The organism is Candidatus Thiodiazotropha sp. AKAK3, from assembly GCF_058244645.1.
In genome coordinates, this window is the sequence record NZ_JBSYOQ010000046.1 from 1 (window position 1) to 57,671 (window position 57,671).

Below are 57,671 nucleotides of genomic sequence, written 5' to 3' on the forward strand. Positions count from 1 at the left end.
TTCATGCGATCGACGATCCACTGGCGTCGATGTTCATAGCTTTCACCGGTATGGGAATCCACACCGCAAAGAAAAGCGCGGCGAACACATCGGGAAACGCAGTGGTAGTAAGGGGTCTCTTCCAGAAGCACCAGAGCTTTCCTTGGCTTGGGCATCGTATCACTCCTTGATAGCTGATGAAGATAGAAAGATTGCCAGACTGGATAATTTTTGGCAAGTTATTGATGGGTGTCCAGATTGTTCTGGCGCATTTCCAAACTATTAGAAAAAAATCAGATTTTTTCTAAAGTACAAGTTAACATTGCCGAAAAGGTGTAAACAGCCTTTATTTATATTTCAGATCTGTATGTTTTTAAAATGGAATTTAATCATCAATTATTAATTCCATATTTTTTATAACAACACTTATATTCTTACATTCATCATGTGTTGTTTGCACTGGAAGGAGTAATTGATGATTCACACTTGTAGCATCGCTCGATTCTTAATACGTGTTACCTCCCTGTGTATACTCTCTGCTACCGCAATCTCAGCGCCTTACTCCATCACGTACACTAGCACGATAAGTAATAGCGGCTATCCGGAAATTATTAATGGAGAGTCTTATACACTGACTTTCGTACTGGACAATGGCGGTACGACTGCGAACAGCCAAACCTGGAATATAACGGATCTACAATGCGCTCACTGGTCTATGAATGATGCCGGGAACGTACGTTTTGAGCACGACTTGTCGGGAGCGGGAGAGATCGCCGAGTTTTTAGGAGCTGTCGAGACAGACGCAGGTGGTGCCTTAATCGACAATTTCAGCCGTGTGATTGCCGATCCTGCAACGCCAGCAGCCTACACAGCGATTGGTTTCACACCACCCGATCCTATTGGCTGGTATGCAAATAGCAGCAACGGAATATTCTATTCTCCGACTTATGTAAATCACTTTGATGATCTTGCAGGTGGTGTTCTTATGGCGATTGGCAACTGGAGTAATCCTATACCTTATGCTGGAGTCGGCTGTGCTCTACCAGTGGTAGAACCAATGAGCGTACCCACGCTAACGGAGTGGGGCATGATCTTAATGACTGGCTTGTTGGGCATTTACGCCTTATTCGCTATTCGGAGGTGTTCCGATTAAAAAAGCATCCGATCGGATAGTTAAAATCTGACCAATAACACCCGTCTTCTATGGCATTGTAGATAACAGATAATGGTGTCACCCATCAGGATCAAGCTGTCTGTTGACAACCCTTGCTTCCGCTCCAGAATAATATCGGTACCATGCGCAGTCCAATGAAATAACAGATCTTGAGTCTCTATGTACCAACCTTCAGTGGCTCAACGCTGGGGTACATATTTTTAAACCCAGTTATGAATGAAAGAGCCGGACCAATCAAGTCGATTGGTTTCACCATCCTCTAAGCATGGCTCACCAGCACTTTCATGATCAACCAAAAACTAACGTTACGTCCAAACTAAACAAACACCCATACATATTCCTCCATTCATTCGAGCAAGCAAAACGGGATAGCCACCCCCTCTCGTCATAAATAATGGCGCTACCAGGGACTTGTTGAGTGAATAATGTACCTATCTTCAATTGTAAATAGGTACATTATTGGTATTTCTCAACATTAGATACACCGTCAGCCCAGCCCGCACTGACCTTTTCTATTTGGCATTTGAAAGAATGCGCAAGGTGATAACTCTATAACTGCATCCAGAATAGGCGTTCATCAAAACTCCAGTTTGCGAAAAACCGCTTTAAGCGCATGACTTGCTCCTACCAGACCTTTGAATCGACTTTCGAAATGCTGCAACATTTAGATCCTATACTTTGAATCGATTTGCAATCTCTCAAGAATCGGCAATTGAGTGCTAGGACGCAGGAAGCAGTGATTCACAAAAATCAGTGATCCGGTTCGTACCTCACTACATCCTACGTAATCAGCTTAGCGCATGTTACGAGTTGAATGGCATCAAGCCAAGCTACAGGATTGATATTGAAATGCTCTGGGATGGATGAAAAATTTAAAGGTATGACACCTGACTTATCCTCTCTGATGGCTCGCCCATTCCAATTAGTAAGTTCAAAATAATCGACTAGACTAAATTAGACGATTTTTTCTTTCTCTGGATGCACACCACCGGTAAAAGGGAATAGGTTTTCAGGTGCTGCGGTTTGTACTTCTGTAGGGTTACTCGTTTGACCGAGCTTATGATCGTACCTCATAGGTTCTTGAGTTGAAGTAAAGTCGGAGCTTTCTGGCGTGTCTGCACTCCCTGCCCGTATGGGATTGAGATCAACATAGGTCATACAGGTCAAAAGCGCTGCCTCATCAAGTAGCTCCTTACTTTTAAACCGCCCTTTCAAATAAACGGCCTGAGCAGCCATCCTAATTTCTCGTGGTCGCATAATGAGGTGTCTACCGAATACCTCAGCAGGGTCAGCATTGAGTGGCCATCTGACATTTGATTTTGATTTTGATTAGGACGTAGGATGCGGTGAGGCACGAACCGCATCAATAACAGAATACAATGATTCATAAACATCAATGATGCGGTTCGCGCCTCATCTCAACCTACGTAATGAGCTTAGCGCACTTTACGAGTCACAACTTTTCATACCAAATAGCACAGGAACTCGAACTATGAACAATTACATCGTAACAACCCCCAACGAACGACCTTCACCACTCAATGTATTTGGAACTGATGTCACCGTACTGGCAGCAGCATCACAGATAGGTGGTTATGGGATAACACACCAACAGGGTGCAGAAGGAAGTGGCCCACCACCCCACAGTCATGGTTGGGACGAGGCATTTTTTGTATTGTCAGGCAAAATTACATTTCGATGTGGTGAGGAGACCTACTTATGCACACCTGGAACGTTAATCCATGTCCCTCGTAATACGACCCATGCATTCACCTATGGTACTGGCGGTGGGTCGATGCTGGAGATAACAAGTCGGGAAAGTCGATCGGCGGAAATGTTTACCGAAGTTGATGATGAGATTGATCCAACCAACCCTGACTTCGGAAAAGCACTGGAAATACTCGATCGAAATGGTGTTACGGTTGCGTAGTAGTAGGTATGCTAGTCTTGATTTCGAATTGACATAAGCCTATCAATAGAGTCGATCAGGACTACTCAAGGTTGCAGAGCTCGTTCCTTGTATACGGCTTTAGACATCTGAATCTTGTATAGGATAGTTCTCACTATGGAAGCGATGTGAATCTGAAGAAAAAAGCTTGGAAATATGCAACTGCTGCTGTTTTCGTTCTGATTATATTTAATCCGGAGATGATCGAACTTGCGCTGTTTATTGATGCGATTGGACTTGAAGTGTTCCTGATGCTGCTCGAAGTTCAGGTGTTAGCGATACTGGGTGCATTACTCAATAGCAAAGTCAGACCAGTCACTTCAACTTTAAAGCATTTCCTGGAAAAATCCTTTCGAGTCGATTCTTTAAAAAGGATAAAAGAAGGCGCAGAGAGTCTATTTTTTTCTTTGCCGAGTGAAGCTGCACTCATGCACCTATTGGTGATTTCTGCAGTAATCCAATGTGTATTCGGTATGCGATCGTGAAAGATCTACACAAGTAGCTCTAATCATTGGCATTATGTGTAAATATCCAACAAAACACTTCCTCTACTTTACCCTAGAACTCAACCTCTATAGACCACTTCAACGTTGTGTCAGGCGTATTACCATTTAAACCGACCAACAATCCCACGCCGACTGAGACGGATGACTCTTCTTCAGAAGAATCAGCTCCCAGGCCTCCGCTGTAATAGAAAACAGGACCGATGCGATGTTGATCGTGATCACCAAATAATTGTGCCTCTTCGCCCATACTACCTGTATTACCAATCCGATCCACCGTGCCATAGGCCTCCAGGGCGATCTGCCAATCCCGATTCAGGCTATAGCCAACTTGGGTTGCATAGGCAAAATCGACCTTCTCATCTTGTGGTTCATCTCCACCCAGGTGTTTCACCAGATAGAGATTGATTATGCTAGACCACTCTCCCCTATCAACCTGAAAGATCGAACCGACGAGTAGCAAGCTTGCCTCCTCATCCTCCAGAGGCTGTTCATATTCTGCCACCAGACCAAACCCAAAATCGTTCTCTTTGATGGGATCAACTACCCATATGACCTCCGCACCGATTTCAGACAACTCCAGGCCGCTAAATTCGTCAGCCTGCTCAGGGGTATCCGGTTCATCCAAACGTTCTTTTTCATATTCGATACCAATACGCGACTTCAATCGGTTGGTAATACCGAATTCGAGTTCGAGCGCATGTCGCTGCTTCGTTACACTGTTGTCGTCATACTGGATCTCCCCACTGTCATTTCTCAAATCACGTTCAGGGTTGCCAAACATATGTGCATTCTGGGATTGGAATTCGATCTCTCCTGGTGTGGCGCTGAGATGCTTGACTTCGAACTGGCCAATTGCTGGTCCGCAGAGAGCGACTGAGCCACTAGTCAACACACCGATCACAACAGAGATTACCCTAACAAGGATCTGCCTAAGATATTTCTGCAGGGTGGAATATGCGTAATTTGAGCTTTTATGCATCTATTTACTCTACAATGGTGGCACAGCTACACACTGTGTATATCAAGAATACGGAAAAACCAGAGCAGAGAAAAATATTTCTATCCTGGTGATCATTCCTCTCTGACCCACTTCAATCTACAGCTTCTTTAAATTATGGATATCTCTTTGGTTAACTACCATAACGGTCTGATGGTAGTCAGGTAAGAGCTGCTGTGTTGCCGGTGGTTGGGCGCTTTGTCAGGATTACCAGATGGATATTGTGTGATTGGTATCAAACCGAGATTACACGCTAAGCCGAACTCTTAAGCTCCATGAGCCAATATACGATTTAATCGCAACACACCTGAGGCTCAAATAAAAAGGGGGGATGGATCACTCCATCCCCCCTTCTCAATAAAGCTGCGCTCAGCACCGTGTGTTTAGACCACGGGGGCGCTGATCTTTAAGCGGCGATCTCTTCCTTAGACTCTTCTTTAGATTCCTTAGTCTCTTCTTGCGCAGCCTCCAGCTCCTTGAGGCTCTGTTCGAGTTTCTGCTTTTCCTTGCGCAAGGTGGAGAGGGCCTGTTCAGCTTTTTTACGGGCCTCAGACTCATCCATCTTCTGCTTTTTCAATCCCTTTAGCTTCTTTACAACGTTTTCAGGCGTGTCAGACAGGGTTGTACTGATCGTTTTGATCGCACGCTCCTTCTCCGCCAGTTGCTCTTTGATCTTTTTCAACTGCTGCCCGTGATTGGCGCGCTCTGAAACAAGCTGCTGCTGAAGTTGCTGCACATTCGCTTCTGCCTCGGCAAGAGCGGCTTCAACGCTTTTCAGGGATTTTTGGCTCTCTGCCAAATCCTGTTCCACTGCGGCGACAGCAAGCTTGGCCTGCTCCTGGGCGCGACTCTTTTCAAGCTCAGCATCAATGGCGCGCTTGATAGTCGATTCGAGTGCGAGCTTGAGCTCTTCCGGGGCGCAGTTTTTTTCCAGTTTCAAGGCATCAGTCGCTGCCATCATTAACATCTGCTTGCTAATCGCGAGATCTTTCCAGACTTTGAGTTGTAGCTCTGCTTCGTTATCAGTCACATGTTCTCCTGGGATATTTGAAGGCAATATAAATTCTATAGTGTAGGTTAACCCCGCATCTTAACATACCTTACAATAAATATCATTTTTATTAAGCAGATTAAGACATCCTGCCTCTATGCAAGTAGAGCAATATAGCTGGATGGGATCAAAACACTGATAAATAGAACAAAAGATCCACTATTTGATCTCTCCAGGCACCCCAAAACGAAGATAATTCAGCCCTCTCGAGGAACAGAAATCGAGTAGTTGAAGCCAAACTGCTTCAGCCGGTAGATAAAGTTGAGCTGAAATAGCTGTATATTAAAGACCAATTCCACTCATCAATAGATCAACGAAAGAGCTATTCAACAGACTGATAGATTATCGACAGATATGCTTCAACGGTTTACAAAGCAGGTTGTAAATATCTGAGTAAGGTTTCAACAGATCGCGTGCCATCGAAAATAGTAGCAATCACTTTCACATGTACTATTTGTGCTGCCAAACGCCGCTAACTCCCTCTGACTCGGTAGATTATATGTTTAGCAGAATTGATAGATAAATTAGCATAACGCAGCAGAGGATGCGGGCCAGAAAAATCACAAACAAGAAAGTCTCTTATAGGAGGGTAGAGCAACCCCTCTCTCCCCCAACATCTCTCCCATCTGTATAGACCGGAGTCAAGGGAGAGAGGCTTGTAAACGACGTCCAAATTGCACACATGCGCGCTTGCCTCAGGGTTATTCGGAGTTAACGGAAAGCAGTGAAAAACAGTAGGAATTACTGGGTTTTTATCAATTACTGTCTAAATCGTTTCGTGTCGATTAACTCACCATCCCGACGTGTAGATTCTACCAGTAATTCAGTCTGTTTCTTGCGGATTAAGTATTAGATCATTCATTGACCCCGAGCATCTTCAGAGCCACTTTGACCAAAAATAGAGACTACACTGATAGGTAAGGCGTGCCTCGTGTGGGTCACAGATTAATCTCACGGGGAGGATATGGATGCCTGCGGAAACGGGAATGGGTTCCTGCACTTTTTAGAAGGAGTTGCTATCCCAAATCAAACCTGAAGGTTCTTAGATGAAGAAACCGCCGCATAACTCTCCTATATTCACACGATATGATCTTAATGTTGAGGATAGGCACCATCAGGGTGCACGAAAAGTCTCATCAGATCTCTTATTGCAGCGTGTGGCGGACAGCCTGGTAACCGGTGACGAGGATGAGACCTGCATGGCTGTATCTCAGGCACTGAACGCACACAAACCACTGGAGATCATTAACGAAAGTCTGATTCCTGGCATGCAGGAGGTTGGCAGACTCTGGGATCTTGGTAACTACTTCCTGCCCCAGGTGATCCTCTCATCTGATGCCATGATCGCTGGCATCACGCTCTGCGAAGAAGAGATGGGACACAGCATGGAGAGAAAGGCCAAGGTGGTTACCCACACTGCTGAGGGCGACATCCACGACATAGGCATGCAGATCGTCAACGCCCTGCTACGGGCTGGTGGATTCGATGTCATCAGCCTGGGGGCCGACGTACCGATTGAGGAGGTTGTCGACGCCTGCCGTATTCACAGACCGGTCATGCTGACCGGGACAGCACTGATGACCACCACCATGACTGCATTCCCTAGAATTGCCATGCGCTTGAAGGAGTCGGGACTGGATATTCCATTCGTCTGCGGTGGTGGCGCATTGAGTGAGGAGTTCGTAACCAGTTTCGAACTGGGCATCTGGGGCAGTGATGCTGCTCAGGCAGCAAGTATGGCCGAGGACGCCTTGAGTGGGCTCGACTGGCGGCAACTACGAGCCAAGTGGAACGGCTGATAAGGCAAGTTTAGAGGTAAGACAATGAAACTGACCGACTCAATGGCCTACAGCAATCCGCAGGAGATGATGTTCGGATTCGCGCAAAAGCCGGTGACAACAAGGCGCGGGCTTGTCATTGGCGGCGGTTCCGTCATCGCAGAGATCGTACCCCACCCCCGCCCCGGCAGTGAAAAGACGCTGCATACCCTGTTGCGGGAGTTCGAGCGCGCCAATGGTGATGCACTCGAGCGCTGCGTCGATATCGGCACTCCTAACCTGGTACTGGAAAATGAGCATGTTTTCCAGATGACCGATGATGCCCACTGGGGCAGGGAGATCGCTGCACTCTCTATTCGACAACTCGATGAGTTTGCGGAGCAGTATGGACTCAAGGCAGCCTACCGCGCCACCATCGCTGACTTGCGCAAACCTGACATGGTGAACATCCGGGACTCCGAACGTACCAGCAAGGTATTGGAGGCCTTCGATGCCTGCGCTGAATATGCAGATATCCTCTCCATTGAATCGATTGGCGGCAAGGAGATCTTCGACCACTGCATCATCCGCAACGATATTACCGGAATGCTCTTCGCCCAGGGGGTGCTCGGCAGCCGTGACATGGCCTGGCTGTGGCCCCAAATTGTCGAGATTGCCGATAAACATGGGTCGATAGCGGGCGGCGATACCGATTGCTCCCAGGCCAATACGGCAATGTTTATGGCTGGTGGTTTCACCGGCAAGGCTCTTTCCCACAGTCTGGCGGCACTCTCCCGTGCTATGGCCGTTGGCAACTCGCTGGTCGCCTACGAGTGTGGCGCCAGTGGGCCAGGCAAGGATTGCGCCTACGAGAACCCAATCATCAAGGCCATCACTGGCTTGCCGATGTCGATGGAAGGCAAGAGTTGCGCCTGCGCCCACTCCTCCCTCTGTGGCAATGTGATGGCAGCAGTATGTGACCTCTGGTCAAACGAGGCGGTGGAGTATCACCGCATGTTCGGCGGCAGCACATCTGCGGTGTTCAGTGAAATACTGAGCTACGATGTCGCTTCGATGAATACTGCCATTCAGCTGGGCTATCAGCGAGAGTATCAGGCCTGCATGGTCGCGTCGGATAGATATCGCAGTCTACAAGGTTTCATCCTCAGCCCTGACAACGCCTGGGCGATTGGTAAAGCGGTGGTCGACAACAACCAGAGCTACTACGCACGGACACTGGCGGCCGCCCTCACTTGTGGCGAGCTGATGCTCGCTGATCCGCAACTCTATTTCACCAGTTACGAAAAGGAGTCACTTGCTGGCTACATGACAGAACTGGAAAAGCTGCCTCAAGAGGAGGAGGATTTCATCGACCTGTGCCTGCACAAGTACGCTCAGGTAAAAGGCTTTCTACCACAAGCCTACGGTTTGTGAAGGCTTTTGTCTGTGAAGAGACGACTCGCCATCGCATTGGACTTGGGAACCAGCGGTTTCCGTGCTCAGGCACTCGATCTTGCGAGCAGTGAGGTGATCTCCACCGTTATCACCACCCGTCATCCGTTGCCTGGTGCCAACGTTATCGATCATCTCCACTTCGCTCTGGAGCTGGGTGTGGAGAGCACCCGTGACCTGATGCTGCAGGCAATCAACCAACTGCTGCAGAGACTGCAGGTCAGCCTGGGTGATGTGGTACGTCTGGCCGTCTGCGGTAATCCTACCCAACTCTCCCTGCTACAGGGCATGGAGATACGTGACCTCGCCTATGCCGGCTCACGCAAGTTACACACCCTTGGGGTTACAGCGCCGGAGAGAACGGCTTCAGTCTACTCCGCAGCAGCGCTACCTGGCCTTGCACTCAGCAGCAATTGCGACATTCTCATCCCGCCGGCGATACATGATCAAGTCGGTGCCGATGCCCTGGCCCTGATTATCCAGAGCGGTATCCGGGATTGCAGCGAAACTTCGATCGCTATCGACTATGGCACCAATGCTGAGATGGCGCTTTTCCACCAGGGACATTTCTACACCGGCTCTGCTTCCGCTGGCCCCGCTCTGGAGGGCCAGCATATCAGTTGCGGCTCCCTGGCAATGCCGGGGACCATCACAGACCTTAAAATGGAGGGCCCCTACCACCGTTTGCAGGTATTGGACGAGGAGATGCTGCCGGCTACGGGAGCGTTGATCGATCTACGTCTGGCGGGGGAGCTTGTTGAGAGTAGCGACCGGGAAGCGATATCCATCACCGGAACAGGCGTCATCGCCGCGTTGGATCAAGCGTTGTCAGATGGCATCATCACCCCGCCAAACATCCACACCATAGATGGGCAACTGCACTTCGGCCACAAGATCTACCTCAATGAAACAGATCTGGGTGAAGCGGGAAAAGCGATCGGAGCAATACGTGCCGGTTATGTCACCCTAGCGCTCGAAGCGGGCATAGTGCCCTCAGAGATCCAAACGGCCTACCTCGCCGGCGCCTCCGGCACCTACGTCGACGCTCGCAAGTCAGGACGGCTGGGCCTGATTCCCCCCGCCGTGCATCGGGTAATGCAGGTGGGTAATACCTCTCTTGCTATGGCCCGAGAGCTGGCGCTGGCTCCTTCCAGGCTGGATGAGATGTCCGATCTGGCCAGTGCTCTACGCCATAACCATACCCTGTTCGCCAAATCAAAGAGCTTTGCGAAACTTTTCCTGCTGGAGCTTTCACGCTGGACCGAAGGGATGCCGACGACGACCTATCGTGAGATGTTGCAGCGGTTTAACCTGCCCGATCTACCGCCTATGGACTCGATAGCAGAGATTGTGCAGACCGTGCAACGGGACATCGATGTGACGGGTAAACATGGCCTGAAAACTTTGCATTCCATTGGCAAAACAGTCGAACTGCAACTGCAGGGTTGTCATAGCTGCCTCAAATGCATACAGACCTGCCCGACTCAAGCGATTACTATCGATACCACTTCTCAGCCCGCCACCATCTCCATGGCGCATGCACTCTGCAATGGTGTTGCCTGTAGACGCTGCGAACCGGTATGCGAACCAAAGGTGTTCCATTTAAACGCCTTCTTCAACCCAGCGCGGGTCGCTGTCAGCGAGGAGGCTTGAGCAATGGCAGTACTCGGCATTATCACCTGCGAAATCCTTGAACTGGAGTTTGCCCAGCTATTGACTGATGACAGCGATGTCGGGTGCATCAATGTGCTGCAAGACAGCCACTCGGCACGCCTGATTGAACTGCTCAAGGCGCGTGGCCTGTCAAACCTCCGCTGTCTGCCGCATCCCCATGCATTCACCTCCGAACCGGGCGAGTCGCTGGAATTACTGATACGTGTGCTGGCACTGGGGTTACACCGTAATCGAAGGGTACTGCGCCACGCCCTTAACAGATCGGCACAAGCTCTGGCTCCACACATCGACGCCCTGTTGCTCGGCTACGGCCAGTGTGGCGGGGCAGTCGATGATGCCAGAAGCCTTTTAGATCTGGATATCCCCCTCTTCCAACCCATGGACGGTGATCGCCCGATGGACGACTGTGTTGCACTCTGCCTGGGAGGGCGCGAGCGATATTACGATGAGCAGCGCAAAATCGCTGGCACCTACTTCCTCACCCCGGGCTGGTCGAATCACTGGCGACAAATGATGGATAGCCATAGTGGCGAGGTATCACAGCCGGGGTTAAAACGACTACTTGCTGACTACGAACGGGGACTGCTGCTGCAATCTCCCGCCCTACCCAACGACGAACTGCAACAGCACGGTAACGAGTTCAGCCGCATGACTGGACTTCGACTGGAGACCGAGTGCGGAACCATGAAACCGCTGACAATGGCCTGGGATGCCGCCAAAACTGCCGTTAGATCGATGTCCGCTGAGCCCGCTTCTGGAGGCATGGGATGAAGATGACAGAGCTGACACAACGGGAGTTGGATACGCTCCCTACTCTGCATGAGGGCCAGAACTTTCGTCTGCGTATAAAAGCTGAGAGTGGTAAAGGACGAACCTTAATCATCAAGTCCTTGAAATCCGACGCAGGAGCGAGGTCTGAGGAGAGACTCGTCAATGAGTATCTGCAGACCACCGACCTCCATCTACCCGGTATCCGCCATCCCCAGGGACAGCTGTTGGTAGCTGGGCGCCCTGCCCTCGCGCTGGATTATATCGAGGGTAAAGTGCTGAGTGATAGCCATGTCAGGCACCGACACCCCTTGTTGGAAAACCTGGAAGTAGCGATTGCCCTGACAACAGTGCTTGAGAGATTGCACCAACAGCAGCTGATACACCGTAACCTGGCCAGCGACCATATCATCGTATCGCTGTCGCCACTAAAAGTTACCTTGATCGGTTTCGGCGATGCAATAATCGAGAATGAGCATGAAATCCTGACAGAGGCCGACCTCTCATCAAGTATGCTGGCCTACATCTCTCCGGAACAGACCGGCCGGATCAACAGGCAGGTGGATCATCGTACCGACCTCTACTCTCTCGGCGCTGTGCTCTATGAAGTGTTTACCGGAAAAGCGCCGTTCGAGGCTGAAGATGCAGCCGATCAGATCTATTCGCACTTGGCCCGGAACCCTCTGGCTCCAGAGGTATTGAACAGTGGCGTGCCAGAAGCCATCTCCAACCTCATTCTACGCCTTTTAGCGAAGAATCCTGATCAACGCTATCAGTCGGCCTACGGAGTAGAGGTCGACTTGAAAGAGATACGACAGCAACTGCAGCAGGCAGGACGGATCGGGGATATTACCCTCGGTATCGAAGATTACAGCAGCAGCTTCCAGTTGCCAGAGCAGATCTATGGCCGCGAGGAGGAGCTGAAAACACTTCAAACGGCCGTCAGCAGAACCAGCGATGGCAGCGGTAGCCTGGTACTGATCTCCGGCCGAGCAGGAATTGGCAAGACCGCGTTAGTGGAAGCCCTGCGGCCATTCAGCGTGGATCAAGAAGCCTATTTCATTGTCGGCTCCTGTGAAAGCTCACAGCGTCATCTGCCTTACGTGGGTTTACGCCAGGCGTTTGATGAATGGATCGACCTGATCCTTACCGGCAGCACGATGCAACTGGCACAGTGGAAAGATAAGCTCTTGAAAGTGAGCGGTGGCAATATTGACAGACTGCTCGACCTACTGCCCCGGCTCAAGCTGATCATAAGCACCCAACCCTCTGCACCGGAGGTCGACCCCTCTCTCGTGCAGCCCCGCTTCCATCACCTGCTTCGCAGCTTTGTTCTCGCCTCTGCCCAGCAGGAACATCCATTGATTCTATTCCTCGACAATCTGCAGTGGGCCGATCACGCGACGCTGGAGCTGCTGGGTCAACTGCTTCCAGGGATCGACAGCCTGCCCATTGTCTTCATTGCAGCCTATCGGGACGATGAAGTGGGAAAGGGACACCCGCTCGCCGCACTGTTCGACAACCTTACAGCGAAAGTAAAAAAGGCCAACCCCATAAGCCTGAAACCCCTCACCCTCGATAGCATCAATCATCTCATCGCCGATGCCCTTAAAGCCGACGCTGCAGATACCATTTCTTTAGCACAACTGGTGTTAGAGAAGAGCAGTGGCAACCCGCTGTTCATTAGACAATTCCTACAGTCGTTACATGAAAATGGTCAACTTGTCTTCGAGGCAGATCGACACCACTGGAGCTGGGACAACGAATCAGTGCGACAGCAGGTTATCATCAGCAGTGCTGCTGAGATTATGGCCGAGAGTATCGGAAAACTGCCCGAGGATACCCGATCAACTCTTGCCTTGGCGGCCTGTTTCGATAGCCACTTTCTCGCCCGATCACTTGCTTCGCTGGCTGAGATATCTGAAGCGGAGTTGGCCGAACGACTGCAACCGGCAGTTGAGGCAGGACTACTTCAAATCACTGAATCGGTGTCTGTGCCTAATGGCGATTCTGCTAGCGAATCTGAAGCTCTCTTTGGTTTTACCCATGACCGGGTACATCAGGCGGCCTATGCACAGCTACCTTTAAAACAAAGACGCCTCAACCATTTACGCATTGGGCGGCTGCTGCTGAATGAAACACCGAACAACAGGCTTGAGGATTTTGTATTCGAGATCACTGATCAGTTTAACGAAGGCTTCCAACACCTGAAGGACGAGCATGAGCGACGTCGCTTGGTTGACTTGAACCTGATGGCAGGTCGCAAGGCCAGACGGGAGGCCGCCTATCAGGCATCCATCCGCTACTTGAGTATGGGCATCGGCTTGCTGTCGTCGAATCGCTGGGAAGACCCGGAAGAGCCAGCGCTTGAACTGTTCATCGATGCTATCGAGGCAGAATACCTGAGTGCCAATTTCGAACGCGCCGCACTATTGTCGAAAGAGGTACTTAAACATACCAGCGATCTGTTTACACGCCAACGGGTCTATGAGCTGAGCATCCTCTTCCTCACTGCACAAAACCAGAATCACTCTGCCATCGATACCGGATTAACCGCACTCGGGGAACTTGGTATCTCCCTGACGCAGTCACCCTCCGACAAAGAGTGCCAACAGCTGGCAGCACTAACCAGCCGGGTCGAATCGCTTGCCCATCTGCCGGTAATGAATAACTCGCGCCACCTTGCCTCATTACGCATCATGATGCATCTCGCTGTACCGGCACTACGAATCAATCCCAACCTGTTGCAGACCCTGATCGGCAAAATGGTTTTACTCTCAGCGGAACATGGCAATTCACCCATAGCGGCATTCGCCTATGGTTGGTACGGCGCATTGCTCTGCGGCAACTCTAGCGACATCGAAACCGGCTACCGTTTCGGTCGACTCTCTCTGGAGATTCTGCAGCTGTTTCCGGCAGCGGAGCTGAGAACACGGGTCAGCCTGCTTTTCAATGCCTACGTGCGCCATTGGAAAGAGCCAATTCAGAAGAGCATTTCCCAGCTACAGATAACATTTCAACAGGGCATGGAGGCTGGTGACCTGGAATATACCAGCCTGGGTGCGGTTCACCACTGCGGTTATCTTCTCTACACCGGTGAATCACTGGGAGTCGTCCACAACAGACTGCTTGAATTTCAGCAGACTGTAGAGCAGTGGCGCCTGCCGTTTCAGGGACTGATGTTGCGCATCTGGTTACAGACCACGGCCAATCTCAGTGGCAGCGGTAAAAACCCCACCAATCTGAGCGGTGATTTTTTTGATGAAACGAACCTGCTTCCAGCACCGACCGGAGAGAATAACAATCTGCTTGTTTTTGCAATGCTCTGCAGCCGTACCCTGCTTCAATACCTCTTCGGTGACTTCTCCGCTGCAGTAGCAACAGGCCAGGAGGCAGAGAAGTACTCCAAATCTGCGCTAGGCCTCTACTATCGGGTGAGTCACTGCTACCACTACGCCCTGGCTCTACTGGCGCTACATGAAACGGTGGACGACAACAGACGCGCAGAGTGTCTGGAGATTGCCACCCCGCTTATCGACCAACTGCGTCGCTGGGCTGCACTGTCAGAAAGCAACTTCTCACACTACCTGGCCCTGGTCGAGGCCGAACAGGCACGCGCCATGGGCAACAACGGCCGAGCGATGGAACTCTACAGCCTGGCCGGACGTTTGGCGCAAGAGAATGGCCGATCGTTGGATATCGCACTAGTAAGCGAGCGGGAGGCAGCCTTCTACAGAGCCCTAGGCCGCGAGGACTTTGCGGGACTTGCACTACGTAAGGCAGTAGAAAGTTATCGTTCCTGGGGCGCACTGCGCAAGGTAGAGGCACTTGAACACCGCATCAAGCCCCAGATCAGTCACGAATCATCAATGTTGGATATGAGTGCAGTTCTAAAGGCATCTCACATGCTCTCCCAGGAGGTACATCTGCAGAAGTTACTGGAAAGGCTGATGCGTATCGTGATCGAGAATGCAGGCGCCGAACAGGGCCTGCTGATTCAGAGTAGTGCCTCAGGACTGATCATCCAGGCCCGAGGCGATACCCACAATGTGGAGACCATGCAAGCGGTAGCCGTGGAGAAGAGCAGCGAAGTGCCGCTCTCAGTGATCAACTTCGTTGCAAGAACTCAAAACGAGGTGGTGCTCGGTAATGCACATCGGGATCTCATGTTTGGTAGCGACAGTTATATTGCCGAGCATCAGACACGTTCACTGTTATGTCTGCCGATCGTCTACCAGGGAAAACTCTCCGGCCTGCTCTATCTCGAAAACAACCTCTCCAGCGATGTATTCACTTTAAATCACCTGGAACTGCTCAAGGCCCTGGCATCCCAGGCGGCAATCTCAATTGAGAACGCCACCCTCTACGCAGAGTTAGAAAACAAGATTGCAGAGCTGAGAGAGAGTGAACAGAAATTCCGCGTGATCTTCGATGAGACATTTCAGTTCATTGGCGTGATTGACGTCAATGGCAAACTGCTGCAAGCCAATCGCACTTCCTTGCAATTTGCTGGCATCAAGAGTGAGCAGGTGGTCGGCAAGGACTTCTGGGATACCCCCTGGTGGACACATTCCACTCAGTTACAGAAGAAATTGAAGCGTGCTGTGCAGCAGGCGGCGAAAGGTAATCTGGTACGCTTCGAGGCCACGCACACCTCACCAGACGGTCAGCCCACCTATGTGGACTTTTCTGTCAAGCCCGTGATCGACGACGAAGGCAAGGTCGTGTTGTTGATACCTGAGGGGCGCGACATCACCGAGCGCAAAAAGGCAGAAGACGAGTTGATGCGTTACAAGGAACACTTGGAGGTCACGGTAGAGCAACGTACAGAAGAGCTACGTCTGGCCCGAGATGAGGCTGAATCTGCCAATACCGCTAAGAGTACCTTCCTCGCAAATATGAGCCATGAACTGCGAACCCCGCTGAATGCTATCCTGGGTTTTTCTCACATGATGCAGCGGGATAAAAACCTGAGCAAAGATCAACACGAAACCCTCAATATCATTAACAATAGCGGTGAACACCTACTTAAACTGATCAACGATGTACTTGAGATCGCCAAAATCGAGGCTGGCAAGTTACAACTGGATATAGCCACCTTCGATCTGCACATCCTGGTGCGAGAGGTCAGTGACATGATGGGTCTCAGAGCGCAACAGAAGGGGCTCCAACTAGCACTCGACCAGTCATCGGATTTCCCACGCTACATCAAGGGTGACGAAGCCAGACTGCGGCAGATCCTGGTCAATCTGGTAAGCAATGCGGTCAAATTCACCGATGACGGAGGGGTGACAATTCGTCTGGGCATCAAAGACAACAACCATCGTCATCTGATCATTGAGGTTAAAGATACCGGCCCAGGTATCAGTAAAGCAGACCAGGAGAAGCTGTTCGAACCCTTCGAACAGTTGCACGAAGGAAAAATGCAAATAGGAACCGGGCTGGGCCTCTCAATAGTGCAACACACTATAAAACTGATGCAGGGTGAGATCACCATCGAGAGCGACCTTGGCAAAGGTAGCTTATTCCACGTAGAGCTACCTTTAACTGCAGCTGAAGAGACTGAAATCGTGCAACTGGACGACAAGAGCCAGGGTGAAGTCATCGGCTTGGCGGCGGGAGAACCCAGCTACCGCATCCTGATCGCCGAGGATCAGCGTGATAACCAATTGCTGCTGGTCAAGATGATGCGCAACATCAACATGAAGGTGAAGGTAGCCAACAATGGCGAAGAGTGTGTCGAGATCTTCAAGCAGTGGAAGCCCGACCTGATCTGGATGGACCGTCGTATGCCGGTGATGGATGGTGTCGAAGCTACCCGGCGTATACGACACATGCGTGATGGCAAGCAGGTAAGAATCGTCGCTGTAACCGCTTCAGCCTTTAAGGAACAAGAACCCGAATTAATCGATGCCGGCATCGATGACTATATTCGCAAGCCTTTCCTCATCAAAGATATTTACGAAAGTCTGGCGCAGCAATTGGGTCTCAAATTCATATATCGTAAGGAGAACAAAAAAGATACGGAGTCGCAGAAAATATTGACACCGCAACTCTTGCACGCAATTAGTGAAGATCAACGCGAAGCCCTCCGTCTCGCAGTGGTATCACTGGACAGCGATAGCATTAATGCCATCATCAGCCGAATAGCTGCTACAGAATCCGAATTGGGACAGGTTCTTTCGCGCTTAGCCAATGAGTTCGACTACCCAACGATATTAAGCTCGATTGAAGCGCTATCGGAGAAGGAGTGAACAATGAGCAAGACTAACTCAGACTACATCCTCGCTGTCGATGATACACCTGCCTCCCTGCGCTTACTTACCGAAATATTAGCTGCTGAAGGTTATATGGTTCGCTCGGCAATCAATGGAGAGCTTGCACTACACGCAGCCATCGCCCAACCACCAAAACTCATACTATTAGACGTCAACATGCCAGGAATGGATGGCTTTGAAGTCTGTCAGCACCTTAAGCAGGAGCCCAGCCTGCGAGAGGTTCCGGTAATATTTGTCAGTGCTCTCTCAGAGATGCCAGATAAACTGAAAGGCTTTGAAATCGGTGGCGTTGACTATGTCACCAAACCCTTTCAACGGGAGGAGTTATTGGCCAGGGTACAAACGCATCTACAGCTTTATAAACTAACTCATCATTTAGAGGAGATGGTAGTTGAGCGGACCCGCTCACTCATGGAGAGTAAAGAGCAGCTGAAAGAGACCCTACTTAAATCTGTCTCCGCCGTCGCCGCCATGGTCGAGTTGCGTGACCCCTACACCGCAGGCCACCAACAACGGGTAGCAAAAATAGCAACCGCTATTGCCACCGATCTTGGTCTTGCAGAAACACAGATCGAAGGGATCAACCTGGCATCGGTCGTACACGATGTCGGCAAGATCAGTATACCCAGTGAAATTCTCAGTAAACCCGGGCAACTCAGCGATCTGGAATTTTCCCTGATCAAGCAGCATCCTGAGATGGGTTATGAGATTCTTAAGGAGATCGAGTTTCCATGGCCCATCGCTGAGACTGTACGACAACACCACGAGCGCCTGGACGGTTCCGGTTATCCGCATGCCCTGAAGGAGGGGAATATACTACTGGAGGCACGCATCCTGATGGTTGCCGATATCATTGAAGCCATGGCTTCTCACAGACCCTATCGCGCTGGTCTCGGTATGGATAAGGCACTGTCAGAGATTGAGCGAAACCATCACAACAGCTTAGACACCGAAGTGGTCGAGGCAGCATTAAGGCTTTTTCGGGAAAAGGGCTTCACCTTAGAGAAGTAAAATCACCGTTGTTTTCAACGAGGATTGCAAACTCCTCTCCTCCCCATCGCGCTACTGTGTCGATATTTCTGATCTGGGTTTGCACTAGATCTGCAATCTGTTTCAGAATCTCGTCGCCGTACAGATGTCCATAACGGTCATTCATCACTTTAAAATCATCGATATCCACCAGCGCAAGGCAGAAGGATTGATGGGGCAGTAAGATTTAGGCATCGATTCCTCAGAAATCCTCTCTGCTTTTCTTGATCCCACTATCGCCAGAAAAGGGAAGCGGCCTACTGATCAGGTTATTTTCGTTTCAGTCTCGCATGATGCAGTAGTGCTCTGCTATCAATTGGGCGAAACAGAAACCGCTCCTACTCCTTGAGCTTTATCTTCAACTCGCCCTCTTCAACCCGAATATCCTCCACCCCTTCAGCAAAGCCTGCCCAGAAGCCCTGCTGATCGCCAAATTCACTGACCAGGTCGATATTTTTAAGACCTCCCAGCCAGGCGTTGGGGATAGGTATGCCCATAATGCTGACCCCTTTTAAAATCACTATCGGTTTGGCATCTCGAAATGCCATCTCCACCCCGGCGGAGATACGCAGGGTCTTTCCACCAAGGATTGGAAAGTCCTGATCAACAGGCACCAGCACTCTGGCACTAACGAGGTCATCACCCAGGTCGATGGCAAGCTTTTTAGCCATATCCTGATTGTTTGCCACCATCGCGTTGAGTTCTCTCTCACTGAAAAAAACCTCTCTCTTGGCACCTTTTTCGCTATACCGCTCCGCTCTCAGCCACTCTTCGTCGCTCTCCTTTGGTTGGGATTGCTGACTCGATTCTGTGGCAGGAGTTGGTTGGTAGCCAAGCTGTTTTAGTTTGCCATTCAACACCTGCTGTTCGGTATGACTGAGCTGAACCGGAGTAAAGTCCTTGGCGTAGATGTAGGTGCGCACCACCCAATAGGTAACAGCTGCGGTGAGCAACACGGTTGCGAGAACGATCCACAGGATATGGATACCGCGAAGGCCCCGCTTGGGTGCCGATTGTTCTAATTGCTCTGTATCTGCTGTCATCATGGCTACTCGAGGCGTTTGAATAAATTGAGGCTAGGATTATATGCCTTATCGAGAACGAGAAATGTTTAATTTTGTGGCGGGCAAAGCCCTAAGGCGTGTGGAGTGCCGGCTTCATGGTAAGCTCACTATTAACCTGGCAAGCATCTTGAACGATATTATCATCCTTGAAAGGGCACTCTCCATGCAAATTGAATTTTACGGCGCAACCAGTGGAATAACCGGTTCTTGTCATATTCTCAGAGCCAATAACGAGACTGTGTTACTCGATTGCGGTTTGATCCAGGGACGCAGGCAGGAGATGGAGAAAAACCGCCGTCCTTTTCCCTTCTCACCCGACGAGATCAGCGCAGTGGTCCTCAGCCACGGTCATATCGACCACTCAGGACGAATCCCGCTGCTGGTGAAACAGGGCTATCAAGGCCCGATCTATGCACAGAACGCGACTATGGAACTGTGCGATATCATGCTGCAAGACTCCGCCTTTCTACAGGAGAAGGATGCGCTGTATGAGAATAAGTGGAGAAAGCGTAAGAGAAAACCTCTCATCGAGCCACTCTACACTGTTGCCGACGCCCGGGAAGCCCTGAATAACATTGTCGGCCTGAAGTATCGGGAGAAACAGGAGATCCTGCCCGGTATATCGATACGCTTTCAGGATGCAGGACATATTCTGGGCTCTTCCAGCGTCGAAGTCTGGCTGAATGAAAACGGTAAACAGCAGAAGATTGTATTCAGTGGTGATTTAGGTCAGTACGACACCCCCATTCTGAATGATCCTGCGGTGATCAATGAAGCGAACCATGTAATTGTTGAGAGCACCTACGGTAACCGTCGCCATCGGGATCGCCAGGCCACCATAGAGGAGATCGGAGAGATCATCCGAGAAGCGGCCCATGAGAAAGGCAACTTGTTGATACCTGCATTCTCCATCGGTCGCAGCCAGGAGATTCTCTACTACCTGGGAAAATACTACGATGAGTGGGAACTGGGACGTTGGCAGGTATTTCTCGACAGCCCGATGGCAATCAGGGCGAGCAAAGTCTATTGGGACTACCCTCACTTGTATGACGAGGAGGCGACGAAGCTGCGTAAAAAAATCCATGAGATGCCCCACCTGCAGAATCTCAAACTGACCGCGTCACCCGAGGAGTCTATGGCTATCAACCGCATCAAGAGTGGAGCGATTATCATCTCTGCCAGCGGTATGCTCACCGGTGGCAGGATCGTGCATCACCTTAAGCATAATATCTCTCGTTCCGGCTCACATATTCTGATCGTGGGCTATCAAGCCAACGGTACTCCGGGACGTGCTCTGGTGGATGGGAAACCCACAGTAAAAATCCATGGTGACGAGTATCGGGTTAAGGCAAAGATTCACACGGTAGGTGGTCTCTCAGCCCACGGGGATGTGGATGATCTGAGCCGTTGGTTGGGCAGCTTCAGTGAAAGCTCTCCCCATGTGCATGTGGTACACGGAGAACCTGAGTCTAAAAAAGATTTGCGGGATTTGCTGGAGTCTTCTTTGGGATTCAAAGCATCAGTGCCTGATGAGGGGGATATCCTGCAACTTTAAGTGCAAACCCTACCACTGATAAATTATGTTTAAATTCTAAAACCACTTGAAGACATACCATATTCTTCATAATTTGGGTATAAACAACAGGGTATGTGTATCTGAGAACCGATATGCAGAAGGAGAGCTGTAGCAATTAAGGAGAAGATGCTGTGAGAAAAGTCATTCCATGCCTGTTTCTGATTCTGTTTACTTCAAGGTTAAGTATGTTCAAAGTTGCAGCAGCACTCACACTTCTTTTTTATTCAGGAGCCATCTTCGCAGAACCACCATCTGACACAGAAAATATTTATAAGGTGATGCAGGGTATTGGTATTAAATACATTATCAGTAATGACAGAAAGCTGCCAAAGAGTGACAGGAGTGCTTGGCAACTAAGCCTGGCAGATTATGTAGACTTCGATTCAGTTAACGAGGGTATGAGAGTTAATGTAAGAGAGGCGATTGACAGGCTCAGTGATGTCGAAATCGATCAAGCGACATCAACAGCTCTCGAGGATAAAGCTGTTCTATTTTTAGTCCCTAAAAAGCTATCAGGCTTTATGCGAGTCTACTTACAAAAGATGGATGGCGTTTTGATTCATCCTAAATGCTCTGATAGTAGAAAGCCAAAAGAGGCTAAGGCTTTTTTACTGTGCGAAGATAAAGTATCAAGTAACGAAACTGTAATTAGATTTCTGAATGTTTCTGGAGAGAAGAACGCTTTAATATTTATAAAATCAGATCGATGGCGTCTCTCCAGAATTGACACTGAGCTATCGGAAAAAACATTGAATCTTTTAGCTCGATGGAAGTAAGCACCTCCAAAAGGGCGACCTAACTACCCCCTGTTCCTCTCCAATAGTCACCATCCAACGCGTGTAAACAGCGCCTTATTAGGTTTAATATGCTATTCGTTCCCGTATATCATGAATAACAGAATATTCTAATTGACTTATAAATAAACCTTATCTAATGTATGTGAATCTGAGTTGAACAGTCCGTATATGCATGAATCATGCATCACCTATGAGCGTTGAATTCTCCACCCACCAAGCATTGACTTGAGCACACTATGAAGTACCTGAATCTACTCCTTACCATCACCTTGTCGACCCTTTCATCCCTGGCACTATGCGAACAGACGGTGATAGACACCCCCATGGCCGCCACAACCTTAAAGCTTGATGACCGATATGCCAGTGTCTTTTACACTGCGGATAAAGATGTTTTCAAAGTGGTGGTTGCGTTCTCTACCGGCAGTGACGATAACGAACAGTTGATAAGACAGTCCTTTCAACTTGCTGACAGGCAATCCTACAATCTCTCTATTGGTGGTTATGGGATAAACGAGCAAGCATCCACTATTAACCTGAAAAGAAAGGGTGGGCGTATTTTCGCTGAGATAGTGAACTGCAAATCAAGAGACAAGATGGTGAACTGTATCTGATCCTGTAAGTAATTTTTAAGTGGCCTGCTTGAATCTTTTGCCGTCCTGCCAGGCGTTTAAGATCATCCTCTTTATTCTGCGGAGTTGTGTTTGAGAGAGAGTATTAACCCGGCGACTAAGTATGTCGTCTTCAGGGTTTCAAGCCTGCCCTTGATCAAGGCGCACCCAAGGGCACTTCCTTCGGGGCGCGGCTCGCAGGCAATGGTTGTCCCCTTGTCAAGAGCCGCAACACCGAGCAAGGGCAAGCTTGAAACCCCTAACAATATGATTTTTAAAAGACAGGCTTTGTGACTCCCAGTACCTTCATTCGGTACGCCAGGGTTGAGGGCTTAACACCCAGCAGATCAGCTGCACCATCAGGGCCCCATACCCGACCACCGGTGTGACCCAGGGCCGCAATCAGATTGACCTTTTCCAGTTCACGCATCTCAGCATCTGTCACGAACTCAGCCGCTTCACCCTGAGGGGGGCTGGCTAGATTCTCTGGATGACTTTTACTCTCATCCGGTAGCGCCAGATCAAGCCGTGCGCGATTCCCCGTACTGAGGATAACAGCCCGTTCGATTACATTTCTCAGCTCCCGGATATTCCCTGGCCAGCTGTGCTGCATCAGCTGCTTAACCTGCCGTTTCGAGAGACGCATAGGATCTCGCCCAAGATCTTTGCAGGTTCTCTCCAGGAAGTGTTCTGCCAGGGGGGCAATGTCCTGGGTTCGATCACGCAGTGGCGGCACTATGATCGGAAAGACACCCAGTCTGTAGTAGAGGTCTTCACGAAAACTGCCTTTTTCTATTTCGGCCTGCAGATCACGATTTGTCGCCGCCACCACACGCACATCGACCTTCACGGTTCGCTCGTCGCCCACCCGTTCAAACTCCCTCTCCTGTAGAGCACGCAGCAGTTTGCCCTGTAAGTCCAGTGGAATCTCTCCCACCTCATCCAGAAAAACAGTGCCTCCATCAGCCAATTGAAGTCGACCAATGCGATCTCGATGGGCACCGGTAAAGGCACCTTTCACATGGCCGAAAAACTCACTCTCAAACAGCTCTTTTGGAATGGAGGCACAGTTAACTTTGATCAACGCTTTGTCGGCTCGATCACTATTCTCATGGATGGCCCGGGCCACCATCTCTTTGCCCACGCCAGACTCCCCAAGAATCAGTACGTTTGCCGGTGTCACTGCGACAGCTGCTATTTGCGCCATGGTACGTTTCAAAGGCTCACTGGCACCTATCATCTCACCATAGTCGGATTCGCTTTTGATCTCGTCGCGAAGATAGTCTCTCTCCTGCTCCAACTGCTCCTTGAGTTGCTTAATCTCCTGAAAAGCCAACTCCCGTTGACGTTCGATCTCTATGCGTTCTGATATGTCGCGAAACACCACCACAGCACCCTGAATCTGATTCTCTTTTACTATCGGCGTACTGGTGTACTCCACCGGCACCGCTGAGCCGTCGACATGCCAAAAGACTTCGTTGTCCACCCGGTGAACCTCACCATCCTGCAGCGCTGCATAGATCGGACACTCCGTTTGAGGATAGCGCGAGCCGTCAGAATGGGAGTGGTGATGGATATCGTGGGATCGTTTGCCTATCACCTGCTCCGGTTTCCAACCAAGAATCTCTGTGGTGGCGGCATTACCAAAAGTTGCCATCCCCTCTGCATCAAGACCGTATATCCCCTCCCCTGCAGCATTTAGGATTAGCTCGTGCAGGGTGCGAAGATGTCTAAGCTCTTCAAGAGCCCGGTTCAGATCTGTACTACAGGTAGCTGCCAGCACCAGCATTTTTGATCCGATCTTGGTTTCAAATGTCCACGACGTCAAAAAGCCCTGGGTGATATCCCCCCCTCCCCGCAAACAGACCGGTAGGTCTTGCATTGCGCCATCAACATCCATGATCTGTAGAAGTTGCTGTTCAAATCCAGGCATCTCGTCCAAAAGAAATAGATCTGCAATGGACAGATCCTGCTCATCATCAGCATTCACTAAGCCAAGACGGCTCCGCCAGCCACTACTCAGGTTATGGCAAAGCAGCGACTGATCCACAACCGCAAGTAGTGTTGGCGCATCACGGAGCAACTTTTCCAACATCGCATTCACCTCAAATTTTTGATGATTGAGCCACAGTTTTTTGTGGAACACAAGTTCTTGTGGTTTATAGCAATCACTATCTCATTGTTTTTACAAGACTATCCTGCCTGGCACACCAATTGCGATAAACCAAGCGAACAACAGGAGAGCTGACATGAGTACCAGACAACAGAACCGACGCACAAATTTCAACAGGGAGCCGGTATTCACCCTACCCCTGGGTGAGCTACTAATGGACGCCCCTCAAGCTACCGACCAACATTGTGCAGCGATCCTCCATCTCTGGATATCACTGGCAACTACTCCCACTCCCACAAACCTAGCCTTGTTTAATCCGCCTCGCCCCTACCGACTGTTCTGAATTACCGAACAGCTGGGTATGCGTTTAAGCAATGACATTTAAGGAACCTGATCATGAAAAACACCATTAAGAGACTTCTCCTCGCCACCGCCATAAGCACTGCTTTTACTACCACCCATGCCGCTCTTCCTGATCCTGGCATGCAGATCAAAAAGGGGCGTACTGCGTTGGTCGTGACAGATCCCCAGAATGACTTCTTAAGCCCAAAAGGGGTTGCCTGGGCCGTCGTAGGTAAGAGCGTCGAGAACAACAACACAGTTGAAAACATTGAAACACTCCTTAAGAGTGCCAAGGCACAGGAGATTCCGGTGTTCGTCTCTCCCCACTACTACTACCCCCATGACCACGACTGGAAATTCGAGGGCGCACTAGAAACCTTGATGCATAAGATCGGTATGTTTGATCGTACTGACGCACTCAGCGTGCATGATTTGAAAGGTTCAGGTGCAGACTGGCTGGATCGTTACAAACACTACATCAACGACGGCAAAACCATAGTGACCAGTCCGCACAAGATATACGGCCCAGAGAGTAACGACTTGGCACTTCAGTTGCGTAAGCAGGGCATCGACAAAGTCATACTGGCAGGCATGTCTGCCAACCTCTGCACTGAATCCCATATGCGGGAACTGCTTGAGCAGGGGTTTGAAGTAGCAGTGGTATCCGACGCCACAGCGGCCGCCCAGGTCGAAGAGGGGGACGGATATGCAGCAGCGCTTGTGAACTTCCGCTTTATGGCCAACACCGTCTGGACCACAGAAGAGACCGTCAAAGCTATGCAGGCGAAGTAGCAGTCACTATTTCAATCAAGCAATTGGAGCTAACAGCCATGAATCAAATCGAAGTCTACTCAACCAATCAATGCCCCTGGTGCACAAGAGCAAAGTCACTGCTGCATGCAGAAGGTCTCGAATTTGAAGAGATTGATGTGTCATCAGATGAAGAGCGCATGCTTGAAATGATAGATCGCTCCGGTAGACGGACAATACCGCAAATATTCATTGATGACGCACCCATCGGCGGATTCGATGAACTGTCAAAGATGAATCTTTCACAGATAAGCACAAATAGCGAACACAAATGATGACCTTAATTGCGGCGTACTGCTGCTGATCTATTGTGCTTTAACAGTGAGAAGGTGATGGGAATTTATTGCCAACCCAATTGATTCACCATACCTCTCATCTTCTTTCTGAGGGAGAGGGTTTTCAATGAACGTTAGAGCAAATCACTTCTCCCGAACATTCAGTTTATTTTTACTACGAGGTAACTTCATCATGACAGCCATCACAACCAGACCACCAACACCACCATTCAATATTGAAACAGCAACCCAGAAAGTGCGTTTAGCTGAAGACGCCTGGAATAGCCGTGACCCGGGAAAAGTTTCATTGGCCTATACGACCGATAGCTGTTGGCGAAACCGGTCAGAATTTGTGCAAGGCCGTGAGGGAATAGTACAGCTCCTTCAACGCAAATGGGCCAGAGAACTGGACTACCGTCTTATCAAAGAGCTTTGGGCCTTCTCTGAAAATCGCATCGCTGTCCGCTTTGCTTATGAGTGGCACGATGACGCAGGAAACTGGTTCCGCTCATATGGCAATGAAAACTGGGAGTTCGATGTGAACGGATTGATGCAACTGCGTATCGCCAGTATCAACGATCTGCCTATCAGTGAATCGGAGAGACTCTACCACTGGCCAGCTGGTCGTCGCCCGGAAGAGCATCCAGGGCTTAGCGAACTCGGTCTATGATATATTCAGGAGACTCAGCATGAGTAAGAATTTTACACGTTACGCCTTCACCGACAGCGTAAAACAGGCCCAGTCCCGCTACGGCACACGCAATGCATATGCACGTATTGAGCAATCGGGTGACAAATATCGACTTGGCGCCAGGGAGACCCTGTTTATTCAGGCCCGTGACAGTTTCTACATAGCGACCACAGGTGACAACGGCTGGCCCTATGTTCAGTTTCGTGGTGGCGAACGAGGCTTCCTCAAGACGATAAGTGACACCACCCTGGGTTATGCTGATTTTCGTGGCAACGGCCAATACATCAGCACAGGCAATATAGAAGAGAATGGGAAAGCGTGCCTTATCCTGATGGATTACCCAAACAAGGAACGCCTTAAAATATGGGCAGAATCGACAATTATTGAAGCAGATGATAATCCTGAACTACGTAAGGCGCTTGAACTTCCTGACTATCCAGGCCAGATTGAACGGCTTGTTACATTCAGGATAGAAGCGTTTGACTGGAACTGTCCCCGTCATATCACGCCGCGCTATACTGTCGATGAAGTCCGAATGCTGGTATCAGATGAAGCAGCTATTTTCAGGATTGATGAATAGTATCGTTTTCGCTTTAATTTCATTATATGCTAGACACGCTCCATCTCCCGTCAAGGGAGGTGGGCCTTTCTGTCTGCTTGCAGGGTAGAGATAAGTTAACTGTACATTTATGGATATAAGTGAAAAAACCATGCTAACCAGAATGGCAACAGTACAGGATCTCGAAGAGATTCAAAGCATTCATATGCATGCCTTCTCTAAAGAAGAGAACAAACTTGTTTCAAAGATTGCGATCAATCTGCTTTCGCGAAAGACAAAGCCCCAAACAATCTCGATAGTATCTGAAACAGACAATACGATTGTTGGCCATATCGCCTTCAGCCCAGTAACAAGCGATAAAGATGATAAGTTCCTGGGGTATATTTTAGCCCCGCTGGGGGTAGAACCCAGTTTCCAAAAACGCGGCATTGGTTCAAAACTGGTTGAAACCGGGATACATTTACTATCGACTATGAAGGTCGACACACTCTTTGTGTATGGTGATCCTGACTATTACCGCAGATTTGGTTTCAGTTCTGAGGAGGCCGTTAGCTACACACCACCTTACAAACTACAATACCCATCTGGCTGGCAGTCTCTGGTGCTCAGGGAGCATGACATTCCACACCCCCCCATACCAATAACTTGCGTTGACTCCCTATGCGATCCGGAGTTGTGGTAATCAACACACAACATCCGGTTTGTGAGGAACAGGTTAAAGAATTGATAACATACTGCGAACTGGCATTAAGCGACAATCTTGCGTAGTTAACAGATAATCAGTTGGACGCCTCTAATTTCTCCTGGTAACCACGCACTTCATCCTTCAGCCGACCATTCTCGCTGGCAAGTTCTGAGGAGTACCCACGTACCTCCTCTAACTCTGCTGTCAGCTTTTGCTGCGACTGAATCAGAGACTCTCTCTCTTTTGTTAGCGCATCCAATTCCTCATCCAGGATATTTATTGCACTTTCATGTATCTGATTCTCACGTAATAGATGCTGGCTCTGCTGGGCAAGTTTATCTGCTTTTTTTAGTTTCATCTCAGTCGTCACAAGGGCGGCATGCAGTTGCTTAGCCTCACTCTCCGGACTCTTGCTTATCTGACTCTCCATCTCTATTTGCACCTCCCGCAACCCTTCGACTTTGCGCTTCAGTGAGATGATTTCATCTTTTGCTCGTTGTAGTGCATCAGGATCATCAGATTGCACCTTAATCGCTTCAAGTTTCTGAGTTAAAGAAACCTTCTCATGCCGCTCCACTTCAATAGCTGCAGCAATCTCAGCGAATTTGATCTGTAGTTTTGAAAGCTCATCTTCCAGTTGCGACTTAGTCTCCTGGAGTGACTCTCGCTCACGATTCAATATAGTGATCTTTGAATTCTCATTTCTCTCCTCAGCTTTGCTCTCCTCAAGCAACTGCTGTAATCGACTATTCTCACGCTGAGTCGCTTCACTGCTCTGTTGTTGATTTTTTAGTTGTTCATGCAGACTGGATATCTCCTTTTCAAGCTCACTTCTTAGAGAGACAAGCTCCTGCCTGGCAGCCAGCAATGCATCCTCAGACTCTACTGACTTTGTCCTTAATATCTCACTGGACTCAAAATCCTGTTGGAGTTCGGATAGAGATTCCTGAGCTTCAGTGGTTCTCTTCCTATTGATACTCAAAGCTAATTTTGCTGCTTTCAGTAACTTTTTAAGATCCTCAATTGTGTTGCGATCCTTCTGATGCTGAGCCTGCTGTGCAATCCGCAAATCACGCTGCTTGCATGCCTCAGCACGGATTGCTTGCAACTGCTCACTGAGTCTTTCTACATCACTCTCTAAGCGTGTCTGCTCATCTTTAGCATGCTGCTGCTCACTCTCAAGGGTCTGCTTCATCTCCTTTACCAATACCTGGGATTCTGCTTGCGCCCTCACCCTTACTTCATCTATTTCCTGATCAACCTTACCCTCTACCGATTGCAACTGTTGATTGAGCCTTTCAATCTCTGCATTCAGCTGTTTCTGTGCCTCAATAGCATCCAGCCTTTCAGCTTCAAAGGCTTGTTTCATCTGTATTTCTGTTTTTCGAGATTCTACCTCTGCCCTCTCACGCTCGTCTTGCAGTTGCCGCTTCGCCTCACTGCGCACCTCTTCCAGATGAGCATTGAGTGCCTCTATTGCTGCCTCCAAACGCTTCTTCTCCTTTCTCGAATTCTGTCTCTCTGTCTCCAGCGCCTGATTCATTCGACCCTGTAGCATCTGGGAACCAATATGCGCCTGCTGCCGCGCTTCTTCCAGTTCACTTTCAGCCTCGGTATGAGCCACCTCCAACTGTTGATTGAGCGCTTCGATTGTTGACTCTAGCCCTGCCTGCACTTTTCTGTTTTGCTCTCTCTCTTTATCAAGGGCCTGCTCCCTAGCCTGGTTCATCTGCTTTTTTAGTTCCTCGGTATCAATAAGTGCATTCTGTTGAGCCTCCTGTAGTTGCAGATCCGCCTTGACACGGGTCGATTCCAACTTAAGATTTAGTTTTTCCACTACCGACTCTAAACGCCACTGCTTCTCTCTGCTTTTCTGTTTCTCTACTTCAGCAACCGACTCCATCTGCTTCTGCAGCTTCTCAATATCTGCAACTCTCTTCTGCCGCTCATCCTCAAGTTGCTGGTCAGCTTCTGTACGGGCCTCTTGCAGCTGTTTATTGGCACCTTCCAATGTCAGTTCAAAGCGTGCTTGCTCTCCGATGGCTTTTTGTTTCTGTGACGCTAGAGTCTGTTCAAACTGATCATATTTTTTCTGATATTCAGCCTCAGCCTGCTGTTTTGCTTCATTCAGTTCTATGGAAGCCTCATCACGGGTAGTTTCCAATTGCTGATTGAGCCTTGTGATTTCAGCCTCTAGTTTCTCCTGCGCCTCTAGACTCTTATGTTTTTCCACTTCAAGAGCCTGCTTCATCTGTTGTTGCGCTTCATCCAGTTGTCGACTCGCATTAATACGAGCATCTTGCAACTGTTGATTGACTCCTTCTATTTCTGAATCATGACGAGCCTGCTCCTCTCTGGCATTTTGTTTCTCGATCTCCAGGGCTCGATCCATTGCCTGGTTCATCTGCTCCTCGAGTTTTTTGGAATCAAGCTGTGCCTGCTGTAGCGCTTCATCCAGTTCTTGCTTCGCCTCTACACGGCTTCTATCCAGCTGCTGAGTAAGCTCTTTGATAGTGTTCTTTAAACGACGCTGCTCCCTTTGCGAATTCTGTTTTTCTGCCTCCAGCGCCTGATTCATCCGTCCCTGCAATATCCTGGAACCGGCCAGAGCCTGCTGTCGTGCATCATCCAGTTGACATTCAGCCTTTTCCCGATTTTTCAGCAACTGCTGATCTAGCTTTTCTATTGCCGTTTCCAAGCGCTTTTGCTCTTCTTTGGCATTTTGTTTCTCAGCCTCCAGAGCCTGCTCCATCCGTTCCTGCAGATTGAGGGAATTGGACTCCATCTGTTGCAAACTCTCTTGCAATTGCTGACTTGAATCTTTTAACGCTTCAATAGTGGCCTCTGCCTTCTCCAACTCACTCTTTTGGGCAGCAAGCGCATGGTTGTGGCGCTGCTCTGCATCTTTACCTGCCAGCTGCTCCGCCTTGAAAACCTTCTCCAAGGCCAGCTTATCCTCTTCCAATGCCTGAATCTGGTGAGAGAACTCCAAATTGTTGGTGGTTTCAGTCTTCAGACAGTCCGCCAAAACTGTTTTTTCTTCCAATAGCTGCTGCATGGAAGACTCTTTGGTAAGGAGTTGCTGCTGTAAAACAGAGATTTCAGCTTCTGCCTGCTGCAGGTTTTCTCCAGCCGAGAGATTCGCTTCGTCCAGAGCGTTATGGTGTTGTAGTTGCTGTTGCTGATAGTTACTCTGAAGCTGTTCTAGCCTTTCCTGGCTCTGTTTAAGCTTCTCTTCAAGTGAGCTTTCACTTTCCCGGATTTGCTCTATCTCTCCATAAAGTGCTTCGAGTGTCCTCTCCGCTCTTTTATTTGCTTTATCGAGCTCAGCTTTGAGTTCCTGCTCTCTTCGATTCTTCTTTTCATACGCCAGGGCAAGTTCACCCCGCATCTCCTCTATAGAGGCTTGCAGAGCTTGAATCTGCATCTGTTCAATCGTGCTGTCGCCATAAAGCTGTTTTCGCAGTTGCTGTAGAGCGTTTTCAAGATCAGACCGTTGCTTATAAAGAAGGGTTTGTTCCTCCATCACTCTCTTTCGAAAGGCCTCACTACTCTCCTGCTGCTGCTTTAATTCTGCTTTTAATTCGAGACTCTGTTGCTGAAAGATTTCACGTTTCTCTAATACCTCAGTCAATGTATCATTGGTGGTTAAGAGGCGCTCCCTGGCGACTATCAACGTGCGCTTCAGTAATTCAATTTCGACATGTCGCTGCTTGAACACACTACCTAACTGCTGAGTTGAAAGAGCGGCATCTATCTCTGTAGAGTTATCTAAACAGATGGCATTATTGAGTGGCATATTCACTTGGATACCTATCAGGCCAGAGTGACCAGAAAGCTTTGGTCGGAAGTTATTCTGAGGGGGTTCTGGTTGCCACTTTCCGTAAAAAGGCAGGAACAAGTGGCGAACTTAAATGACGCTCTACTATTTGCAGCTAAGGGGTCGACAGCCCTATGAGATCTGATAGTAGATGGTGGTTTATTGGTATCAACTGTACGAGCTTGTAAGTGATAATTTTGCCTGCCGGCTAAATACCTGAAGCTGAAATCGTCACTTTTCTCTACATCTGTGAGAAACTGACTATTCAGATAGGAATTAAATTGGATATTATTCTGTTCGCTGGCTTCCGGCAGAGAAATCCTTTCTTTGTATGCAGAGTGCATAACGATCCTCGTAATTCAAGCAACCTCATCCTGTTCCTTGTCGCCTTGATTGCGCTACTATCTATTTGTTATTTATTGTTTTTTTATCGAGCCATCTGGCTAACACTGTTAATTTGCCATATTCCCACACCTTTAGCAAGGGTTGAAGAACGCCTGTTATATTGATTTTTTGAGACCTAATACTAAAAAATACGCTCCAACCAAAGATTGGGGTTGCTTCTTTATACTGTTATCTGTTGAAGGCGAGAAATCTTTTTCCGCGTATAACGGGCGATTTCTACTATCAACATACCTCCCCGCTTCAAGCGAACTCTTCAAAACTGGCTTTATACACCCTAGGCAGATGGAACCCCGCACCATCATATTAGATTTAATCCCGCAATAGTCATCGACCTGCACCAGCAGAGTGCAACAATCTATGACGAGGCACACTAGACAGATCTATTTAGTTGGCCCGTTTCATGCAGAATAAAATCAGTTCATTAATCCAGATCAGGTAAATTTTAATGAGTATGATTCATTTTGTAGGTGGCGAAAAAGGCGGAGTCGGAAAATCTGTATTGGCGCGTTTACTTTCACAATATTTTCTTGACATGTCTGTTGCCTACACAGGTTTGGATGCAGATCAGTCACATCCAACACTGAGTCGATATTACGCAGATTACACCCAGTCAATTAATCTTGATCATTTCGAAAGCATAGACACGATAATGGAACTGTCACTGGAAGAGAATCGTAATGTACTGATCGATCTTCCTGCACAAAGCGAGCGTTTCATAGACCGTTGGATTGATGACAACGGTGTGATCGAGATGTGCGAAGAGGTGAATATTCGGTTGATCTATTGGTACGCTGTCGATGGCGGCCCAGACTCAGTTAATCTGCTCCAGAACTTTTTAGAAAAGTATGGCGATCAGTTCAATATCATTGTTGTAAAAAACCAAGGGCGAGGCTGTAATTTTTCAGATATTGAGGCAATATCTAATTTGTCAGATACAGGACTGGCCGGGAAATCTGTAAATCAGTTCTATCTGCCCGCACTACATGAACCAACGATGCACAAAATAGAAAAATATGGCTTTAGTTTCTGGGCAGCCGCAAACCTAAAAAACAGTGGTGCACAACATTTGAGTTTAATGGAACGCCAAAGGAGCAAGGTTTGGATCAACAAGATATATCAGACTTTTGACAGCTTGATTACTGACTTATAAAACAGAGCGCGCTGCAATGGATGCTGTTCCAGTAATCCTGGGTCACTAGAGGACTGCGAGGTTAAACATGCCAATAGCAAGATTCAGTTGAATAAGCCTTGCCATTCTGTTACTTTTTGAAAAGTAAACCAATGAAACCGGAGGGTACAAATGATTGTAGTCAACATCCCCCGGGCAGCAAGAAGTTAGCACGCTTCATCTAATCCTTCTGCCCGGTTTTTAAGCCGGGGCACACGCCCCAAGAAGATACTATCTTTATTTCGATGCCACCATGCATCAGGGGCACTTATGCCAAAAAATAGATCATTAAGCCAATTGGGTTGGTCACCTTTTTTCCAACAACAAATGACATTGGAAGAGTTGGAACAACTTACAATCGGGCGCATCATTGAACATCATCGATCAATGATTGCAATAGAGACAGAATCAGGACGAAAAAGCCTGCCAATCACTTCATCCACATCTCTCCTAACTGTCGGTGATTGGGTTCTGTTAAATAATGCGCAACAGTTTGAGCGTGCATTGGAACGCTTAACACTTTTCTCCCGAAAAGCGCCAGGCAGTAAAATTGAAACACAACTTATCTGCTCTAACGTCGATACACTGTTTATTATCAGCTCACTCAATGAAGAGTTTAATCTCAATCGGATTGAGCGATATCTTGCTATAGCTGCTGAAGCAGGCGTAGAACCTGTTGTTGTACTGACAAAGGCGGATCTCTGCGAAGATGCAGAGCGCTATGTTTGTCAAATTCATGAAATCAACCCTATGTTAAGTGTTGAGACTGTTGATGGACAAAGCAGTGTCAGTGCCAGCACCTTAAACTCTTGGTGTACCACCGGCAGAACAATTGCATTCTTAGGTTCATCTGGTGTTGGCAAGTCAACCTTGCTCAATACGCTAATGGGTAAATCACTGCAGTCTATCGGAGCGATAAGAGAAGACGACAGTAAAGGCAGACACACTACTACTGCCAGGTCACTTCACTTCATGCCATCAGGAAGTATACTGCTCGACACGCCAGGCATGAGGGAGTTGCAGCTATACGACTGTGAACAGGGTATAGAGGAGAGTTTCTCCGATATAGCCACGCTTGCAAAGCAGTGTCGTTTTTCCGATTGCAGCCACGATAGTGAACCAGGTTGCGCCATACAGAAAGCAATTAAAGAGGATAAATTGGATCACCGCCGTTTGGCTAATTACCAAAAATTAATGCGTGAACAAGCCTTGAATAGTGCAACCATTGCTGAGAAACGCGCCAAAGATAGAGCACTGGGTCGATTCTATCGTACAACCCTGAATGCCTCTAAGAGACTAAAGAGAGGAACTTACTAATCCAGAACTGAAATGCCAGGGAACCTCTGATCTCTGATATGATCAGAGGTTACCCTGGGCTTTAGAAATATCGATTCAACTCGTCGTGACTTTAGATCAGGAGATCACCCTCAGAACCACGTTTTGATCAACCCCTATATTCATTAACCAACCAAAGAATTTAAGTAATGAGTCTTATCGTCCTAAGTTGCATTCTCATTTTCGCAATCATCATTATCTTTCCAACCATACTTCACCTGGTCTACCGTGCTCCACGAGTGGTGGAAACAGGAACACCAGATGCCTTTAAGCTGCCTTACTCTGAGCACAAACTGAAAACTATTGGTGATAAAAACCTTTTTGCATGGCATATAACAGCGCAAGGGAGTAAGGCGACGCTTATCATTGTCCACGGTTGGGGCGGTAATGCAGAGATGATGCTGCCACTGGCACAGCCCTTTTACAAAGCCGGCCTGGATATACTACTTTATGACGCACGCAATCATGGCAAAAGTGACAGTGACAGTTTCTCTTCTCTTCCTAGATTTTCTGAGGATCTTGATAGTGCAATCACATGGACCAAACAGAAAAGAGCAGAACATAAGCTTATTGTTCTCGGCCACTCAATCGGTGCTGCAGCCGCTATTCTATCGGCTTCAAAAAGATCGGATATCGATAGCGTAATCGGCGTTTCAGGTTTTGCTCACCCTAACCTGGCAATGAATCGACACCTCGACAGACCCTGGTTACCTCGGCCTCTACGAGAAATCATAATGAGTTATATCCAATGGGTTATCGGGTTTCGTTTCGATGACATTGCCCCAATGAACCGAATCGTCGATGTCCGTTGTCCGGTTCTGCTTGCCCATGGAACCGACGATAGGGTTGTACCCATCAGTGATATGAAATTGATTGAAGCCAATGCTACAAAAGAGCGACCGATAGAGGTCATCGCCATTGAAGGCGCACAGCACGACTCTGTCGATTGCTTCCATGACCATGCTGATATGCTGGTTAGCTTTATACATGACAACGTGGTTGAGCTGTAAAATCGATTCAGATCACTCAATTGGGATTCCTGTGGGGTATGGCACCACCCTACCCGAGATCACGACTATGACTTAAGGTCACCTCTATTAACTTGTGGAACCTCGATCTTTATTATTGGTCTGTATAGAGTCTGGTATTTTACATATCCTCTGAGTTGTTATGTTTTTGTTATATTTACGTGATGATTCCACACTGCTCTGTAACCTATACTTCAAGCTATGAAAATTGATCAATAGCAATACAGGTTCTGTTATGAAAGCCCTATTTCATCTCATTCTGATCACCGCCATTTTAGCCCTGATACCTTTTTTTCACTCTTTTGCAGACAATCAGAAAAAGCATACAGATTCCATTATTCTCGGTATGGGCTGCTTCTGGGGAGCTGAAAAACGCATGTCTGCATTACCTGGGGTAGTCGATGTTGAAAGTGGCTATGCGAATGGTGATATCGAGGCAACCTACCGCAGCGTTCTCTCCCATGAGTCCCTGATCAAACTTGGTCTGAGCAATAAGCGTAATCATGCAGAAGTGGTAAAGGTCACTTTCAACACAAATGAAACTGATCTGGAATCTGTATTGATTGGATTCTGGGAAAACCATGACCCAACCCAGGGTGACAGGCAGGGCAATGATATTGGCACAAACTATCGTAGTGCGATCTATACTCATAGCATGGCGCAGTTTGATACTGCCACCAGGACGCGTAATACCTATCAACAAGCATTACACGAAAAGGAGTATGGAAATATCACTACAGAGATTGCACCACTGACCAACTACTCTTCAGCGGAGACATACCATCAGGATTATCTGGCAAAAAACCCAAACGGCTACTGTGGCCTGGGTGGTACAGGTATAGATTATCCTGGTAAATTACAGAAGATGAATAAGGAGTCTTCTATGCCTACTCAGCTCGACCCAACCACGCTCAATCACTCTCGACAACTCATCGTCTTTGAGTCTGATGATTGCGCTTTTTGCAAACAGTTCAAGTTGGAAATAGTTGATAACTGGCGCTCTGAGCTGGATATAGCCCGCACCACAAATCCGCAGCCACCATCTGACTGGCGTCTTGAAAAGAGACTCTTCGCCACACCAACCATAGTACTCTTTGAAAATGGCAGTGAGATCTCAAGATATACAGGTTACGATGGTGATAAAGCCAGATTTTGGCAGTGGCTTGGCTACCAACTCCTAACCCCTGAACAAAAGAATATCGCTTTCGAACAAGGTACAGAGCGGGCCTTCACAGGCTCTCATCTGGATGAAAAGAGAGCAGGTACGTTTGTTGACCCAATCACTGGAGCAGCCCTGTTCCGAAGCGACTCTAAATTTGAGAGCGGTAGTGGTTGGCCAAGCTTCTTCAATCCGGTGGAGGGAGCAATCACTCTGTATGAGGATAACAGTCACGGTATGCGGCGGGTTGAAGTACGTAGTGCCAGTTCCGGGATTCATCTAGGTCATGTCTTCGATGATGGCCCGGCACCAACCCACAAACGCTATTGCATCAACGGTAATGTTTTAAAGTTCACGCCAGATGGTGGTTGAGTTATTTATGAGACAGATAGACCGACAATAGCAAATAGCTCTATTCTGCCTCTTCCATGCCATACTTCTTTAGTTTCCGCCATAAAGAAACCCGATCAATACCAAGAATTTTTGCTGCTTTAGTGCGATTGTCTTCGCTTCTCTCTAATACATAGGTGATATAGTCTGCCTCCCTTTCAGCCAGGGTTGGCAGGCGCCCAGCTTTTTCCCTTACTACATGCACTGACCGTTCCACCAGTGCAGCGGGTAGATCTGCTGTAGAAACGGTTTTTTCATGGGCAAGTACAATTGACCGCTCTATGATATTTTCCAGCTCTCGGACATTACCCGGATACTCATATTCGGATAGCGCTGAAAGAGCCTGCTCATCGATATCATCCACCTCTCGCTGCATACGTGCTGCATGTTTACGCAGAAAAAAGTATGCCAACATTGGAATATCACTCTTTCTTTCCGAAAGGGGGGGGAGATGCATACCCACCACAGCCAGGCGATAGTAGAGATCCTGCCTGAATCGCCCGGCAGCAACCTCACTCAGCAGGTCTCTATGGGTTGCGGTTATCAGACGAATATCTACAGCAACTGCTGTGGTTGAGCCAAGACGCTGTACCTCCCTCTCCTGAATCACGCGCAGCAGCTTTACCTGCATTCCCAGCGACATCTCGGCTATTTCATCCAGAAAAAGAGTACCCCCACTCGCCGCCTCAATCAGACCGGTACGGGACTCAGTGGCACCGGTATAGGCCCCTTTCTCGTGACCGAACAGTTCATTTGCCAGCAGGTCTTCTTGAAGTGAACCACAATTCAATGCCAGAAAAGTCCCTTCACTTCGAGGGCTGTAGGCATGAACATATCGTGCCATTAACTCTTTACCTGTGCCGCTCTCACCAGTCAGAAGAACACTCGAATCGCTTACTGCTACTTGACGCGCCATCTCAAGCATACGTAGTACAGCTGCATCCTGAGTGATAAAAACAGGTCCAGAATTACTTTCTCCAAGCTTACTTTTCAGGCTGCGGTTTTCACGCTTCAGCAAGACAAATTCAATTGCCTTGCCAATGACTTCACGCACCTCATCCAATCTAAACGGCTTTGCTATATAGTGAAAGGCACCCGCCTTCATAGCGTTAACTGCAGAATCCAGTGTTGCAAAGCCGGTTATGAGTATCACTGCAATGTCAGGATCGATTTCACCGGCCCTGCGAAGCACCTCCATACCATCGATTTTTTCCATTCTTAAATCGGTAAGCACAAGATCGACAGCTAACGACTCAAGCACTTCAATAGCCTCGGCCCCACTGGTTCGAGTGGTAACTTCATGCCCCAGTTTGCGGCAAACATGGGCCAGATTTTCAACTGCAGTGACCTCATCATCAACAATGAGAATATGTGCTTTTTCCATCATCTCATCAGGCATCACTCATATCTCCCTGAGGGAGCAGCACGATCACCTTGGTGCCTTCACCTGGCTTGGATGCTATCGCAAGACAACCACCATGCTCTCGTACAATCTCTTGGACAATAAACAAGCCAAGCCCAACACCATTCCCCGGCTCACTCGTTGTATAAAAAGGATCATAAACTTTTGACATGGCTTCACTGGAAATTCCCGGGCCATTATCACTGACCATGATCTCTACAACTGACATATCATTATCTGTTGCGCATTTAACTTCACCAGCAAAAACAGCCTCATCAGGTAACATCAACATACCCTTTTCACATACAACAGCACTAATCAGAATAGTTACTCCCTCTCCTCCAGCATGCAATGCATTCTGAATCAGGTTTATGAAAAGTTGTTGTATCCGCTGTTTATCTATAGACAGCAGCAAGTCATCAGGAATATTCGTGGTCAACTTACCCGAATAGTGATTTATACTTTTTTCGATCAGATATCTTGTCTCTTCAATTAATGAGTGAAGCGCTATTGGTACTTTTTGGAATACTCGTTGTCCGCCAAAGTCCAGCAGGGTTTTTACTATCTGCCTGCCACGCTCTGTTTCACTATCGATCTGTTTCAACCAAATATTGAGCTGTTCCGGGTCTGCTTCATTCAACTCTTCAATCAGTAATTGGCAGGATGAAGAAATATTCGAAAGTGGATTATTCAACTCATGCGCCACCCCGGAAGAGAGTATCCCTAGCGAGGCTAACTTCTCTGACTGCAACATGCGACGCTGGCGAATCTCCAGCTCTTTAAGCATCCGATTGAATGCATCTGTAAAAGTAATAAATTCACGATCCCTGGATGGTGAATGCATACTATCAAATCGCCCTTCAGCAATCGGCTTCATACGCGACTCAAGCTTTTTAAGGGGGGTAAGTACAACCTGTTTGAGCTGCCTACCCACAACAAAAATTGCAAGACCGATGATCATTAGAAATAGCAGTAAAAACCACTGAGACTCCTGAACTGCATCCTCCAGCATACTCCTTTCAAGCGTGGAGAGAGACTCAACTGTGAGATAAATCTGGTGACCTATGGTTCTGATTTCCTCTTCCAATTCTGATCGCCGTTCACCATTTGATAGCTTCCAGCGATGCAACTGATTTCGGTACGAGTCTATTTTCTCAACCATGCTGGCGTGCTTGGTGGTGAGAAAAATAGCCGCCAAAGCCTGCTTATGTTCATGCAGTATGGTAAGAGCTGTCTCAGAAGATAGATCAGCTTTTGCCAACGCCTCATTATCTGTATAGAGAAAGAGGTTCTTCTCTTCCCTACGCATTTCCAAAACCGCATCTTTTAAATCTGACACGACTTCTCCCTCCCGAACCTGTCGCTCGAGAAACAGCAGATCAAGAAAAGCGATTACGGCAAGCATCAGGGTCGCCGCCACTAACACCACGTAGGCCGTTGTGATCTTGCCTCGCAAACTGGAGAAGTCGAATTGAACTGTCATTACAAAACGCAACATACCGTTTCAAATTGAAACAACTCTATCAGATGCCGCTAAACCCTGCATTAACGAAGATCAGATTAATCATCACTCAAATGATATTGCATATTGCAACGCACAAACCAAATGCACTGATAATTATTAGTAGTTAATTCAGTTACTTATCGATTTATCACTCTTGGCACATATCCTGCTCTAAGTGAGTAATGATGTTTTTTTGGACAAGTGACATGACTAAACTCAACGACGATTTAAAAAAAATCTTAGCCGGACTGGCTCTCCAGAACGCGGGAGAATATCTTCCTCTCAGCACAAAAAAAAACCTATTAGGCGTAGGTGCCAAATCTGAACCACACTCTAATAAGCAACCTTCGCTTGCTAAACAGGCATCACATCGTGTTGCCTTATTAACTGATGGCAAGGGTGTAGGAGCTGCGCTCGACTACGCACTCGAAAGTTGCAGCAAACAGGGCGCTAAAATCGATCTGCTTGTCCACAATCACGCGATCAAATCAGATATATCCGCAATACAGGAGCGGGCAAAAGCCAGCAATCTGGATTGCCATGTTATTACGCTTGGCTTATCTCCTGTTGAGGATATCTGTAGTTATATCATTAACCACCCCTCCCTCATCTTTCTTGTCTCAACACCGGCAGATAAATCTGCCAATGAGTTGATTCGAGATGTAATACCAAATCAGAAAAGTCGTATTTACGTCCCATTAGTTCTTATAGAGGACAAATCACCAGAGTTGACGGCAAAGCAGACCGCCGCATAGAGCAGGCTTTTTTCTACCTGATGACCGATTAGATGACCACTTGATACGATAAAAAGAGCCTTAGAATGAATAAATTAGCAGATGAAGAACAGACTATTGCCTATACAGGCATGCTCACAAAGAAACAGATTATCGCCGGAATATTGTTTGCCATTATGGCGCTTCTACTCTCAACCGTAGTACCAACAGTTGAGATTGCATGGGTGGCAGCAGTTCTTGTTTTAACAATCTACCTTTTTGCCTTTGAAATTGTTGGTGTAGATGTTGCGGCAGCCACGGTAATGGTATTACTCGGATTAACCTCACTCTTAGCACCTTTTATGGGTCTGGAACAGGGATTGGTCAATAACAACCACCTTTTTGATGGCTTCTCATCAAATGCTGTGATCTCAATTATTGCGGTTATGATTATCGGCGCCGGCTTGGATAAAACAGGAATAATGACGAAAGTTGCTTCTTTTATCCTCCAGGTTGGTGGTACGACAGAGTCTCGTATCATCCCCATTATTTCTGCAACAGTAGGATTTATCTCTTCATTTATGCAGAATGTTGGTGCAGCAGCTCTCTTCCTTCCTGTGGTATCAAGGATCTCTGCTCGGTCAGGTTTACCCATGTCGCGTTTACTGATGCCGATGGGTTTTACAGCTATCCTGGGCGGCACAATGACAATGGTTGGATCAAGTCCATTGATTCTTCTAAATGATCTTATTCTAACTTCCAACAAAGCACTGCCGGCAGAGCAACATATGGATACATGGGGTCTATTCTCTGTAACGCCGGTTGGTATTGCTCTTATAGCCACGGGCATCATCTATTTCGTAGTGGCGGGACGCTATGTATTGCCAAAAACCTTAAGTGAGAGCAGCACTGTTGGCTCTGATTCATTACAGTATTTTCACGATGTATATAATGTAGATTTTGCAATTAACGAAGTCGTTGTAAAAGATGATAGTGAACTGAGTGGCGTCCGTCTTGATGATGTTGAAACGGCTTATCGAATCAGAATAATTGGTAGCAAACAATCCGGTGAAGAGGCCAGAGTCGGACCAGGGACGATAGCCAGAGACACAGAGTTTAAAGCTGGTATGGTACTGGGCGTTGTAGCAAATCCCCACGATCTTTCACACTTCGTTGAACGCTTCAACTTAAAACTACGCAAAACACTACGCACCTTCTCTGAATCTCTATCAAGCCGCAAATCGGGTATTGGTGAAGTGGTCATACCACCAGGTTCCTCCCTGATTGGCAAAAGCGCACGTGACGTATGGATGAGAAAGACCTATGGCCTGGCCATGATAGGTCTTCATCGTAATGGTGAAACCATGAGAGAGGGAGACGATATACGTAATTTACCTTTGCAAGCTGGTGATACCCTGGTTGTTCATACTGCGTGGAATGTATTGGAACGCTTAGAGAAAGATCGTGATTTTGTTGTTGTTACCACTGAATACCCTCGCGAAGAAGAGTTACGCCCAAACAAGATTTTACCCGCAGCCATTTTCTTTGGTATCGCCCTGTTCATGGTTCTGTTTACAGATATCCGCCTCTCTGTCGCTCTGTTGACTGGCGCCATTGGTATGGTATTAACCGGTGTTCTTAACATTGAAGAGGCCTATGATGCTGTGAGTTGGAAAACAGTCTTCCTACTCGCCTCACTCATCCCATTAGGACTGGCTGTGGAGACATCCGGCACAGCAAAATGGATAGCCGAACAGGTCTTATTTGTAGTAGGCGATATGCCACTGTGGGTCATACAGGCTTCTATAGCTGTACTGGCAACCTTTTTTACCCTGGTTATGTCAAATGTAGGTGCAACAGTACTTTTGGTGCCACTTGCAGTCAATATCGCAATTGGTGCCGGTGGCAACCCGGCAGTATTTGCTTTGACTGTGGCCATTGCTACCTCTAACTCTTTTCTGATACCAACACATCAGGTCAACGCCCTGATCATGGGACCTGCTGGCTATCGAGTGGCTGATTTCATGAAAGCCGGCGGAATTATGACAATACTGTTCCTGGTGGTAATGATGGCCATGATGTCTTTAGTATTCTAAGCAACCGCTGAACAGGTCATGGATCGACATCTTACCGCCAGAATGGGCCGCATGTGCGGTGCGAATCTTCATATTAACCCGGCTATTACGAAGATTCGTGCCTTGCATTGCACCACTTTGTTTGTCCCAGACTTATTCAGTGGCTCCCTTGTTCTATTGTCACCAGCTGCCCCGTTATCACAATATTTATTGAAGTTAATAGTAAAACTCAACTGAATTTTATAAGTTTAATTACTAAAATAAGAATGACATATACATTTGTGTTAAATCTATCTTCGCTTGGGCTTGATTACTTCAGCATTCAACACAAATATTATTCCTTACTTTCAACCACTTAGTGGACTTCACTTCCAATTTCCACTGAAATACCATAAGCATAATCTCTATTTTCAGCGCTTCAGCCTTTCTAAAGAAACCAGCTGATATGCCGCCACTCAATACTGAGTCTTACATATTATCTTCCGGAGTTATGCTATGGATATTTCTGGTGTCAGTTCCAACGCAATCAGCATGATTGCAAACACTGGAACCCAAACTGGAGTCGCCACACAGAAGAAAGTGATGGAGATGCAGGAACAGACTGCTACTAAATTGATTGAGTCGATTAAGCAGAGTCCACAAATGCCAAGCCCCTCAAGCACTATTGGTGGCAATATCGACGTAAAGGCTTAGTGCATCCCTGTCACTTCCTGTAAATAATCGAATCTATCATTATCAGATCATATCCAGAGTTCATGAGCATTTAACTTACCGGCCTCATGAACTCTGGTGTATTCTTAATATTGTCTGCATTTTTTTCCAGAAATTCCAGGAACTGATTATTTGCCAAAGGCCTGGCAAATAGAAAGCCCTGTCCTTCATCACACCCTTCGTTCTGCAAAAACTGCAACTGATCCGGGTTTTCTATTCCCTCAGCAATAACCGTCTTATTAAGAGTACGTCCGAGTGCTATTATGGTTCTGGAGATCTCTGCATTCTGTTTATCGTTGCAAACATTGGTGATGAAACTGCGATCTATTTTCAGTTTATCGACGGGTAAGGCGGCCAATTGCGCTAAAGATGAAAAGCCTGTACCAAAATCGTCAATGGCAATAGTGATGCCTATATCTCGCAAATCGGATAGACTGCTTGCTGAATCTTCTGTATCACGCATCAATACATTTTCAGTAACTTCCAACTCAAGTAGTTCGGTGCTGAGGCCTGTTTTTAACAGTACTCTTTTAACCACCTCCCTGAGACTGTCACTCTGAACCTGAACCCCTGACAAATTCACAGCAACACGTCCAAAATCAAGACTCAATGATCTCCATTGTTGCGCATCCCTACAGGCCTGGAATAGAACCCACTCACCTATGCCTCTTATTTGTCCAGACTCCTCTGCAATCGCGATAAACTCGTCTGGCGATATCATACCTTTTTCCGGATGCCGCCAACGAACCAATGCTTCCACTCCTGTAACCCGACCACTCAACAGCTCAATCTTTGGTTGATAGAAAACTTCAAATTGCTGTTGATTTAATGCACTGCGCAGTCCAGATTCAATTGTGTAGTGCTGAAGCGCTTTTTCTGTTAACTCCTGTGTATAAAACTGAAAGCCTCCCCTTTCAATATTTTTTGCCTTATACATCGCGGCATCTGCATTCTTCAACAATGTTGCAGCATCATCGCCATCATTGGGGTACATTGAAATGCCTATACTTGCACTAATATAAAATTCATTATCTTGCACCAGAAAACTTCTTTCAAAACAGCTCTGTATTTTCGCCGCTAAAAGTACAACATTGTGTGGATGCTGAACATTTTCAACCAATACGGCAAATTCATCGCCTCCCAGTCGCGCTAAAGTGTCTTCTTCTCTAACTACCTTTCGCAGACGCTTGGCAATCATTTTCAATACTTCATCGCCGGCGGGATGCCCAAAACTGTCATTGATATTTTTAAAGCGATCAAGATCTAAATACAAAACACATAACTGGTGCCCACCGTATTTGCTTTGAGTTATGGCATGAGAGATTCGGTCACTGAACAGCAGCCGGTTTGCAAGCTTTGTCAATCTATCAAGATAGGCAAGCTTCTTTATCTTATTCTCAGCTTTTATACGCTCTGTTACATCGACATTCACACCTGTAAGACGTGTCAATTTCCCATCATTGTTCTTAGTTGGTGTTGCTCTAGAGAGAATACACCGATATCCACCATCTTTATGTCGTAATCTGAATTCTTCTTCCCAGCTGTTGCTAGCATTTAAGATATATTCATCCAATTTATTTAACAGTTTATGCCGATCCTCTGGATGAAGCAGACTCTTCCAGGAATCGAGTTCATTCTCAATTTCACTATCCTTATAGCCAAGCTGAGCCTTCCAGCGAGGCGATAGATAAAAACTGTTTTTATCGAGATCCCACTCCCAGAAACCATCCAATGATGTTTCAAGTACATTGCCAAACTGTTGTTCCGCAGTCTTCAAAGCATGCTCAACACTCTCCAGATGCCGTGATCCAGAAGATAGTTCATTTTGTAAAAACTTGTGTTCAAACGAGAGATGTATGCTTTCAATCTGCTGGTTATAGAATTTTTGTGCGACAAACAACATGCCAGTTGCAAACAGCATCAGCAGCACCCCAAGAATCGATAGCGATAAATCACCCCGGGAAAAGAGTTCTATCTCCAATGGCAACAAGAGGGGAATAAGGAAAACCACATAGACTTCCAGAACAGCGGCATAGGCAGTAATACTGAAAGCTGCCAGGCCGGTCAGCAACATAAAAAGCATCACTTGGTGAGTCGTAGACCAGGCAGGGTCATAGGCGAGACTCAACAACCCCCAGATCAGTCCACTAAAAAATGTTGTGATCAAATGTCGGCGTAACCATATACCAAGCTTTGCCTGGTTTTTGTTAATCTGCTTAAAACTATGCAGAAGAAAGAGCCTGGCAAAATTCAGTCCCAGTAATGCAAAACCCCATAGCATCAACCAGAGGCTATCGATAACAAAAGAGTAGTAGATCCATGCAAAACAGCCGACCAATATCCCTGGTGCTACTACTGAACCACTGTAGGAAAAAAGAAGGTCTATCTGTTTATCAAGAACCGCTTGTTTAATTGATTTCATAGTCCATTTCGTCTGCTGTCAGACTCTCCTATCAGTCCATGATATTGTACACACCATTCAACAAAAAACTAATACCGACAATAACATAGTTACACAATTACTCCAGATCAGGTGAAAACCCTTTACGTAACGTATTTTCCGTAACATTTTTTGCTTGAAGAAATTGCAGTAAATAATCAGGACCACCTGCTTTGAATCCTGTTCCACTTAGCTTGAAACCTCCAAACGGTTGCCGGTAGACGTTAGCTCTTGTAATTTTTCTGTTTATATAAAGGTTGCCTACAGCGAACTTTTGTTTAGCAAGATTTAGATTCCCTGGAGAGCGACTGTAGACACCACCAGTCAGGGCGTAGGTCGTATCATTGGCAATATCTATCGCCTCCATAAAGTCCTTAGCTTTCATTAACACCAACACAGGGCCAAAGATCTCTTGTTGTGCGAGCGGCGAATCCTGCGTTACATCTTTAAAGATCATCGGTGGTATATAGTGGCCATGCAACTCAGATGGCAGATCGCCTTTCGCAATAAGCGTTGAAGAGCGTTCACACTCACTGACGAAACGCTCTATTCGCTCTTTTGAAGCAGCAGAGATGAGCGGCCCTAATCTATTTTGCGGCTTTGATGGATCCCCTATCTTTAAACTTGCAACTGCATCAATCAACCTGGCTGTAAACCGTTCATATATCTCTTCTACGCAAATCACCCGTGAGCAGGCACTACACTTCTGCCCCTGATAACCAAATGCAGATTCAAGAACACCATTCACAGCCTCATCCAAGTCTGCATCCTGATCAATGATGATGGCATTTTTACCCCCCATTTCAGCAATCACTTTTTTGATCTGGCGCTGGGATTCAGATAGTTCTGTCACCACATTCAGTAGATGAAGACCAACCTCCTTGGATCCTGTAAATGCGACAAATTGTGTTCGTGGATCACGCACCAAAGCTTCGCCTAATACTGCGCCACTACCAGGAAGATAGTTTACTATTCCGTCAGGCAAGCCTGCTTCTTGCAATAGTTTACAAAAATACCAGATAACCACCGGAGTCTCAGAGGATGGTTTCAAGACAACGCTGTTGCCACAAACAATGGCAGCAGCCACCATACCGACAGGTATCGCCAGAGGAAAATTCCAGGGCGGCAATACCACACCAACACCCAGGGGCATATATTCCAATCGGTTTAATTCACCTGGGAGATGAGGCTGAATGATGTTGTCGAACTTCACAGCACATTGTGCGTAGTAGCGGAGAAAGTCTATCGCTTCAGCAACATCCGCATTTGCTTCCTGCCACCCCTTTCCTGCCTCTTTTACTTCCCAGGCAGCAAATATCTCCTGCTCTTCAACCAGTCGATTTGCCGCACGTTGCAATAGTTCTGCTCTTTCCTGGAAAGTACGGGCACCCCATGCTGGCTGTGCTTCAACTGCCTCTCTCAATACCGCTTCTGCATCATCTTCCCCAGCTCTAACCACTTGTCCAATCACTTCACTTGGATTCGCAGGGTTGGTGGATTCAAGATATCTCTCCTCTATGGCCAGGTGCCCTGCCACTAAGAGTGGATAAGTGTTGCCCATATTCTGCTCAACACGTTCCAGAGCAAGCGTGAAATTTTCTCGCTCTGACTGTTGAGTAAATCTATGTAATGGATGGTTTAAAAACTCTAATTCAATACCATCCGACTCACAAGCCTCTACCACCGGCGGCGCTAACATCTGCTCAACATCGGCTTTGGCCAGTACCGGCAATATGGATTGATCCGAGGTATTTTCAAGTAAACGTCTCACCAAATAGGCAATGCCAGGCAACATCTCCCCAAATGGCATATAGAGTCTTAACTTCAATCCGCGATCTGTAATCAGAGTTTCCAGCTCAGCAGACATGCCATACAACATTTGAAACTCATAACTATCCTGAGCACGCTGATTGTGGTTAGCAAACACTATGGCACAGGCCAGGCTACGTATATTGTGAGTAGCAATAGCTGGATAGATCAGGGCTGACTCAAACAGCCGCTTTAAGCACCGCTCATAACAGGCATCGGTTTCACCCTTGGTTTGCCACACCGGTATGGGCCACCCCTGCTGTCTGGCTATTACAGTCTCCATATCCCAGTAGGCGCCTCGCACCAGTCGAACTGAAACGGCTACACCCCGTTTCTCAACCCACTCAATAAGATCATTTAAATCCTGGTCACTCTCTTTAAGGTAAGCCTGAAGCACCACCCCCAAACCCTGCCACTCCCGATAGGCAGGCTCCATCGCAACCCTTTTGAAGAGTCTGAGAATGATATCTTTGTAGTCGTACTGCTCCATATCGAGACAAAGGGTCAGTTCAGCATCCTTTGCCGCATCACATATCGGTCTTAACCTTGCCATTAAAATTTCTATGGCGCCGTCTGTGTCGACGGGCGCTATTTGAGAGTAGAGGGATGTGACTTTTATCGATAGGTTTAGACCCTTGATCCCTGATGAGGAGATTTGTTTGATCAAATCGAGGTAGGCATTCTGATAGTGATACGCCTCTCTTTCACTCACTGTGGCTTCGCCAAGGAGGTCAAGGCTGGTGTTAACCCCCCTGCTTTGTAACCTGCTTATGGAGTGCAAAATATCAGTCGCATTATTACCACCGATAAATCGATGTGCGACACCTTTAACTGCACTCCTGATAACAGGCGCCACAAGTTTTGGCATACTGTTTACCGATATACGCCGGATTCCCCAGTTGACCAATGAAGGTAAACCTCGGCTATCAACCTCACTAAAGTACGCTTTGAAATGATCGATCAGGATTTTGTCATCGGTCAGCATGGGCACTGCATCTATAAATCTAAGTGCCTGTGTACGAAAATGATTATCGGCTACCAGTTGTGCCAGCAATCTATCAATCCAACCTGTTCGGCTGGATGCTCCCCTCGCCTCCCGCTCCTGCCACATCTGACGGCCAACCCTTTGAATTTTATCTTCAAATGATCTATCCACCTTCAGCTCCTCAAACTGCATTTACCTAAAGTCTAGACCGGATCATTTATCCAGGCTCAGTGGACAACCCCCTCCCATCAAGGAATAGGGGCTTTAACTTAGCAGGAGAGCCGTAACTTAAACGAAACATTAAAAAGATGCGGAACAACGCCATGCATCTTTCTGGTGCTTCACTATTTACCGCCTCGCACTACCTTGGAGCAGAGAGATATAGAACAGCACTCATTAAGCGCCAAAACTGTGCGCGCCAAATCTACAAACTATGCCTTCAAGCGTTAACCATCTGTTTTTAGATAAGAATAAATAGTTGGCACAGTACATGCCCTATCCCTCTTCAGACCAAAACGTTGACTCTAACGAAATAGGACGAATAACAGATGAGCATATCGAAACATAAATTAAAAAATTTAGTTCTTGGCACAGCTACAGGTCTTGCACTCTCTTTCACCTCTCTCGCGCAGGCATCCGATACCATCAAGGTTGGTATTCTGCATTCACTATCTGGCACCATGGCCATCAGTGAAACCACACTGAAAGACACCATGCTGATGCTGATCAAAGAGCAGAATGCGAAGGGCGGTGTGCTAGGTAAAAAATTGGAGCCTGTGGTAGTCGACCCGGCTTCCAACTGGCCATTATTCGCTGAAAAAGCCCGCGAATTACTGAGTAAACATAAAGTCTCTGCCATCTTCGGTAACTGGACCTCGGTGTCCAGAAAATCGGTACTTCCAGTTGTCGAGGAGTTGAATGGACTGCTCTTCTATCCGGTTCAATATGAAGGTGAAGAGTCATCCAAGAATGTCTTCTACACAGGTGCCGCACCAAACCAGCAGGCAATACCTGCTGTTGACTACCTGATGAATGAAATTGAGGTAAAGCGTTGGGTATTGGCAGGCACCGACTATGTCTATCCACGTACCACCAACAAGATTCTTGAGGCCTATCTGAAAGCCAAGGGTGTTGCCGATAAGGATATAATGATCAATTACACCCCCTTTGGTCACTCTGATTGGCAGTCTATTGTCTCCGATATCAAGAAATTCGGCTCAACCGGCGTGAAGACTGCAGTAGTCTCAACCATCAACGGTGATGCCAATGTTCCTTTCTATAAGGAACTTGGTAATCAGGGCCTCTCTGCAGAAGATATTCCTGTCGTCGCATTCTCAGTTGGTGAAGAGGAACTCTCCGGTATCGATACAAAACCACTCGTCGGTCACCTCGCCGCCTGGAACTATTTCATGAGTGTGGACAGTGAAGCCAACGACGAATTCATTAGTGCCTGGAAAGCTTTCATCAAGGATGACAAGCGTGTCACCAATGATCCTATGGAAGCCCATTACATTGGTTTCAATATGTGGGTAAAAGCGGTTGAAAAGGCGGGCACTACAGATTCCGACGCTGTGCAGGAAGCGATCATCGGCGTCTCAGTTCCAAACCTGACAGGTGGGCTATCTGCAATGATGCCTAATCACCATGTTACCAAACCCGTGCTGATTGGTGAGATTCAGGGAGATGGCCAGTTTGAGGTCGTCTGGGAGACATCAGGTCTGGTGGCCGGTGATGCCTGGTCCGACTTCTTGCCCGGTTCAAAGGATATTATCTCCGACTGGAGAGCGCCTCTCTCTTGCGGTAACTATAACGTCAAGAGCAGCAAGTGTTCGGGTCAGAACTACGAATAACTTTCAGGGATTAATCACTGGATTGGACTCTATATCTCGGCTCCAGGGAGGGAGCTGATTAACCCAATCGGTTGAGTTATATCGTAAGGCATGGCTCAGCCGCACCAATCTATCCGATTGAAGATATAGGCCGTCGGGAAACTCTGTTCCATTTTTTTAAGCCAGCCTGATGCGTCAGGGCAGCACCCTGTGTCCAGGACACTCCTAATATTTATTGTTATCGACATGAATTAGACAATATCTATACAACTGACAGAAAAACCATGACCATCTCCCGTAAATTTAAAAGGTTACTCATACTGCTAACCCTGATTCTGATCCCCGCTGCGCCTATTTATGGCATGACGCCGGATCAGAACATAGAACAAGCAGTTGAACTGCTGAAAACCAAGCGGTTTGAACAAAAGTATCAGGCCATAGATCTGCTGGCTGGTTCTGCAGAACCTCAGGCTCAGGTCATTCTAAAAGCGCTGTTGGAACGTCGTCTCTATAAGCTGAAAAAAGACCAGCAGATAGTCATCGCAGAAAAACAGGGAAAAGAGTATTTCATTCAACATGCTGTCACAGAGGAGCCCCTTGGCAAGGTTAAAAAACGCGCCATTAAGAAAATCTCCGTAAATAACAGAATGCGCACAAAGATCCGTGGTGCGCTGGCAAGTTTCGATCTGAAGAGCCCGGATAGAGAGAAGCGGCTTGCCGCTGTTAAACAGATCCTGGATCAGGCTGATATCCAAAAGGCAGAGTTCGTGCGCCCACTGCTGAAAAAGGAGCAGGATGCTGATATCCGCGAAGCGATGTCCATTATTATCGCCCTCTCAGATCTTACTGAAGGTAACCCTCAACAGCGCAACGAAGCTATCGACTTTCTCAGTGGCAATATTCATCCTTCGGTGCGGAATGCATTGAATCGTCTCCAGCAACAGACCGAGGATGAAGCACTGACCAGCAGTATTAAGCTGGCACTGGACAGTATCGATGCCAAACTTCAGTTCTACAGTGTTATCGAAAACCTCTTTTTCGGACTCAGTCTCGGCTCTGTGCTGGTGTTGGCGGCAATTGGACTGGCTATCACTTTTGGTGTCATGGGGGTTATCAACATGGCCCATGGCGAGCTGATAATGATTGGGGCTTATACCACCTATGTGATTCAACTCTTAATGCCTGACAGTATCGGCGCAGCAACACTTATTGCCATACCTACAGCCTTTCTGGTCTCTGGCCTGGTTGGTATTGCTATTGAGAGAGGGGTGATCCGCTTTCTTTATGGCCGCTCCCTGGAGACGCTGCTGGCAACCTTTGGCATCAGCCTGATCCTGCAACAGACTGTTCGCTCGATCTTCTCCCCACTGAACCGTTCCGTTGAAACCCCCTCCTGGATGAGTGGTGCCTGGGAGATCAACAGCGCCCTCTCTCTTACCTTGAACCGGCTCTATATCATTGTCTTCTGTCTGCTGGTCTTTGCCGCACTGTTTTTTGTTTTGAAAAAAACTGCGCTCGGCTTACAGGTCAGAGCTGTATCACAAAACCGTGCCATGGCGAGAGCCATGGGAGTACGTTCTGAATGGGTCGACGCGATGACTTTTGGCCTCGGCTCAGGAGTAGCCGGTATTGCCGGTGTAGCACTGAGTCAATTGACCAACGTGGGGCCCAACCTGGGGCAGTCCTACATTATCGACAGCTTCATGGTGGTGGTGTTCGGCGGTGTTGGAAATCTTTGGGGAACACTGGTCAGCGGCATGTCGTTAGGTGTTGCCAATAAGTTTATTGAGCCTTGGTCAGGTGCCGTGCTGGCAAAAATCCTGGTACTGGTATTCATCATCCTGTTTATACAAAAAAGGCCAAAGGGACTCTTTCCTCAGAAGGGCCGGGCAGCGGAGAGTTAACGTAAGGTAATGAAATGCTGGATCAATTAATGAATCTCATCCTCACCCATTGGGTGAACCCAATAAGGCTACAAGAATTACGGATTCCAGGTTAAATCATGGCTCTATTTAACATCTTTAAGGCAGATCGCGGTGGGCTGATATTTCTTGCCCTGTTACTGTTGGTTGCGATTGTGGTGCCGATCCTCAACCTGCTCACCGAGCCAACCAATCCTATACATATCTCAACCTATACCGTGACCCTGCTGGGCAAATATCTTGCTTTTGCTCTGCTTGCCGTCGCAGTGGATCTGGTATGGGGTTATCTGGGCATACTCAGTCTTGGACATGGCGCTTTCTTCGCTCTGGGTGGATATGCCATGGGCATGTATCTGATGCGCCAGATCGGTGAGCGGGGTGTCTATGGCGATCCGTTATTACCCGATTTCATGGTCTTTCTGAACTGGGACAGTCTGCCCTGGTTCTGGCATGGTTTCGACATGTTCTGGTTCGCAATGTTGATGGTAATGGTAATACCTGGAGTATTGGCATTTGTCTTCGGCTGGCTGGCTTTCCGATCACGGGTAACCGGTGTCTATCTCTCCATTATCACCCAAGCGTTGACCTACGCACTGATGCTCGCCTTTTTCCGCAATGAGATGGGATTTGGCGGAAACAATGGACTAACTGACTTCAAGGATATCCTCGGATTCAGCCTGCAGGAGGATACAACCCGTATCGCCCTGTTTGTCACGTCCGCTTTGGCATTGGCCCTGGGTTACATCGCCTGCCGGCTGATTGTCACTTCACGCCTGGGTCGGGTTGCAGTAGCTATTCGGGATGCGGAGGACAGAACCCGTTTTACCGGTTATAAGGTAGAGCATATCAAACTGGCAGTGTTCACCTTTTCCGCTGTGCTCGCCGGGATTGCCGGTGCCCTCTATGTTCCCCAGGTAGGGATTATCAATCCTGGTGAGTTTTCACCATTGAACTCTATAGAGATTGTTATCTGGGTCGCGGTGGGTGGCCGAGCAACCCTCTACGGTGCCGCTGCTGGCGCTCTGATGGTGAATTATGGAAAAAGCTATTTCACTGCTGCACTTCCGGAAGTCTGGCTGTTTGCCCTTGGCGCACTCTTCGTTCTGGTGACGATATTCCTCCCCAAAGGGGTAATCGGCCTCTTCAAGGCCAAGGATAAAGCTTCATGAAGGCCCTCGATCAACTACGTGACTCCATGCGCCGTGACCGGGTGTTTGATTTCATGATGCAGACATCCGGTCTTGAGGTGGATATCTCCCACGGTACCATTCTCTATCTGGAAGATATCTCTGTGAGCTTTGATGGCTTCAAGGCGATCAACAACCTCAATCTCTATATCGATGCCGGAGAGCTGCGCTGCATCATTGGACCCAATGGCGCAGGCAAGACCACCATGATGGATATCATCACTGGCAAAACCCGGCCCGATACCGGCAGCGCCTTTTTCGGACAGAACATCGATCTGTTGCATCTCAGTGAACCGGAGATCGCCCAGGCAGGTATCGGACGAAAATTTCAGAAACCCACTGTATTTGAATCCCATACACTGTTCGAAAACCTGGAACTCGCGATGGCCGGTGACAAGCGTGTCTGGCCGACCCTGATTGCTCAGCTGAATCCGCAGCAAAGGGAGCATATCGAAGAGGTGCTTGAAACCATCGGCCTTCAGCAGAACCGGCATCAACTGGCCGGCTCCCTCTCCCATGGTCAGAAGCAGTGGCTGGAGATTGGCATGTTGCTGATGCAGAACCCTAAATTACTGCTGGTCGATGAACCCGTTGCAGGAATGACCCACCAGGAGATGGATCGCACTGCAGAGTTACTTACCTCCCTGGCTGGACAACATTCAGTGGTGGTAGTGGAGCATGATATGGACTTTGTGCGATCCATTGCACGTAAGGTAACCGTACTACACCAGGGCAGTGTCTTGGCTGAAGGGAGTATGAATGAAGTACAGAACGATCCCCGGGTGGTAGAGGTCTATCTCGGCGAGCAGGGGGAGGGTTGATTCCATGTTGAAGATTGAAAAACTCAATCAGTTCTATGGTGAATCTCATACCTTGTGGGATCTGGATCTGGAAGTACCACAAGGCCAGTGCACCTGCTTGATGGGTCGTAACGGGGTAGGCAAGACCACACTACTGCAATGTGTCATGGGGCTGCTGCCTATCAAATCCGGTGAAATCCGCTTCAGTGGCGAGAACATCAGTAGACTGATAACTGAGCAGAGGGCGCCGATGGGCATTGGTTATGTGCCACAAGGTCGGCAGATTTTTCCCATGCTCACTGTAGAGGAGAATCTGCGCATTGGATTGCCTGTACGTAAAACAGACAGAAATAAGGTGCCCGATTTTATCTTTGAACTCTTCCCGGTACTCAAAGAGATGCTCGATAGAAAGGGAGGAGATCTCTCAGGTGGCCAACAACAGCAGCTGGCAATCGGACGTGCCTTGGTTATCGATCCAAAACTATTGATACTCGACGAGCCAACTGAAGGAATTCAACCTAATATTGTACAAGAGATTGGTGATATCATAATCAGACTGAATCGGGAGATCGGTTTGACGGTATTACTGGTTGAACAGAAGCTTCCATTTGCCCGCAAGGTGGCTGATCGATTCTGCATACTGGATCGAGGACGTCAGGTTGCCACAGGGGAGATGGAAAATCTCAACGATGACCTGATTCGACAATACCTGACTGTTTAACGCCTTTAAGGAGCCTGATTATCATGAAGAACCTTGGCATGCTCTACCTCACACTGCTCGCCCTTTTCAGCAGCGCAGCGATGGCACATCACGGCCCATCTTCAACGGACCATTTCATTGAACACCTGTTGCTCGTGCTGGCCATCGGCTTGCCTCTCTTCTTTGGATTCAGGCATCTGCTGGCAAATAAGAAGCGGGACGAGGATCGCTAAAAACAACCGCAGCCCCGTCCATTCAGACTTGGTTCGACACTGCCAGCCAGGACAGAGAGCAAGATGCAAAGTGCATTAAGTAAAACAGCCCCTGGTTGGCAGGCTCGACTTAGACTTGGATTTCGTAGCACACCGAACAAAACCATACTGGCCGAACGCTACCGGCACGGCCCACTGTCGGTACAACGGGCCTTCTATCCTGAAGAGGATCTCTGTCATGTCTATCTACTCCATCCACCTGGTGGTGTAGTGGGTGGTGACACCCTGGATATTCATGTCGATGTAGCAGACAACGCCAATGCCCTGATCACCACCCCTGGTGCTGGCAAGTTCTACCGCTCCTGCGGCCCGACTGCTCAGCAACAGCAACACCTCAATGTCTCAGGCGGGTCACTTGAGTGGTTCCCGCAGGAGAATATTCTCTTTCCTGGTGCTGAGGTGACCATCTCTACTCAGGTCAGGCTGGATAGCCAGGCACAATTTATCGGCTGGGAGATAAACTGTCTGGGTCGTCCAACAATCAACGAACGATTCGATCATGGAGAAGCGATTTTCAAATTCGCTCTATGGCGGGATGACCACCCTCTGTTGATTGAACGGATGGCAGTTCAAGGCGAAACTGGTTTGACTGGTTGTGCCGCTCTTCGGGGAGATCCGGTTGTAGCTTCCCTCTATGCCACACTGGACGATGTCACATTGATCAACAGAATCCGTACCCTGATCGATGCTGATGATAATCGGCGACTGGGTATCACTCACACCGATGGCGTGTTGATCGCCCGCTATCTCGGTGACTCTACCGAACAGGTCAGGAATCTTTTCAAACGAATTTGGAAAGATCTAAGACCCATCATACTGAACCGACCTGCCTGCGAACCGCGGGTCTGGAACACATAACCCGACAATCGAGGAGCGCAACGTGGAGCTTACTCCCAGAGAAAAAGACAAGCTGCTGCTGTTTACTGCCGGACTGCTGGCGGAGCGGCGTAAAGAGAAGGGCCTCAAACTCAACTATCCGGAAGCGATGGCCTATATCAGCTGCGCCATCCTGGAAGGTGCAAGAGAGGGGCAGACCGTTGCCCAGCTGATGGACTTCGGCCGCACCCTGTTAAGCGGCGACGATGTGATGCCAGGCATCTCTGAGATGATCCATGAGGTTCAAGTGGAAGCCACATTTCCAGATGGCACCAAGCTGGTAACCGTCCATGATCCCATCCTCCCCTCTGCCAGCAGTCAGGAGGACACTATCGTCCCAGGTGAGATCATCACCATGCCTGGAGAGCGGCAGCTGAATGAAGGGCGGGATAGGGTCACGCTCTCTGTAGCCAATACTGGAGATCGCCCGATACAGGTCGGATCCCACTACCACTTTGCCGAAACCAATCCAGCCCTCAGCTTCGACAGGGAGCAGGCAAGAGGTTACCGGCTCGATATAGCAGCCGGAACAGCGGTACGCTTCGAACCAGGTCAAACCCGGGAAGTCACCCTGGTAGCCTTTGCCGGCAAGCGAGAGGTATATGGCTTTAATGGCGCCGTCATGGGTCCACTGGAGGAGTAATATATGAGCAGCATCAGCAAAAAAGCCTATGCGGAGATGTATGGCGCTACCGTTGGAGACCGGGTTCGCCTTGGGGACAGCGAGCTCTTCATAGAAGTGGAACAAGACCATACCCAGTATGGTGACGAGGTAAAATTTGGTGGTGGTAAAGTTATCCGCGACGGCATGGGGCAGAGCCAGCTCAGCAGCGCCGAGACCGCAGATACAGTCATCACAAACGCCCTGATCCTCGATCACTGGGGGGTTGTAAAGGCCGATATTGGCATCAAGAACGGACGTATCAGTGGCATCGGCAAGGCGGGTAACCCGGATATCCAACCCGGCGTGAATATCATCATTGGTCCTGGCACCGAGGCCATTGCCGG

Annotated in this window: 45 protein-coding genes and 1 pseudogene (1 of these 46 running past the window's edge); 34 read left to right on the forward strand and 12 right to left on the reverse strand. The window is 48.1% G+C overall.

Going from position 1 to position 57,671, the window contains the following annotated elements:
* Positions 1-155 (reverse strand): annotated as a pseudogene (locus AC4IE7_RS08955) (transposase); the annotation flags it as partial.
* Between the two features lie 575 nt (positions 156-730).
* On the opposite strand from AC4IE7_RS08955, the gene AC4IE7_RS08960 reads away from it, so the two are divergent.
* A complete protein-coding gene (locus AC4IE7_RS08960) occupies positions 731-1,132 on the forward strand; it encodes an IPTL-CTERM sorting domain-containing protein (RefSeq protein WP_490776486.1) in 402 nt (133 codons plus the stop codon).
* Positions 1,133-2,107: 975 nt separating this feature from the next.
* Here the strand turns inward: AC4IE7_RS08960 and AC4IE7_RS08965 are convergent.
* On the reverse strand, positions 2,108-2,389 hold the full coding sequence (locus AC4IE7_RS08965; protein ID WP_490776487.1) for a hypothetical protein: 282 nt from the start codon (positions 2,387-2,389) through the stop codon (positions 2,108-2,110).
* A 256-nt stretch (positions 2,390-2,645) separates the two neighbouring features.
* Here AC4IE7_RS08965 and AC4IE7_RS08970 point away from each other — a divergent pair, with 256 nt between their 5' ends.
* Entirely contained in the window at positions 2,646-3,083 is a 438-nt protein-coding gene (locus AC4IE7_RS08970) for a cupin domain-containing protein (RefSeq protein ID WP_490776488.1), read from the forward strand.
* A gap of 146 nt (positions 3,084-3,229) precedes the next feature.
* Positions 3,230-3,586 carry a hypothetical protein gene (locus tag AC4IE7_RS08975; protein WP_490776489.1) on the forward strand — a complete coding sequence of 119 codons (357 nt, stop codon included), beginning with the start codon at positions 3,230-3,232 and terminating at the stop codon, positions 3,584-3,586.
* A gap of 73 nt (positions 3,587-3,659) precedes the next feature.
* Here the strand turns inward: AC4IE7_RS08975 and AC4IE7_RS08980 are convergent, their stop codons facing one another.
* Together AC4IE7_RS08980 and AC4IE7_RS08985 are read right to left on the reverse strand one after the other, a co-directional pair.
* Entirely contained in the window at positions 3,660-4,586 is a 927-nt protein-coding gene (locus AC4IE7_RS08980; RefSeq protein ID WP_490776490.1) for a hypothetical protein, read from the reverse strand.
* A gap of 424 nt (positions 4,587-5,010) precedes the next feature.
* Positions 5,011-5,634, reverse strand: coding sequence for a hypothetical protein (locus AC4IE7_RS08985; RefSeq protein WP_490776491.1), 624 nt, complete (start codon positions 5,632-5,634; stop codon positions 5,011-5,013).
* Positions 5,635-6,701: 1,067 nt separating this feature from the next.
* Between AC4IE7_RS08985 and AC4IE7_RS08990 the strand changes: the two genes are divergently transcribed.
* The 6 genes from AC4IE7_RS08990 to AC4IE7_RS09015 are packed head-to-tail and all read left to right on the forward strand — an operon-like array spanning position 6,702 to position 18,595.
* A complete protein-coding gene (locus AC4IE7_RS08990; protein WP_490776492.1) occupies positions 6,702-7,454 on the forward strand; it encodes a B12-binding domain-containing protein in 753 nt (250 codons plus the stop codon).
* Positions 7,455-7,478: 24 nt separating this feature from the next.
* A complete protein-coding gene (locus AC4IE7_RS08995) occupies positions 7,479-8,846 on the forward strand; it encodes a methyltransferase MtaB domain-containing protein (RefSeq protein WP_490776493.1) in 1,368 nt (455 codons plus the stop codon).
* Between the two features lie 12 nt (positions 8,847-8,858).
* Positions 8,859-10,517 (forward strand): methylamine methyltransferase corrinoid protein reductive activase, encoded by a 1,659-nt coding sequence (locus AC4IE7_RS09000; RefSeq protein WP_490776494.1) that lies wholly within the window; start codon positions 8,859-8,861, stop codon positions 10,515-10,517.
* A gap of 3 nt (positions 10,518-10,520) precedes the next feature.
* Complete coding sequence (locus tag AC4IE7_RS09005; protein WP_490776495.1) at positions 10,521-11,309, forward strand: DUF1638 domain-containing protein; 789 nt, start codon at positions 10,521-10,523, stop codon at positions 11,307-11,309.
* Positions 11,306-17,560 (forward strand): AAA family ATPase, encoded by a 6,255-nt coding sequence (locus AC4IE7_RS09010; RefSeq protein ID WP_490776496.1) that lies wholly within the window; start codon positions 11,306-11,308, stop codon positions 17,558-17,560. Before AC4IE7_RS09005 ends, AC4IE7_RS09010 begins: the two co-directional genes overlap by 4 nt.
* A 3-nt stretch (positions 17,561-17,563) precedes the next feature.
* Entirely contained in the window at positions 17,564-18,595 is a 1,032-nt protein-coding gene (locus AC4IE7_RS09015) for an HD domain-containing phosphohydrolase (protein ID WP_490776497.1), read from the forward strand.
* Here AC4IE7_RS09015 and AC4IE7_RS09020 read toward each other — a convergent pair.
* Both AC4IE7_RS09020 and AC4IE7_RS09025 read right to left on the reverse strand, forming a co-directional pair.
* The gene (locus tag AC4IE7_RS09020) at positions 18,579-18,800 is read right to left on the reverse strand and encodes a GGDEF domain-containing protein (protein WP_490776552.1); all 222 of its coding nucleotides are present in this window, start codon (positions 18,798-18,800) and stop codon (positions 18,579-18,581) included. The two genes, AC4IE7_RS09015 and AC4IE7_RS09020, sit on opposite strands and share 17 nt — an antisense overlap.
* A gap of 151 nt (positions 18,801-18,951) precedes the next feature.
* Positions 18,952-19,659: a hypothetical protein gene (locus tag AC4IE7_RS09025; RefSeq protein WP_490776498.1), complete on the reverse strand. Its 708-nt coding sequence runs from the start codon at positions 19,657-19,659 to the stop codon at positions 18,952-18,954.
* Positions 19,660-19,804: 145 nt separating this feature from the next.
* On the opposite strand from AC4IE7_RS09025, the gene AC4IE7_RS09030 reads away from it, so the two are divergent.
* From AC4IE7_RS09030 to AC4IE7_RS09040, 3 genes are all read left to right on the forward strand, one after another.
* On the forward strand, positions 19,805-21,232 hold the full coding sequence (locus AC4IE7_RS09030; protein WP_490776499.1) for an MBL fold metallo-hydrolase RNA specificity domain-containing protein: 1,428 nt from the start codon (positions 19,805-19,807) through the stop codon (positions 21,230-21,232).
* Positions 21,233-21,384: 152 nt separating this feature from the next.
* Positions 21,385-22,029, forward strand: coding sequence for a hypothetical protein (locus tag AC4IE7_RS09035; RefSeq protein ID WP_490776500.1), 645 nt, complete (start codon positions 21,385-21,387; stop codon positions 22,027-22,029).
* A gap of 257 nt (positions 22,030-22,286) precedes the next feature.
* The gene (locus AC4IE7_RS09040; protein WP_490776501.1) at positions 22,287-22,661 is read left to right on the forward strand and encodes a hypothetical protein; all 375 of its coding nucleotides are present in this window, start codon (positions 22,287-22,289) and stop codon (positions 22,659-22,661) included.
* Between the two features lie 271 nt (positions 22,662-22,932).
* Here the strand turns inward: AC4IE7_RS09040 and AC4IE7_RS09045 are convergent, their stop codons facing one another.
* Positions 22,933-24,753, reverse strand: a complete 1,821-nt coding sequence (locus AC4IE7_RS09045; protein WP_490776502.1) for a sigma-54 interaction domain-containing protein — start codon at positions 24,751-24,753, stop codon at positions 22,933-22,935.
* Positions 24,754-24,907: 154 nt separating this feature from the next.
* Between AC4IE7_RS09045 and AC4IE7_RS09050 the strand changes: the two genes are divergently transcribed.
* From AC4IE7_RS09050 to AC4IE7_RS09075, 6 genes are all read left to right on the forward strand, one after another.
* Positions 24,908-25,114, forward strand: a complete 207-nt coding sequence (locus AC4IE7_RS09050) for a hypothetical protein (RefSeq protein ID WP_490776503.1) — start codon at positions 24,908-24,910, stop codon at positions 25,112-25,114.
* 53 nt (positions 25,115-25,167) lie between these two features.
* Complete coding sequence (locus tag AC4IE7_RS09055; protein ID WP_490776504.1) at positions 25,168-25,905, forward strand: cysteine hydrolase family protein; 738 nt, start codon at positions 25,168-25,170, stop codon at positions 25,903-25,905.
* 38 nt (positions 25,906-25,943) lie between these two features.
* A complete protein-coding gene (grxC, locus tag AC4IE7_RS09060) occupies positions 25,944-26,198 on the forward strand; it encodes a glutaredoxin 3 (RefSeq protein WP_490776505.1) in 255 nt (84 codons plus the stop codon).
* Between the two features lie 193 nt (positions 26,199-26,391).
* Entirely contained in the window at positions 26,392-26,868 is a 477-nt protein-coding gene (locus tag AC4IE7_RS09065; RefSeq protein ID WP_490776506.1) for a nuclear transport factor 2 family protein, read from the forward strand.
* A 19-nt stretch (positions 26,869-26,887) separates the two neighbouring features.
* Positions 26,888-27,469 (forward strand): pyridoxamine 5'-phosphate oxidase family protein, encoded by a 582-nt coding sequence (locus AC4IE7_RS09070; RefSeq protein WP_490776507.1) that lies wholly within the window; start codon positions 26,888-26,890, stop codon positions 27,467-27,469.
* Between the two features lie 130 nt (positions 27,470-27,599).
* A complete protein-coding gene (locus AC4IE7_RS09075) occupies positions 27,600-28,130 on the forward strand; it encodes a GNAT family N-acetyltransferase (RefSeq protein ID WP_490776508.1) in 531 nt (176 codons plus the stop codon).
* A 97-nt stretch (positions 28,131-28,227) separates the two neighbouring features.
* On the opposite strand, the gene AC4IE7_RS09080 is transcribed toward AC4IE7_RS09075, so the two are convergent.
* Positions 28,228-31,932, reverse strand: coding sequence for a coiled-coil domain-containing protein (locus tag AC4IE7_RS09080; RefSeq protein WP_490776509.1), 3,705 nt, complete (start codon positions 31,930-31,932; stop codon positions 28,228-28,230).
* Between the two features lie 871 nt (positions 31,933-32,803).
* Here AC4IE7_RS09080 and AC4IE7_RS09085 point away from each other — a divergent pair.
* The 4 genes from AC4IE7_RS09085 to msrA all read left to right on the forward strand — a co-directional run bounded on the left by AC4IE7_RS09085 (position 32,804) and on the right by msrA (position 37,420).
* Positions 32,804-33,508 carry a P-loop NTPase family protein gene (locus AC4IE7_RS09085; protein WP_490776510.1) on the forward strand — a complete coding sequence of 235 codons (705 nt, stop codon included), beginning with the start codon at positions 32,804-32,806 and terminating at the stop codon, positions 33,506-33,508.
* A 288-nt stretch (positions 33,509-33,796) separates the two neighbouring features.
* Positions 33,797-34,843 (forward strand): ribosome small subunit-dependent GTPase A, encoded by a 1,047-nt coding sequence (rsgA, locus tag AC4IE7_RS09090; protein ID WP_490776511.1) that lies wholly within the window; start codon positions 33,797-33,799, stop codon positions 34,841-34,843.
* A 167-nt stretch (positions 34,844-35,010) separates the two neighbouring features.
* Entirely contained in the window at positions 35,011-35,871 is an 861-nt protein-coding gene (locus tag AC4IE7_RS09095) for an alpha/beta hydrolase (RefSeq protein ID WP_490776512.1), read from the forward strand.
* Positions 35,872-36,124: 253 nt separating this feature from the next.
* A complete protein-coding gene (gene msrA / locus AC4IE7_RS09100; RefSeq protein WP_490776513.1) occupies positions 36,125-37,420 on the forward strand; it encodes a peptide-methionine (S)-S-oxide reductase MsrA in 1,296 nt (431 codons plus the stop codon).
* A gap of 40 nt (positions 37,421-37,460) precedes the next feature.
* Here msrA and AC4IE7_RS09105 read toward each other — a convergent pair whose 3' ends face one another.
* Both AC4IE7_RS09105 and AC4IE7_RS09110 read right to left on the reverse strand, forming a co-directional pair.
* Positions 37,461-38,837, reverse strand: coding sequence for a sigma-54-dependent transcriptional regulator (locus AC4IE7_RS09105; protein WP_490776514.1), 1,377 nt, complete (start codon positions 38,835-38,837; stop codon positions 37,461-37,463).
* A complete protein-coding gene (locus tag AC4IE7_RS09110; protein ID WP_490776515.1) occupies positions 38,830-40,338 on the reverse strand; it encodes an ATP-binding protein in 1,509 nt (502 codons plus the stop codon). The genes AC4IE7_RS09105 and AC4IE7_RS09110 overlap by 8 nt, the downstream gene beginning before the upstream one ends.
* A 212-nt stretch (positions 40,339-40,550) precedes the next feature.
* Here AC4IE7_RS09110 and AC4IE7_RS09115 point away from each other — a divergent pair, with 212 nt between their 5' ends.
* From AC4IE7_RS09115 to AC4IE7_RS09125, 3 genes are all read left to right on the forward strand, one after another.
* On the forward strand, positions 40,551-41,099 hold the full coding sequence (locus AC4IE7_RS09115; RefSeq protein WP_490776516.1) for a hypothetical protein: 549 nt from the start codon (positions 40,551-40,553) through the stop codon (positions 41,097-41,099).
* 65 nt (positions 41,100-41,164) lie between these two features.
* Positions 41,165-43,153, forward strand: a complete 1,989-nt coding sequence (locus tag AC4IE7_RS09120) for an SLC13 family permease (RefSeq protein WP_490776517.1) — start codon at positions 41,165-41,167, stop codon at positions 43,151-43,153.
* Between the two features lie 474 nt (positions 43,154-43,627).
* On the forward strand, positions 43,628-43,825 hold the full coding sequence (locus tag AC4IE7_RS09125) for a putative motility protein (RefSeq protein ID WP_490776518.1): 198 nt from the start codon (positions 43,628-43,630) through the stop codon (positions 43,823-43,825).
* 70 nt (positions 43,826-43,895) lie between these two features.
* On the opposite strand, the gene AC4IE7_RS09130 is transcribed toward AC4IE7_RS09125, so the two are convergent.
* Together AC4IE7_RS09130 and AC4IE7_RS09135 are read right to left on the reverse strand one after the other, a co-directional pair.
* Entirely contained in the window at positions 43,896-46,265 is a 2,370-nt protein-coding gene (locus AC4IE7_RS09130) for a putative bifunctional diguanylate cyclase/phosphodiesterase (RefSeq protein ID WP_490776519.1), read from the reverse strand.
* A gap of 97 nt (positions 46,266-46,362) precedes the next feature.
* Positions 46,363-49,248 (reverse strand): proline dehydrogenase family protein, encoded by a 2,886-nt coding sequence (locus tag AC4IE7_RS09135; protein ID WP_490776520.1) that lies wholly within the window; start codon positions 49,246-49,248, stop codon positions 46,363-46,365.
* A gap of 377 nt (positions 49,249-49,625) precedes the next feature.
* Between AC4IE7_RS09135 and urtA the strand changes: the two genes are divergently transcribed.
* The 9 genes from urtA to ureC form a co-directional block, all read left to right on the forward strand.
* Positions 49,626-50,927: an urea ABC transporter substrate-binding protein gene (urtA, locus tag AC4IE7_RS09140; protein ID WP_490776521.1), complete on the forward strand. Its 1,302-nt coding sequence runs from the start codon at positions 49,626-49,628 to the stop codon at positions 50,925-50,927.
* 263 nt (positions 50,928-51,190) lie between these two features.
* Positions 51,191-52,810: an urea ABC transporter permease subunit UrtB gene (gene urtB, locus AC4IE7_RS09145; RefSeq protein WP_490776522.1), complete on the forward strand. Its 1,620-nt coding sequence runs from the start codon at positions 51,191-51,193 to the stop codon at positions 52,808-52,810.
* A gap of 98 nt (positions 52,811-52,908) precedes the next feature.
* Positions 52,909-53,997, forward strand: coding sequence for an urea ABC transporter permease subunit UrtC (gene urtC, locus AC4IE7_RS09150; RefSeq protein ID WP_490776523.1), 1,089 nt, complete (start codon positions 52,909-52,911; stop codon positions 53,995-53,997).
* The gene (urtD, locus tag AC4IE7_RS09155; protein ID WP_490776524.1) at positions 53,994-54,836 is read left to right on the forward strand and encodes an urea ABC transporter ATP-binding protein UrtD; all 843 of its coding nucleotides are present in this window, start codon (positions 53,994-53,996) and stop codon (positions 54,834-54,836) included. Before urtC ends, urtD begins: the two co-directional genes overlap by 4 nt.
* Before the next feature lie 4 nt (positions 54,837-54,840).
* Positions 54,841-55,536: an urea ABC transporter ATP-binding subunit UrtE gene (gene urtE, locus AC4IE7_RS09160; protein WP_490776525.1), complete on the forward strand. Its 696-nt coding sequence runs from the start codon at positions 54,841-54,843 to the stop codon at positions 55,534-55,536.
* A 23-nt stretch (positions 55,537-55,559) separates the two neighbouring features.
* Entirely contained in the window at positions 55,560-55,748 is a 189-nt protein-coding gene (locus tag AC4IE7_RS09165) for a hypothetical protein (protein WP_490776526.1), read from the forward strand.
* 63 nt (positions 55,749-55,811) lie between these two features.
* Complete coding sequence (locus tag AC4IE7_RS09170; RefSeq protein WP_490776527.1) at positions 55,812-56,645, forward strand: urease accessory protein UreD; 834 nt, start codon at positions 55,812-55,814, stop codon at positions 56,643-56,645.
* A gap of 22 nt (positions 56,646-56,667) precedes the next feature.
* Positions 56,668-57,306 (forward strand): urease subunit gamma, encoded by a 639-nt coding sequence (gene ureA / locus AC4IE7_RS09175; RefSeq protein WP_490776528.1) that lies wholly within the window; start codon positions 56,668-56,670, stop codon positions 57,304-57,306.
* A 3-nt stretch (positions 57,307-57,309) separates the two neighbouring features.
* Positions 57,310-57,671, forward strand: the 5' end (the start) of a protein-coding gene (gene ureC / locus AC4IE7_RS09180) for an urease subunit alpha (protein ID WP_490776529.1). The gene runs 1,342 nt beyond the window's last position; the window shows 362 of its 1,704 coding nt (coding positions 1-362); the start codon lies at positions 57,310-57,312; its stop codon lies off the right edge, out of view.

Bases quoted from the DNA above. Each gene is read 5' to 3' on its own strand.
- AC4IE7_RS08965 (WP_490776487.1), bottom strand. From the start codon at position 2,389: ATGGCTGCTCAGGCCGTTTATTTGAAAGGGCGGTTTAAAAGTAAGGAG.
- AC4IE7_RS08970 (WP_490776488.1), top strand. From the start codon at position 2,646: ATGAACAATTACATCGTAACAACCCCCAACGAACGACCTTCACCACTC.
- AC4IE7_RS08980 (WP_490776490.1), bottom strand. From the start codon at position 4,586: ATGCATAAAAGCTCAAATTACGCATATTCCACCCTGCAGAAATATCTT.
- AC4IE7_RS08990 (WP_490776492.1), top strand. From the start codon at position 6,702: ATGAAGAAACCGCCGCATAACTCTCCTATATTCACACGATATGATCTT.
- AC4IE7_RS08995 (WP_490776493.1), top strand. From the start codon at position 7,479: ATGAAACTGACCGACTCAATGGCCTACAGCAATCCGCAGGAGATGATG.
- AC4IE7_RS09005 (WP_490776495.1), top strand. From the start codon at position 10,521: ATGGCAGTACTCGGCATTATCACCTGCGAAATCCTTGAACTGGAGTTT.
- AC4IE7_RS09010 (WP_490776496.1), top strand. From the start codon at position 11,306: ATGAAGATGACAGAGCTGACACAACGGGAGTTGGATACGCTCCCTACT.
- AC4IE7_RS09015 (WP_490776497.1), top strand. From the start codon at position 17,564: ATGAGCAAGACTAACTCAGACTACATCCTCGCTGTCGATGATACACCT.
- AC4IE7_RS09025 (WP_490776498.1), bottom strand. From the start codon at position 19,659: ATGATGACAGCAGATACAGAGCAATTAGAACAATCGGCACCCAAGCGG.
- AC4IE7_RS09040 (WP_490776501.1), top strand. From the start codon at position 22,287: ATGAAGTACCTGAATCTACTCCTTACCATCACCTTGTCGACCCTTTCA.
- AC4IE7_RS09045 (WP_490776502.1), bottom strand. From the start codon at position 24,753: ATGTTGGAAAAGTTGCTCCGTGATGCGCCAACACTACTTGCGGTTGTG.
- AC4IE7_RS09050 (WP_490776503.1), top strand. From the start codon at position 24,908: ATGAGTACCAGACAACAGAACCGACGCACAAATTTCAACAGGGAGCCG.
- AC4IE7_RS09055 (WP_490776504.1), top strand. From the start codon at position 25,168: ATGAAAAACACCATTAAGAGACTTCTCCTCGCCACCGCCATAAGCACT.
- grxC (WP_490776505.1), top strand. From the start codon at position 25,944: ATGAATCAAATCGAAGTCTACTCAACCAATCAATGCCCCTGGTGCACA.
- AC4IE7_RS09065 (WP_490776506.1), top strand. From the start codon at position 26,392: ATGACAGCCATCACAACCAGACCACCAACACCACCATTCAATATTGAA.
- AC4IE7_RS09070 (WP_490776507.1), top strand. From the start codon at position 26,888: ATGAGTAAGAATTTTACACGTTACGCCTTCACCGACAGCGTAAAACAG.
- AC4IE7_RS09075 (WP_490776508.1), top strand. From the start codon at position 27,600: ATGCTAACCAGAATGGCAACAGTACAGGATCTCGAAGAGATTCAAAGC.
- AC4IE7_RS09080 (WP_490776509.1), bottom strand. From the start codon at position 31,932: ATGCCACTCAATAATGCCATCTGTTTAGATAACTCTACAGAGATAGAT.
- AC4IE7_RS09085 (WP_490776510.1), top strand. From the start codon at position 32,804: ATGAGTATGATTCATTTTGTAGGTGGCGAAAAAGGCGGAGTCGGAAAA.
- rsgA (WP_490776511.1), top strand. From the start codon at position 33,797: ATGCCAAAAAATAGATCATTAAGCCAATTGGGTTGGTCACCTTTTTTC.
- AC4IE7_RS09095 (WP_490776512.1), top strand. From the start codon at position 35,011: ATGAGTCTTATCGTCCTAAGTTGCATTCTCATTTTCGCAATCATCATT.
- msrA (WP_490776513.1), top strand. From the start codon at position 36,125: ATGAAAGCCCTATTTCATCTCATTCTGATCACCGCCATTTTAGCCCTG.
- AC4IE7_RS09105 (WP_490776514.1), bottom strand. From the start codon at position 38,837: ATGCCTGATGAGATGATGGAAAAAGCACATATTCTCATTGTTGATGAT.
- AC4IE7_RS09110 (WP_490776515.1), bottom strand. From the start codon at position 40,338: ATGTTGCGTTTTGTAATGACAGTTCAATTCGACTTCTCCAGTTTGCGA.
- AC4IE7_RS09115 (WP_490776516.1), top strand. From the start codon at position 40,551: ATGACTAAACTCAACGACGATTTAAAAAAAATCTTAGCCGGACTGGCT.
- AC4IE7_RS09120 (WP_490776517.1), top strand. From the start codon at position 41,165: ATGAATAAATTAGCAGATGAAGAACAGACTATTGCCTATACAGGCATG.
- AC4IE7_RS09125 (WP_490776518.1), top strand. From the start codon at position 43,628: ATGGATATTTCTGGTGTCAGTTCCAACGCAATCAGCATGATTGCAAAC.
- AC4IE7_RS09130 (WP_490776519.1), bottom strand. From the start codon at position 46,265: ATGAAATCAATTAAACAAGCGGTTCTTGATAAACAGATAGACCTTCTT.
- urtA (WP_490776521.1), top strand. From the start codon at position 49,626: ATGAGCATATCGAAACATAAATTAAAAAATTTAGTTCTTGGCACAGCT.
- urtB (WP_490776522.1), top strand. From the start codon at position 51,191: ATGACCATCTCCCGTAAATTTAAAAGGTTACTCATACTGCTAACCCTG.
- urtC (WP_490776523.1), top strand. From the start codon at position 52,909: ATGGCTCTATTTAACATCTTTAAGGCAGATCGCGGTGGGCTGATATTT.
- urtD (WP_490776524.1), top strand. From the start codon at position 53,994: ATGAAGGCCCTCGATCAACTACGTGACTCCATGCGCCGTGACCGGGTG.
- urtE (WP_490776525.1), top strand. From the start codon at position 54,841: ATGTTGAAGATTGAAAAACTCAATCAGTTCTATGGTGAATCTCATACC.
- AC4IE7_RS09165 (WP_490776526.1), top strand. From the start codon at position 55,560: ATGAAGAACCTTGGCATGCTCTACCTCACACTGCTCGCCCTTTTCAGC.
- AC4IE7_RS09170 (WP_490776527.1), top strand. From the start codon at position 55,812: ATGCAAAGTGCATTAAGTAAAACAGCCCCTGGTTGGCAGGCTCGACTT.